The following is a 57,259-nucleotide window of genomic DNA, read 5'->3' on the forward strand; positions in this document are numbered from 1 at the left end:
CGCCACCGAATATGGCGACGATACGCTCAGGGTGGCGCTCGACCGGCTCTGGAACGATCTCACCACCAAAAACCTCTATATCACCGGCGGCCTCGGGCCGTCGGCGCACAATGAGGGCTTTACCAGCGACTACGACCTGCCCAACGAAACCGCCTATGCCGAGACCTGTGCCTCGGTCGGCCTCGTGTTCTGGGCCAGCCGCATGCTCGGCATGGGTCCCAACGCCCGCTACGCCGACATGATGGAGCGGGCGCTCTACAACGGCTCGATCTCCGGCCTGTCGCTCGACGGCTCGCTGTTCTTCTACGAGAACCCGTTGGAGAGCCGGGGCAGGCACAATCGCTGGAAATGGCATCGCTGCCCCTGTTGCCCGCCCAATGTCGGCCGCATGGTCGCGTCCATCGGCAGCTATTTCTACTCCCTCTCGGACGACGCGCTGGCCGTCCATCTCTACGGCGACAGCACCGCGCGCTTCGACATATCGAACCGGGCGGTCAGTCTGATTCAGACCAGCAATTATCCTTGGGATGGCGCGGTCTCGATCCGGATCGAAGCCGACGGGCCGGTCGAGTTCACCTTGCACCTGCGCGTCCCCTCCTGGTGCGGCAAGGCGGCGCTCAAGGTCAACGGCGCCGCGGTCGATCTGGATGACATCACCAGCGACGGCTATGCCGCGATCCGGCGCGAGTGGCGCCAGGGCGACCGGGTCGAACTCGATCTCGAAATGTCGATCGCCCGTCTGTTCGCCAATCCGGAGGTGCGTCAGGACATCGGCCGCGTCGCACTTGCGCGCGGTCCGCTGATCTATTGCGTCGAGGAGACCGACAATGCCGGCCAGTTGCATCGGATCGCTCTGCCGCGAACGGCAAAAATCGAGGCGCATGCCGAGCCGAACCTGCTCGGCGGCATCGTCACGCTTTCGGCACTTGCCAGCAAGGAAGCCCAGGAAAACTGGGAAACCGGGCTCTATCGCACCGATCCGCCGGCGGTGAGCGAGACGAGAATCACCGCCGTTCCTTACTACGCCTGGGACAACCGTGAACCCGGCGAGATGCTGGTCTGGCTGCGGGACGGATGAGTTAGAGGCTGACAAACGCCGTCAGCGGCAAATGATCCGACGCAACCCGCGACAGCGGCGTGTCATGGGCTTCCACCGACGAGACCATGCCGTGCCGGTTGGCCATGATCCGGTCGAGCGCCAGTACCGGCAGGCCTGAGGGGAAAGTCGGCACCGCCGCCGGCGTGAAACCAAAGGTGGCGTGCAGCGTCTTGAGCGCCGAGCGGTTGCCCAGCCGCCATTCGTTGAGGTCGCCGAGCAGCAAGGTCGGCCTTTCATCCTGGTTGCTCATGATGTCGAGCACGACGCGGGCCTGCTCCGAACGCGAGCGGCGCAACAGGCCGAGATGCGCGGCGATGACGCGCAGAGTGCGCGTTTCGTCGAGGTCGATCTCGGCAACCAGCGCGCCGCGGGGCTCCAGTCCCGGAAGCTTGATCTGATGGACGTCGCGCACGGTGCCGCGCTTGAACAAAAGCACGTTGCCGCGCCAGCCATGGCCCTTGCCGCTTCCGGAAACCGGCACCGGCACAAGCCCGGTTTCGTGTTCGATCCGGGCAAGATCGAGCAGCCCGGCGCGATCGCCGAAGCGGTTGTCGGCCTCCTGCAGCGCGATGACGTCGGGGCCGATCTCGCGGATGACGCGGGCGGTGCGTTCGGGGTCGAACCTGCGGTCGGTGCCGATGCATTTGTGGACGTTGTAGGAGGCGACCACCATCTGGGCGCCTTCAATGTGCTTGCGCGGCGTCGCGTTCGCCTTGCGCGCTTTCCTGCCGCGGATCGACAGGAGCACTGTTTCAGGAAGGCTGCGTCCGTTTATGTCCATAGGCCTGCTATTCGATGTCCTGATTCTTTGTTCTATGCATATCGTTCTCTCACAACCGGGACCACTTCGAGGCGGTATGCATTAGAGATAGGGCGATCCCAGCCATAACAACCGGTCAAAAACCCGGATGAGAAATGGCCGCGCTTTCAAGGTTGCGAGTGTGACGGGTTTGGCGGAAGCGATTGCCGCTCCGATGCGCCCTTCGATCTCGGCGGCAAAGCCGGTATCCAGCACCTCCAGGTCGATTTCGAAATTCAGCCGCAGCGACCGGGCGTCGAGGTTGGAAGAGCCGACATAGGCCCAGACGCCATCGACCGACAACAGCTTCGAATGGTCGAATGACCCTTCATGACGCCAGACGCGGCAATAGTGCTTCAGCACCTGGTCGTACTGCGCCGTCATGGCGCGGCCGACCAGGAAGAGATTGTTGACCGCGGGCACGACGATGTCGATCTCGACACCGCGCCGGGCCGCCGTGACCAGCGCGCTGACAAATTCCCGGTCCGGCAGGAAATAGGGCGACATGATGCGGATCGATTTGCGGGCGACGGAAAATGCCCCCATCAGCAATTTATGGTTGGTTTCGATGCTGGCGTCAGGCCCCGACGCCACCGCCCGCACCAGGATCGGTTGACCGGGAGGCGGCGAGGGCTTTTCCACGTGCCAGACCTCGTCCTTGAGGGCCTCGTTGCCGGCAAAACGCCAGTCTTCGGCGGCAACCGCGAACAGGTCGGCCACGACGGGCCCAGTGACCTGGAAATGCGTATCCGCCGAACTGGCGCTGCCGGCGAATTCGGCCGAGAATCCCTTGCGGATGTTCATGCCTCCCGTGAACGCCACCACACCGTCGACGATCAGGATTTTCCTGTGCGTCCTCAAATTCGCATAGGGAAGTCTCAGGCCCATGACGATGTTGCCGTTGAACAGATCGACGGTGACGCCGGCTTCCCGGAGTGTCCCAAGAATGCTGGGCACGGAATAGCGCACGCCCACCGCATCGATCAGCACGCGAACCGTCACACCGCGCCGGACCGCTCCGGCCAGCGATCCGACAAAACGTCGTCCGATCTCGTCATTGTCGAAGATGTAGGTCTCGAGCAGGATGCTGCGCCGTGCGCCGTCGATCGCCGCGCACATTGCCGCGTAGGCTTCGTCGCCGGTCCTCAGGATGGTGATTGCATTTCCCGAAAGCAGGCCGCGCCGCGCCACCCTGTCGCCTAGCGTCTTCAGGCCGGCAAAGCGCTGGCCGAATTCGGCTGAGATGAGTGTTTCGAGCGCAATGTCGTGGTCGTGTTTGGCTGTCTCGGCTTCACCGGCGACGGGCCGCATGGCGCTGATCGTGGCGCGGCGGATGCGGTTGATGCCGGCAATGGCATAGATGATCGCGCCAAGGAACGGCGACAAGATCATCACGCCGACCCAGCCGGTGGCGGCGCGCACGTCTTCCTTGGTCATGATTGCGTGGACGATGCCGATGGCGGCCATCAGCATCGGAATGATCACAAGGATCAGAGGCCAGTAGGTCACAAAGGTCTGCCACATCGGCAGGACTATCGAGCCAGCGGCCGCAGAAGGCAATGCAACGGATCAACCAGGACGGAGGCGCTCGCGCGTCAGTCCTTCGCCCGCTCCACATAAGCGCCATCGGCCGTCATCACCACCACGCGGGTGCCCGGCGCGATGTGCGGCGGCACCAGCGTGCGCACGCCGTTGGAAAGCACGGCCGGCTTGTATGACGAGGACGCCGTCTGGCCTTTGGTCGTCGGCTCCGTCTCGACCACTTCGAAAGTAGCGCGCTGCGGCAGCACCAGGGCTATGGCGATGCCGTTGAACTGCGAGATCTGCACCGCCATGCCTTCGAGCAGGTAGGGCGCCATGTCGCCGACCACGCTTTCCGGCACCGCGACCTGGTCGTAGCTTTCCGGGTTCATGAAGTGATACCCCTCGGCGTCGGCGTAGAGGAAGGTGTGCTCGCGCTCCTCGACATAGGCGCGCTCGACCTGCTCGGTGGTGCGGTAGCGCTCCGAAACCTTCACCCCGTCGGAGATGCGGCGCATGTCGAGCTGGGTGACCGGCGTACCCTTGCCAGGGTGGATGTTTTCGGCAAAGAGGATGACGTAAAGCTTGCCGTCTTTGTCGACGACATTGCCTTTACGGAGCGAACTGGCGATGACCTTCACCACGGTTTTCAATCCTAGACTTCGTTGGCCTGAAACGATCGTTCGGCGCAAATCGGCTGCGAGAGCCGTCGCCGTAGCGCATCTTGGCCCGAACCGCCAGCCCTGTCAGCAATTCCGTTGCCCTGCAAACCCATGACTGGCGCTTCGCCCTGGTGGACGCCGGATGTTCACGCCGACCGCCGGCCGCGGCTGATGGCGCGTAACGCCATAGCTGCCGCAATGCGCGGCTGGTTTGGCGAGCGCGACTTCATCGAGGTCGAGACGGCGGCGCTGCAGATATCACCGGGCAATGAGGCGCATCTCTCAGCCTTTGCCACCGAGGCTATCGGCGCCGACGGCGCGCGCCGGCCGCTTTACCTCCACACCTCGCCGGAATTCGCCTGCAAGAAGCTGCTTGCCGCCGGCGAACGGCGCATCTTCAGCCTGGGCGCCGTCTGGCGCAACCGCGAGCGCGGTCCTTTGCATCACCCGGAGTTCACCATGCTCGAATGGTACCGGGTCGGCGAAACCTATGAGAGCCTGATGGCCGATTGCGCCGAACTGCTGAAGCTCGCGGCTGAGCGGGCCGGCGCCAAAACCTTCCGCTTTCGCGGCCGCGAGGCCGATCCGTTCGCCGAGCCGGAACGCGTGAGCGTGGCGGAAGCTTTTGCGCGTTACGCCGGCATCGATCTTCTTGCCACCGTTTCTGCCGATGGCGGCACAGACCGCGCCGCACTCCATGATGCTCTGGTCAAGGCCGGCCTGCGCACGGCCGGCGATGACAACTGGGCCGATTTGTTCAGCCGGGTAATGGTCGAGAAGGTCGAACCGGTGCTGGGGCAGGGGCGGGCCACCATCTTGTACGGCTATCCGATCTCGGAAGCGGCGCTCGCCCGGCCGAGCGCGGAGGACCAGCGCGTGGCCGAGCGCTTCGAGCTCTATTGCTGCGGCGTCGAGCTCGCCAATGCTTTTGGCGAACTGACCGATCCGGCCGAGCAGCGCCGGCGCTTTGCCGCCGAGATGGACGAGAAGGAGCGCGTCTATGGCGAGCGCTATCCGCTGGATGAGGATTTTCTCGCCGCCCTCGCCATCATGCCGCAAGCCAGCGGCTCGGCGCTTGGCTTCGATCGGCTGGTGATGCTGGCAACGGGCGCGACGAGGATCGATGACGTGATCTGGACGCCGGTCGCCACTCCTTGACGGAATCGGCCTCGGTTAAACTCACAAGCCGGTCAAGCCGCGCGTCTGTGGCGGCCGCCGCGGATGGGCTTTGCGGGCCGCTTGGGCGCTATGCCGCAGCGGGACAATTGCCCGTGCGCCATTGCACAAGCCGCATTGGGACAATAGATGGTGCAACAGCCGCTACCGCCCGGCGCGGCTTCAGCCAGGACCACGCGCATGACCGATACATCAGAGGCAGCGAAATTGACCGACCGCGTCGCGGCACTGGTCGAGGCTGCCAAGCGGGCCGGCGCCGACGCCGCCGACGCGGTTGCCGTGCGCGGCCGCTCGATCGGCGTGTCGGTGCGGCTGGGCAAGGTCGAGAACACTGAGGCGTCCGAGGGCGACGATGTCTCGCTGCGCGTCTTCGTCGGCAACCGGGTGGCGAGCGTCTCGGCGACGGCGGCATCGGACCCCAGGGCATTGGCCGAGCGCGCCGTGGCCATGGCCAAAGTCTCGCCCGAGGATCCCTATCAGGGTCTCGCCGATCCGGCTTTGCTGGTCGGCAAGGTGCGCGACCTCGATCTGTTCGACGCCACCGAGGTTTCGGCCGATCAGTTGAAAGAAGCGGCCCTTGCCGCCGAGGAAGCAGCCCTTGCCGTCAAGGGCGTCACCAATTCGGCCGGCAGCGGCGCCAGCGCCGGTCTTGGCGGGCTGGTGCTGGCCACGTCGAACGGCTTCGTCGGCCACTATGTCGCATCGCGCTTTTCGCGTTCGGCCAGCGTTATTGCGGGCGAAGGCACCGGCATGGAGCGCGACTACGAATACTCCTCGAACCAGCATTTTTCCGATCTCGACGCGCCGGACCTGATCGGCCGCAAGGCCGGCGAGCGCGCCGTGCGCCGCCTCGGCGCCCGCAAGGCGGCGACCGGTCCGGTCAAGGTGGTGTTCGATCCGCGCGTCGCGCGCGGCATTGCCGGTCATCTCGCCGGCGCCATCAACGGCGCTTCGGTGGCGCGCAAGACCAGTTTTTTGCGCGAGATGATGGGCAAGCAGGTTGCGTCGGCTGCCATCACCGTCACCGACGAGCCGCTGCGGCGTCGCGGCCAGGCCTCGCGCCCGTTCGACGGCGAAGGCGTCGAGGGCGAAAAGCTGTTGATGGTCGAGAACGGCGTGCTGAAGCACTGGTTCCTGTCGACGTCCGCCGCGCGGGAATTGGGGCTGACCACCAACGGACGCGGCGCGCGCAGCGGCTCGTCGGTATCGCCGTCTTCGACCAATCTCGCCATCGAGCCGGGCGACAGGACGCCGGAAGACCTGATCAGGTCGCTAAAATCCGGCTTTTATGTCACCGAAGTGTTCGGCCAGGGCGTCGACATGGTGACCGGCGAATACAGCCGTGGCGCATCCGGCTTCTGGATCGACAATGGTGAGCTTGCTTATCCGGTGGCCGAGGTGACCATCGCCTCGAATTTGAAGACGATGTTCCTCAATATGGTTCCGGCGAGCGATCTTGACCGCGATTTCGGCACTGCCGCACCGACGCTGCTGATCGAAGGAATGACCCTTGCCGGAGCGTGACCCGGTCATATCGGCCGGGGCCTCGGAAGACCTCGATCTGCTGCGCGACGCCGCCCGCGAGGCGGGCGCGATCGCCATGCGCTATTTCGGCAAAAACCCGCAAGTGTGGATGAAGGGCGGCACCTCGCCGGTCAGCGAAGCCGACCACGCGGCGGACGCCTATCTGCGCGATACCCTGCTGGCGGCGCGGCCGGACTATGGCTGGCTGTCGGAGGAAACGACTGACGATCCGGCGCGGCTTCTGGCGCGGCGCACCTTTGTCGTCGACCCCATAGACGGCACCCGCGGCTTCCTCGAAGGTCTGCGCTCCTGGTGCGTCAGCGTCGCCGTGGTCGAGAACGGCCGCACGCTCGCCGGTGTGCTCGAATGTCCGGCCAAGGGCGAAACCTATTGGGCGCTGCCTGGCCATGGCGCTTTCCGCAACGGCAAGCCGATTGCCGTGCGCGGCCTGGGTAAGACAGTCGAGATCGGCGGGCTGAAGCAGTTGATCGACCTGATGCCGGCGCAATGGCAAAGCCGGGTGCGGCGCGCGGCGCACATTCCCTCGCTCGCCTACCGGCTGGCGATGGTCGCCAACGGCACGCTCGACGCAACCTTCGTCAAGCCCAATGCGCATGACTGGGATATCGCCGCCGCCGATCTCATCTTGCGCGAGGCTGGCGGCGCCGTGCTCGACGGCCATGGCCGCGCGCCGCTTTATGCCGGGGAGATCATCCGTCACGGCGCGCTGGTCGCCGGCAGCGGCCAGCTGCTGACCGTGCTTGCCGGCGTCATTGCCGATACGGAAGCGTGATCGAAGGTTCCAAAGTCGGCAGCTTTGGGCTAGACCTGTCGCAAACTCACAATATGTGAAGGACCGAAATGGCCGCGGAAGACGGAAAGAAACAGCTTTTGCACCTGGTGTTCGGCGGCGAGCTGAAGAAGCTGGGAGGCACCGAGTTCCGCGATCTCGACGCGCTCGACATCGTTGGCGTCTATCCGGACTATCAAACCGCGCACACCGCGTGGAAGGCAAAGGCGCAAGCCAGCGTGGACAATGCCCATATGCGCTATTTCGTCGTCCATCTGCACCGGCTGCTCGACCCTGAAAGCAAGGCCGCCGGTTGACAGCGATGGAGCATGAAGCGGTGAAAGGGCAGCCCACCGGCGCCGCGGTCCGAAGAAGACGCGGCGGCAGTTCGAAGACATTCTGGCGCAAGATCCGCGAGCCGTTGGCGCAGTCGCGAATCGTCAAGAGCATGATCGTCAGCCTGCTCGCCCAGTTCGTCCGCCTGGTGCGCCTGACCAACCGCGTGGTCGAAGGCTCGGCTAAATTTTCAGGCGGCGACTACGCCGAATTCGAACCCGGCATCATCGCGCTCTGGCATGGCCAGCATCTGCTGACCCCAGCCTATTATCCCAAGGGACGGCCGCTGGTCGCCATGGTCTCGCGCAGCGCCGACGCCGAACTCAACGCGCTGATGATCGAAAAATTCGGCATCGAGGCGGTGCGCGGCTCCGGCGGGCGTGAAAGCACGAAGCATCTCGACAAGGGCGGCGCCAAGGCGCTCATCGCCCTGAAAAAGTCACTCGTGGCCGGCAAGAACGTCGCCATGATCGCCGACATTCCCCACGGCACACCGCGCGACGCGGGGCTTGGTATCGTTCTGCTGGCACGCCTTTCCGGCCGGCCGATCATGCCTGCCGCCATCGCCACCAGCCGCCGCAAGGTGCTGGAAAGGAGCTGGGACAAGACCACCATCAACCTGCCGTTCGGCCGCTCCTCGATCGTCATCGGAACGCCGGTTTTCGTGCCGGCCAATGCCGACGAGGCCGAAATGGAGCGCAAGCGCCAGGAAGTCACGGCCGCGCTCAATGCCGCAACCGCCGAGGCCTATCGGCTCGTGGACGGCAGGCCATGAGCGTCGGCTGGGCGCGCGCCTTCCTGGCGGCCTACCGCCTTGCCGGTGCAGCCGCCTATCCGCTGATGGGTCCCTATGTCGCCTGGCGCACATCGCAGGGCAAGGAAGACCGCAGCCGCAGCCGTGAGCGCTACGGCGTTGCCGGGCGGCCGCGCCCCGAAGGGCCGGTGATCTGGATCCATGCGGCAAGCGTCGGCGAGACCCTTGCGGTCGTGCCGCTGGTGCAAAGCATCCTCGACTACGGTGTCAACATCGTGCTGACGACGGGAACAGTGACCTCGGCGCAGGTTGCCGACGAACGGCTGGGCGACCGCATCATCCACCAATATGTTCCGCTCGACCTCAAGCCGGCCGTCAGCCGCTTTCTCGATCACTGGCGGCCGGACCTGGCTATCATCGCCGAATCCGAGATATGGCCGATGACGATCCTCGAGCTCGGCGCCCGCCACGTGCCGCAGGTGCTGGTCAACGGCCGGCTCTCCGACCGTTCGTTCAAATCCTGGAAGAAGCGCGCCAACATCGCCGAGGCGCTGTTCGAGAACCTTGCACATGTCGTTGCCCAGTCGGATGTCGACGGCGAACGGTTTCGCGCGCTTGGCGCCCGGCCGGTCACCGTGTCCGGCAACCTCAAGGTCGACACCTTGCCGCCGCCCGTCAACGAACGGGCGCTGGCGACGCTGAAGCGCCAGATCGCCGGCCGCCCGACCTGGGCGGCAATTTCGACCCATGACGGCGAGGAGGTGGTCGCGGCGGAAGTCCACGCCACGCTCTACAAGCGCCACCATGGCCTGCTGACGATCATCGTCCCGCGTCATCCCGACCGCGCCGAAGCGCTGGCCGCACAGATTTCCGGCATGGGCCTGAAGCTGGCGCGGCGCAGCAAGGGCGACCGGATCACCGCCGACACCGATATCCTGCTCGGCGATACGATCGGCGAGATGGGGCTTTATCTCCGGCTGACGGAAATCGCCTTTGTCGGCCGCTCGCTGACCTCGGAAGGCGGCCAGAATCCGCTGGAGCCGGCCATGCTCGACACCGCTGTGCTGGCCGGCCGCAACGTCCAGAATTTTCGCGAGGCCTATCAGCGCCTGCTCGACAGTGGCGGCGCCAAGCTGGTGCGCGACCGCGACATGCTGGCCGGCGCCGTCAATTTCCTGCTGAGCAATGAAGTTGCGCGCCATGAGATGATGGCGGCCGGTGCCGCCACAGTCGACCAGATGCGCGGTGCGCTGGCGCACACGCTGAAGTCGCTCGAGCCTTATATCCAGCCATTGATCGTCAAGTCGCGCCTGAAGGGCGCCGACGGGCGATAGGTGGCGTCGGAAGCACCACCTTTCTGGTGGGAAGCGCCGGACTGGCGGGTCTTTGCGCTGTCGCCGCTATCAGCGGTCTATGGCATGGTCGCCGGCCGCCATATGCATCGGGCGATACGTGAAAAGATCGACGCGCCAGTGCTTTGCGTCGGCAACTTCACCGTCGGCGGCAGCGGCAAGACGCCGATCGCCATCGCGCTGGCCAAGCAGGCCCGGCGCATGCAGCTCAATCCCGGATTCCTGTCGCGCGGCCATGGCGGCTCGTTCGCGCAGCCGCATGTCGTCGATGCCAGTCACGACGCTGCAAAGCATGTCGGCGACGAGCCGCTGCTTTTGGCCGAGCACGCGCCGGTTGCGGTGAGCCCCAACCGCGCTGCCGGCGCCAAGCTGCTCCTGGAAGCCCATGGCTGCGATTTCCTGATCATGGATGACGGTTTTCAGAGCGCGCGCATCCATATCGACTATGCGCTCGTCGTCGTCGACGCCCGTTACGGCATCGGCAACGGCCGCGTCATTCCGGGTGGACCGCTGAGAGCCAACATCGTCGACCAACTGGTGTTCACCGATGGGCTGTTGAAGATGGGCGAGGGCGCTGCCGCCGACCAGGTCGTGCGCCAGGCGGCGCGCGCCGGCCGGCCGATCTTCGAGGCGCATGCCGAGCCCGCGGCCAAGGAGCGGTTCGCCGGCCGGCGGTTCCTCGCCTTTGCCGGCATCGGCCACCCCGAAAAATTCTTCGACACGCTGCGCGGCACAGGCGCTGAGGTGGCGCTGAGCCGGTCATTTCCGGATCATCACTTCTATGCCCCTGATGAACTCGCGGAACTGGCGGCAACCGCGCGCCGCGATGGACTGGGCCTTGTCACCACCGCCAAGGACGCCGCCCGGCTGCGCCATGGCGCTGCCCCGGCCGATTTCCTCGCTGAACTCGCCGTGCTGGAGATCGACGCCACGTTCGAACTCGACACCGTGCCGGAGCGCATCATCGACGAGACGCTGGATGCCTGGAGACAGCGGAAGCTGCGAGGGTAGGGCGTGCAGCGTCACGCGGAGATGCTGGCGGACAGCACCCCCCTCTGGCCTGCCGGCCATCTCCCCCGCAAGGAGGGAGATCAGCAGCTTTGCCAATGGCGCTCATTCTGCAACGCTGGTGATTTGGCGAAAGCAAAGATGATCATCCAATCTCCCCCGTTGCGGGGGAGATGTCCGGCAGGACAGAGGGGGGTGTGAAGGAACGCGACCAACGGCTCTGTGCGCGCCTTTAACCCCGGCTGCGCAGGTCCGGATGCATCTCGATCTCGCGGCGCAGCGAGGCGGCGGCGCTGACATAGGGCTCCTGCCTGGCGACGCTCCAATATTTGAGCTCGTCCAGCGGAATGCTCTCGCCGGTCACCGCGCAGCGCACGAAGGCGCCGGGGCTGGTGACCTGGAAGTCGCCGTCGAGATAGCGGATACGGGCTTCCTTGCCGCCGGGGCCTTCGAAGCGGTTCATCATGGAGTGGTGCCAAGGTTCATGCTGATTTCATCGCCATAAATTGCCGGCAAGGTCAAGCTTGACGCAATGCTGAGGCGCTATTGTCGCTCCAAACCATTCTCATGGGACCGGCATGGACATTTCATCCGCCCGCCTGACCGCGCTGCTGCGTGAGGCCATGATGTTGGCAGCGTTGCCGTCGGCGAAGGCCGATCCGGCGAAAGCAGCACTTATAAAGGCGCTGGTGCAGCCGCCGACGCCGTCCGGCGCGCCTTTGCAGCCGGCAGCGGCGCCGGCGCTGCAGGCGCTGTTGTCCGCAGCCACCGCAAAGGGGCAGCAGACGGGTTCTGCCGAGGTCCTGCAAGCCTATCTGGCCCTTGCTGAACCTGGCGTCGAGGCGCCCGACGTTTCCGGGCCAATAGCGGCTGCGATAGGCAAGGCGACCCCAGCGAACGACGATGCACAGCGCGGTCTGCCGCTGCCGTCGGCCAAGGCCGAAGATGGCGCTGCCGCAAAGCCCGCAGGACTGCCCTGGTTTGCGCTTCTCGCACCCGTGGTTTCGCCGCAGCGCCGCGCTGCCACCACCGATATGCCAATGAAGCGGGAGCAGGCGACGTCTGGGCCGAATGATGCGGCCCAGCCGCAAGGCCGAAAGCAGACGCGTGTCGGTCTGATGGCGCTGGCAACCGGGTTTCTGGCCGTCGCCATTGTCGGGCTAGCCCTGCTGGTGCTTCGCTGAGCACCGAACGATCGCCGCTATCGCTCGGCTTCGAGGAATGCTTCCATCTTGTCCATCGCCAGCCCCGCCTCGACAGCGATACGGCGTGAAAGTTCGGCGGCAGCCGTGCGTGGCCGCCCCAGCGGCCGGTCGAGCCAGTACGACACCGGGTTCAGCGCCGTACGCTCGTCAACGGCGACGATGCGGCCTGCCTCCAACTGGTGTCCGGTCAGCGGTGGCCGCGCCAGCGCGATGCCGAGCCCGTAAGCTGCGGCGTCGAGCACCAGATTGTAGTCCTCGAAGCGGCGATCCTGCGGGCGCGGGCGGTAGTCCATCCCTTGCGCGGCAAACCAGGCACGCCAGCCGGAGGCGTCGGAATCGTTGATCAGTGGAAACCTCAGCAGCCGGGCCGGGTCGCCGCGGCCGATCTCGCGGGCAAGGCCGGGCGCGGCGACGGGAAAGACATGTTCCTCGAACAGCTTCACCGAGATGCGGCCCGGAATGCCGCCGCGGCCGCAGCGGACCGACAGGTCGATGCCTTCATCGGCAAGGTCGGCCTGGCGGATGTCGACGTCGAGGACGATGCGCAGCTTGGTGGGATTGTTCTCCAGCGCCGCCATACGTGGCATCAGCCACAGCCCGCTGACGGAGGGTATCGAGGTCAGCCGCACCACGGCGGTGCCGCGCGGCTCGACCCAGCGGTCGGAATGGCTGGAGATCAGCGCAAAGGCTTCCGCCGTGCGCAGATGCAGGCGGTTGCCCTCGATGGTCAGCGAGACGCCGCGCGCGCCGCGGTCGAACACTTTCAAGCCCAGCCAGTCTTCCAGCTTGGCGATCTGCCGGCTGACGGCGCCGTGGGTGATGTTGAGCTTCTCGGCCGCGGCCGAAAAGCTCCCCGTTCGCGCCGCCGCATCGAAGGCGCGCAGGGTCTCGAGCGGCACCATTGTGTCTGAGCTGTGATCCATAGTCACAGGTGATCCTCGATTTGATCGTTTGTCAACGGCGCCGAAAAGGCGCTTTCTGCCTTTCAACACTCTGGGAACCCGAGGACAGGCAGATGAGCGCAACGACCAGCACGTCGAATCCGACACAGCGGATGGACACCACGGCGGCCATCGCCGTGGCGTTGACGGTGGTCGGCTGGGCCTCGGCCTTTCCGGCGATCCGTGCCGGCCTCGCCGCTTTCGGGCCGCTGGAACTCGGTGCGCTGCGCTTTGCCATTGCCGCGGTGCCGGCGGCGATCTTTCTTGCCGTCAAGCGCCCGGGGCTGCCGAGGCTCGACGAAGTGTGGCGCCTGGTCTTTGGCGGCGCCATCTTCGTCGCGCTCTACACTGTCATGCTCAATTTCGGCGAACTGACCGTGTCGGCGGGTGCCGCCGGTTTCATCATCAATGTCAGTCCGATCTTCACCGCCATCATGGCAATGGCATTGCTGGGCGAGCGCTTCTCAAGCTGGGCCTGGTTCGGCACGGCGATTTCTTTCGCCGGCATCGGCATCATCGCCGTGGCCGACGGCAATGGCTTGAGTTTCGACACCGGCGCGCTGCTGGTTCTTGGCTCCGCGCTGTGCTCGGCCGTCAACACGATCGTCCAGAAGCCGCTCTTTGCCCGCCATCACCCGCTGACCATTTCGGCCTCCAACATGATCCTTGGCGCGCTTTGCCTGGCACCCTTTCTGCCAAGCGGCTTTGCGCAGGCCGCGGCCGCCAACACGGCCGGTATCGGCGCCGTGATCTTTCTTGGCATCGTGCCCAGCCTGATCGCCTATGCCGCATGGGCAACCGCACTGTCGCGCCTCCCGGCAGCGCGCGCGTCGAACTTCCTCTATCTGGTCTCGCCCATGTCGGCCCTGATCGGCTTCTTCTGGCTGGGCGAAGTGCCGACGCTACTTGGTATCCTCGGCGGCGCACTGGCGCTGGGCGGCGTGATCGTGGTGAATTTAAAGCGTTAAAACAAATGATTTGAGCTGTTTTCGGACTCAAACCGAGAACCGCTTCCATCAGAATGCAGACACCCAGAGGAAGGACAGCTATGGTACGCTGCCTTCACTGGGGGACGGAATGGGAAGACTGTTCATATCGGCAATTTTTTTGCGTTTTGCTGCTGACCGGGAAAGCCGCCGCGGGCTGGTATCAGGTCGAAAACTACGAAGGCTCCATCGGACCTAACCCCGTCCACCTATCGCTGCAGAGATATGACAGTTTCGGCAGCGGGATTACGGTCGAGGGGAGCTATTTCCACGACGCGAAGCAAAGCCCGATAGCGGTGTACGGCAAGATCAGTGGCACCAGCGTCTTCCTTTGCGAGATTGCGGACGACAGGGAGTTCGACCGGGTGCTGGTCATGGGATCGAAAACGCCCGTTGGCACCACCGGATGTCCGTTTTCTCTCGACCTTGGCGAAAGCGGCGCAACAGGGACTTGGAGCAAGGGCTCGGACAAGTTCCCGATCACGCTGAAGAAGGTCGCAAACCTCGACGATACCGGTGAGGCGAAGGTTGACGGCACCGTCGAGATTCCCTTCTGGGCGCAGACAGCAACCCACAGATTTGCCGGGGTCTACGAGAAAGCGGGCTTTCTCGTCTGCATGAATAAGCTGCGGGTCATCGATAAGAAGAAAAAGAAGGTCGTTCAGGCAATCGCTTTCGATGACGACGATTGCGATGCCGGCATGCTGATGACTCCCATCTACATGAATGTTCAAAAACAGGTTGGGAGAAGCTTCGAGATAATCTCCGTGAATTTTCGCGGCGGTAGCGCCGGTTACTCAAGGGATTACGTTTTCTCTCATAGGTTCAAGGATTATCGCCTGTTGGTGAATTGAGCGTGTGGCCTGACCTGGCTTGTGCTCACCGCCGCCCAAACAGCCGCTCTATGTCGGCGAGCTTGAGTTCGATATAGGTCGGGCGGCCGTGGTTGCAGGTGCCGGAGCCGGGAGTCGCCTCCATCTGTCGCAGCAGTGCGTTCATCTCCTCGGCCTTGAGCAGCCGGCCGGAGCGCACCGAGCCATGGCAGGCCATGGTGGCGGCGATCTTGTCCAGCCGCTCTTTCAGCGTCTCGACGGTATCGTTGTCGGCGATCTCATCGGCAAGGTCGCGCACCAATTGCTGGACATTGGTTTCGCCGAGCATGGACGGCGTCTCGCGCACCGCCACCGCGCCGGGACCGAAACGCTCAATGCCGAGGCCGAACCGGGCCAGCGTTTCGGAATGCACGGCCAGCCGCTCGGCGTCCTCCTCCGGCAGGTCGACGATCTCCGGCAAGAGCAGCATCTGCGAGGGCACCGCGCGCGAGTGCAGGGCATTCTTCAACGCCTCGTAGACCAGCCGCTCATGCGCCGCGTGCTGGTCGACGATGACAAGCGAATCCCTCGTCTGGGCGACGATGTAGTTCTCGTGGACCTGCGCGCGGGCGGCGCCCAGCGCGGTGCCGAGCAGCGTCTCGGCCCGCTCGGCTGAGCCGGCACGCGCATCGGCGCTGGCGAGCGGACCGGCGTCGAATGCAGCCTGGTCGTTTTCGCGGAAGCCGGCGCCGTCAAATCCCATATCCAGCGGCCGCTGTGGCGAGCGGTCAAAGCCCGAAAAGCCCGAGGCCCGGTAGGCCGCGTCATAACTGCGATGACCGTTGGCAGGACCCGCATGGGCGTATGAGGCGGCTCCCGGCCGGAACGCCGCCACCATCCCGGCGGCCCCGCTGGTGGCGGCGCGGATGCCGGCATTGGCCAGCGCCTCGCGAATGGCGCCGACGATCAGCCCGCGCACCAGGCCGGGGTCGCGAAAGCGCACATCGGCCTTGGCCGGGTGGACGTTGACGTCGACGGTCGCCGGATCGAGCGTCAGGAACAGCACGGTCACCGCGTGCCGGTCGCGCGGCAGCACATCGGCGAAAGCGCCGCGAATGGCGCCGGCAATCAGCTTGTCGCGCACCGGACGGCCGTTGACATAGGCATATTGCTGCAGCGCGTTGGCGCGGGTGAAGGACGGGATCGAGACGTGGCCGGTCAAGTGCACGCCGTCCCGGCTGGCGTCGATAGCGATGGAATTGTCGGGAAACTCGGCGCCCATCACCTGGGCGACGCGGCGCAGGCTGCCCCCGGTACTGTCATCGGTCGCCGGCAATTCCAGCGTCGAGCGGTCCGAGCCGGCCAGCGTGAAGCGCACGGCGGGGAAGGCGATGGCGATGCGCTTGACCACGTCGCTGGTGGCCGAGCTTTCGGCCCGCTCGCCCTTCATGAATTTGAGCCGCGCCGGCGTGGCAAAGAACAGGTCGCGCACCTCGACCGTTGTGCCGCGATTGGCCGCCGCCGGTTTGACCGCCGAAACGCGGCCGCCTTCGATGGCGATCTCGGCGGCAGCGTCGCCTGCGGTCGTGCGCGAACGGATCGACAGCCGCGCCACCGAACCGATCGACGGCAGCGCCTCGCCACGGAAGCCGAGCGAGCGGATATCATGAATGTTGTCGGCAAGTTTCGAGGTGCAGTGGCGCGCAATGGCCAGCGCCAGTTCCTGTTCGGGGATACCGGAGCCGTCATCGGTGACGCGGATCAGGTTCAGCCCGCCGCCGGCAGTGACGACCTCGACGCGGGAGGCGCCGGCGTCGAGCGCGTTTTCGACCAGTTCCTTCACCACGCTCGCCGGACGCTCGATGACTTCGCCGGCGGCGATCTGGTTGATCATCGTTTCGGAAAGCTGGCGAATGGGCATGGGGGTATTATAGGCGGATTCGAAGGGTGTGCGGAAGGCTTCAATGAATGCCGGACATTGGAGACGCCAGCGGGACAGCACCCCCCTCTGGCCTGCCGGCCATCTCCCCCGCAAGGAGGGAGATCAGATGTCACGACGGCTTTCGCCAATCTCCAATGCTTGAAGGGTGACGCGACATATGAACTGCCAATCTCCCCCCTTGCGGGGGAGATGTTCGGCAGGACAGAGGGGGTGTGAAGGAACTCCGCGATAGTGACTACGCTGCAACCGATTTCAAGCCTGCGCCGCCAGCCAGTCCCTGACTTTCCGCGCATTCTCGCTCAACTCCCGGTTCTTCGGCCAAACCACATAGAACGCCTTGCCGGTCTTCAGCACATGATCGGTCACCGGCACCAGCAGCCCCGACGCCAGGAGCCGTTCGGCCAGATGCCGCCAGCCAAGCGCGATGCCCTGGCCTTCCATGACGCCCTGGATCACGAGGCCGTAATCGTTGATGCGCAGGCCGCGCGCGGTGTTGTCGAGGCTGCCGCCCGCCGACTGGAACCATTCGTCCCAGCTAGCCGCCTCGCGGTAGGGCTCCTCGAGGTGGATCAGGCGATGCGTCGCCAGCTCCGCGACGCTCCTTGGCATGCCGAATTTCGCGAGATAGCTGGCGCCAACCACCGGAAAAATCTCCTCGTCGGCCAGCGGCAGCGAATGATAGTCGGCCCAGTCGCGCGGCTCGCCGCCGCGCACGGCGAGCGGGATGCCCTCGGCGATGATGTCGAGATCGCGGTCGGCGGTCTGGATGCGCAAGTCGATGCCCGGCAGTTCGTCGCGGAACTGCTGCAGGCGCGGCATCATCCAGAACGAGCCGAAGGCGGTCGACGCCGCCAGCGTGACATGGCCGCCGCTCGCCTGCAGGCGCAGATCCTCGGCCGATTTGCGGATATGCGACAGACCGAGCGAGACGTCGGCATGGAAGCGTTCGCCCGCTTCTGTCAGGACGACCTGGCGGTGGCGGCGCTGGAACAGCTGCGCGCCGAGCTGTTCCTCCAACCCGCGCACCGCATAAGAGACGGCGGCTTGCGTCATGCCGAGCTCGCGCCCGGCAGCGGTGAAGCTCGACAGCCGGCCCGCCGCCTCGAAGACGATCAGGCTGCCGGCCGAGGGCAGGAGGTGGCGCAGGCTCCGCATAAGCTGAGCTTATACAAGAGATCAGGATTTTCCAGCATCACATCCATATTTCCTCTCGCTAACTTGGTTGGACGGAATGAGGAGGCTCCATGAACGCACCGGCCACTGAACTGACCGAGCAAACCCACCGCCGCGGCGGCGGTCGGCTCGGACGCAAGGCGCTGAGGAGCGCCCCCGTCACCTCGTTCCCGACGCTGGTCCGCGAGATCCCCACCTACCAGATGGTCCCGGACGAGGCGGTGGAACTGATCCACCAGGAGTCACTCGCCATCCTCGAAGAGGTCGGTTGCGAGTTCCGCGACGACGAGGCGATCGCCACGTGGAAGGCGGCGGGCGCCGACGTGTCCGAGACACGCGTCCGCATCGACCGCGGCCTGCTGATGGAACTGGTCGCGAAGGTTCCGTCCGAATTCACCCTCAATGCGCGCAATCCCGAGCGCACCGTGCGCGTCGGCGGCAAGAACTCCATCTTCGCGCCGATGTATGGCGCGCCTTACGTGCGCGACCTCGACAACAACCGGCGCTATGGCACGCTCGAAGACCTCAACAATTTCCACAAGCTCGCCTACATGGCGCCGGCGCTGCATTCGTCGAGTTCGATCATCTGCGAGCCGATGGAGATCGCGGTGCCGAAACGGCATCTGCACATCATCCATTCGGCGCTGAAGCACTCCGACAAGCCGTTCATGGGCATCGTTACTTCCAAAGATCGCGCCGAAGACACGATGGCGATGGCGGGCATCGTCTTTGGCGAAGATTTCGTTCGCGACAATCCGGTGCTGGTGTCGATCACCAACTGCAACTCGCCGCTGGTGTGGGACGCCACCATGCTGGACGCGATGAAGGTCTATGCGCGCAGCAATCAGCCGCTGATCCTGGCGCCCTTTGCGCTGTGCGGCGCATCGACTTCGGCCTCGGCCGTCGGCGCGGTGGCGCAGGTCAATGCCGAAGCATTGGCCGGCGTCGCTTTCACCCAACTGCTGCGCCCGGGTTCGCCGCAAATCTACGGCCAGTTCATGGTGACGGTCGACATGAAGACCGGCGCGCCGATGGGCGGCACACCGGAAGCCGCCCAGATGATGTATCTGATGGGCGCGCTGGCGCGGAAATACAAACTGCCCTGGCGAACCTCCGGCTTCCATGTCGGCTCCAAGCTCAACGACGCCCAGGCCGGCTATGAATCCAACATGCTGATGCATGCCGCCATCCTCGCCGGCGCCAATTATATCTGGCACTCCGCCGGCTGGTTGGAGGCCGGGCTGACCTGCGGCTATTCGAAATTCGCCACCGACTGCGAGCAGCTTGTCGGCTGGTACAAATATGCCGGCGGCCTGCCGTTCGACGACTTCAAGGAGGCCATGGCGGCGATCCGCGAAGTCGGGCCGCAGGGCCATTTCCTCGGCACCCAGCATACGCTCGACCATTACGAGTCGGCATTCTTCATGCCCACCATCATGGACTTCAACTCCTACGAACAATGGAAGGCTGGAGGGGCGAAGGACCACGACACGCGCGGCCGCGAGAAAGCCCGCAACATGCTGGCCGACTATGAAGAGCCGAAACTCGATGAGGGCATTGCCGAGGGCCTCAGGGACTTTATCGCGCAGCGCGAGGAGAGGCTGCCCGACAGCGTTAGCTAAGAGAACGACGAATGAGTTGATAACGGGCGAAGACCCGATGGGAACCGCAAGGGAGAAAGACATGACACTTTTCAAAAGCAATGGCGATCGCGTGCCAACGGCCGTCGAGGCGATGGCGCAAGAGACGCGTGCTGGCCGTATGGACCGGCGCGAGTTTCTTGCATTGGCAAGTGCGTTCGGCGCATCGACGGTGCTGGCCTACGGCATGATCGGCCTGGCCGCGCCGGGACAGGCTTTTGCCGAGGAGCCGAAGAAGGGCGGCACGCTGCACATATCGATGTCGGTCAAGGCCCAAAAAGATCCGCGCACCTATGACTGGGTGGAACTCGCCAACATCTCGCGCTGCTGGCTGGAGCCGCTGGTCCGCTACACCAGGGAATTCACCTTCGAGCCAGTGCTGCTCGAAAGCTGGGACATCAATGACGACGCCACTGAATACACGTTGCATGTGCGCAAGGGCATCACCTGGAACAATGGCGATGCTTTCAATGCCGATGACGTGGTCTTCAATGTTACCCGCTGGTGCGAGAAGAAGGTCGCCGGCAACTCCATGGCCGCTCGCGTCGGCGGGCTGATCGACGAAAAGTCGGGCAAGGCCAGGGAAGGCGCGATCGCCAAGGTCGACGACAATACGGTCAAGCTGACGCTCAGCGCGCCCGACATTTCGCTGATCCCGAACCTCACCGATTATCCCGCGCTCGTCGTCCACCGCAATTTCGACGCCGAAGGCGCCGACCCGGTCAAGAAGCCGATCGGCACGGGCCCGTTCGAACTGGTCTCCTACGATGTCGGCCAGAAGGCGGTGGTCAAGCGTCGTGAAAACGGCAAGTGGTGGGGTGGTGAAGCGCCGCTCGACAGCGTCGAGTTCATCGACTACGGCACCGACTTCAACGCTTCGATCAACGCCTTCGAATCCGGCGAGATAGACCTCAATTTCGAGACGCCGGCCGACTTCATCGACATCCTGGATAAGATGGGGCTGGAGAAGTCCGAGGTTGCGACGGCAACCACGCTGGTTGCCCGCACGAACGTTACCCACAAGCCCTATGACGACCAGCGGGTGCGCAACGCGCTGCAGATGGCGGTCGACAACAATGCGGTGCTGGAACTCGGCTATGCCGGGCGAGGGACGGTGGGCGAAAACCACCATGTCAGCCCGATCCATCCGGAATATTTTGCGCTGCCCAAGAAGACGCGCGACTCGGCCGGCGCCAAGAAACTGATGGCGGACGCTGGGCAGGCCGATTTCGAGCACGAGCTGATCACCGTCGAGGACGATTGGCAGAAAAACACCGGCGACGCGATTGCCGGCCAACTGCGCGACGCCGGCATCAAGGTCAAGCGCACGGTGCTGCCGGGCTCGACCTTCTGGAACGACTGGACGAAATATCCCTATTCGATGACCATCTGGTACATGCGCCCGCTTGGCGTCCAGGTGCTGGCGCTTGGTTATCGCACCGGCGAGGCCTGGAATGAATCAGCCTATTCCAACCCGGACTTCGACGCCAAGCTGAAGCAGGCGCTGTCGCTGATCGATGTGGAGAAGCGGCGTGAGGTGATGAAGGATGTCGAGCAGATCCTGCAGGATTCCGGCGTCATCATTCAACCCTTCTGGCAGAAGCTCTACAGCCACATGAACAAGAAGGTGAAGAACTACGGCGTCCACCAGACCTTCGAGATGGACCTGCAGAACGTCTGGCTTGATGGCTGAGACGGTGCAGCCGGGCTTCATGAGCCGCAAAAAAACCGATATGCAGGATGTCTGGTATTGCACCTTGCCGCCAAACTTCCGGAGATCCTGCATGAAACCGATAGTGCTTGCCGCTGTCTTTTCGATTGCCTTGCCAGCGACAGTGCTGGCCGGGCCGGCTTCCAACGCCGTCAAGTTCTTTTATGTGCCTGAAGTGAAATTCGAGGGAGACGCAAAGTACCGCGACCGCTTCACCGAGCCGGTGACCAAGCTGTTCGATCTCAACGACCAGGCAACGAAGAACAAGCCCGACGAAGTCGCCTGCCTCGACTTCGATCCCGGCCTCGACGCCCAGGATTTCGACCAGAAGTCGATTGCCAAGACATTGAAGCTGGCCGAGACCGTCAATGGCGATACGGCCGAAGTCACCGCCACCTTCAGCCTTTTTGCGGAAGGCGATGATTCCAAACGCGAAATGCTGTGGTCGCTGAAGAAAATCGACGGCAAATGGAAGGTCGCCGACATTACCTCCAAGACCAGCAGCTGGACGCTGAGCGCGCTGGAATGCATGCCCGACAAAGCGCCGGAGTGATCCTGTGCTCCGCCGTCTTGCCCTGGCGCTGTCGCCCATGTGCGTGCTGGCGGTGGCTATGAGCGCAGCCGCGGCACAAGGCCTGTTGGGCCCGCCGCCAGCCAATGCCCCGGCCGTGACGGCACCGGCCGGCGCAGCACCGCCCGCAAATCCACCCGGGACAGCGGTGGAAGCGGCGACACCGCCGGTTGGGTGGTCGCCGGCCGACGCCGCACCGGCCGCACCCATTCTGCCGGGATCCCCGACGGCGGTGGTGCGGCCATTTTACGATCAGGTGGGGCTGGAGATCGATCCGGCGCAGCGCAGCCACTTCATCGACCCGGCAAAAACCGTTCTCGACAAGAGCGACGCGTTGCGCAAATCCGGGCAGGGCGAATGCCTCGACCCCAACATGGCGCTCGACAATGCCGACTATGACAAGGCCGAGATCGATAAGAGCCTGAAGACACTCGAAGCGATCAATGGCGACCAGGCCAAGGTCATTGTCGCCTTCGTCGTCGCCGGCAACCCGCATCGCCTTGAATGGAAATTCAGGAAGGTCGACGGCGACTGGAAGATATCCGATCTGCTTTCGGTGACCGGTGAATGGGCGCTCAGCCAGTACCAGTGCGAATAATGTCGATTGAGGATCAGCGCCTGCGATCCTTCGCGCCCCTCTCTGTCCTGCCGGACATCTCCCCCACGGGTGGGGAGATCAGCAGTTCCAGCGTCTCGCCCGCTCCGCATCATTTGAGATTAGCTAAAGCCGGCGTAGCGGCCAATCTCCCCCCGTGTGGGGGAGATGTCCGGCAGAACAGAGGGGGGCGCTGTCCCGCTAAAGTTCCGCAAAATAGCTTCAGCCCCTTCCGCGATAGGGGGCAACGCCGGTGTCGGGCAACCAGGCGCCTTCGGGCGGAGCGCCGGTCTGCCAGAAGACATCGATCGGAATGCCGCCGCGCGGATACCAATAGCCGCCTATGCGCAACCAGAGCGGCTTCGTTGCCGCCACAATGCGGCGGCCGATCATCACCGTGCAGTCTTCATGGAAAGCGCCATGGTTGCGAAACGAAGTCAAAAACAGTTTGAGCGACTTCGATTCCACAAGGGTGGCATCGGGTGCGTAGTCGATGACGAGATGAGCGAAATCCGGCTGTCCGGTTACCGGGCAGAGCGAGGTGAATTCCGGGCAGGTGAAGCGCACGATCGCCGGCGGCCCGTCGCCGCGCTGGAACGGCACGGTCTCCAGGACCGCGGTCTCCGGGCTCTGTGGCGTCCCGACGTGGGCGCCGAGCTGGGTGAGGGTTTTGGTATCGATCATCGTGGTTTTCCTGGGGATTTTCCGCGCTCATTAGCATCGGATCAAAAAGTGTGCAGCGATTTTCGGATAAATTCGATGCTTAAGACAAGAACTGGAGCAGCGCGCGCTGCTCCGACACAAACTGGAACGGCAGGAAGATGATGACCAGCAACGACCCGCTTCTCCAGCCTTACCAGCTCAAACACCTGACGCTGAAGAACAGGGTGATGTCGACCAGCCACGAGCCGGCCTATTCAGAGGACGGCATGCCGAAACAGCGCTACCGGCTCTACCACGCCGAAAAGGCCAAGGGCGGCATGGCGCTGACCATGACGGCGGGCTCGGCCATCGTCTCGCGCGACAGCCCGGCCGCGTTCGGCAATCTGCATGTCTATGACGACCGCATCGTGCCGTGGCTGGCCGAACTGGCGGGCGCCTGCCACGAGCATGACTGCAAGGTGATGATCCAGATCACCCATCTTGGCCGCCGCACCGGCTGGAACAAGGCCGACTGGCTGCCGGTGCTGTCGGCCTCGCCGGTGCGTGAGCCGGCGCACCGCGCGTTCCCGAAAACCATCGAGGACTGGGACATCGAGCGCATCGTCGCCGACTATGCGTCCGCTGCGCAGCGCTGCCAGGCGGCTGGCCTCGACGGCATCGAGTTCGAATCCTACGGCCATCTGATGGACGGGTTCTGGTCGCCGGCCACAAACCATCGCGACGACGAGTTCGGCGGTTCGCTCGACAACCGGCTGCGCTTCACCGACATGGTGCTGGATGCCGTGCGGGCTGCCGTCGGTGAGAAGTTCATCGTCGGCATCCGCATGGTCGCCGATGAGGATTTTGACAAAGGCCTGTCGAAGGCCGAGGGCGTCGAGATCGCGAGACGGCTCGCCAATTCTGGCAAGGTCGATTTCCTGAACATCATCCGCGGCTCGATCGAAAGCGACGCGGCGCTCACCAAGGTTATCCCGGTGACCGGCATGCGCTCTTCGCCGCATCTCGATTTCGCCGGCGAGGTGAGGGCGGCAACAAAATTCCCGACCTTCCATGCGGCGCGGATTTCCGATGTCGCCACGGCGCGCCACGCCATCGCGACCGGCAAGCTCGATATGGTCGGCATGACCCGCGCCCATATCGCCGACCCGCACATCATCAAGAAGGTCATGGAAGGTCGCGAGCACGAGATCCGGCCTTGCGTCGGCGCCACCTATTGCCTCGATCGTATCTATGAAGGCGGCGAAGCGCTCTGTGTCCACAATGCCGCGACCGGCCGCGAGGCCGAGATTCCGCATATCATCGTCATGACCGAAGGGCCCAGGCGGAACGTCGTCGTCGTTGGCGCTGGCGCTGGCGGGCTCGAGGCAGCTCGCGTCATGGCCGAACGTGGCCATCATGTCACGGTGCTTGAAGCCTCCGGTCAGGCCGGCGGCCAGGTCCGGCTCGCGACGCAGAACCCGCGCCGCAAGGAACTGATCGGCATCATCGACTGGCGGCTGGCCGAACTCGACCGGCTCGGCGTCGGGATCCGCTACGATACATGGGCCGAGCAGGACGATGTGCTGGCGCTGTCGCCCGATGTGGTGGTGATCGCCACCGGCGGCCTGCCGCAGAACCCGCCGCTGACATCGGGCGACAATCTCGTCACGTCGAGCTGGGACATCATGGCCGGCAGCGTCAAGCCGGCGGAGAACGTGCTGCTCTTCGACGACAATGGCGGCCATCAGGGCATGGGCGCGGCGGAGCTGATCGCCAATGCCGGTTCGAAGCTGGACCTGGTTTCGCCGGAGCGCTTCTTCGCCCCCGAAATGGGCGGCATGAACCACGTGCCCTATATGCGCGCCTTCCAGGAGAAGGGCGTCACCATCACCATCAACACCAGGCTGCGCTCGGTACGGCGCGAGGGCAACCAGCTGGTCGCCGAACTCGCCTCCGACTTTGCCGACGGCTGGCGCGGCGAGAGGCGGGTCGACCAGGTGGTGGTCGAGCACGGCACGGCGCCGCTCGACGATCTCTATCTCCAGCTGAAACCGCTGTCGAAGAATGGTGGCGCGGTCGACTATGAGCGGCTGGTCGGCGGCGGCGATATTTTTCCTTCACGCAATCCCGAAGGCGGCTTCGTGCTGTTGCGCATCGGCGATGCAGTCGCCTCGCGCAACATCCATGCCGCCATCTATGACGGCATCAGGTTCGGCTTGCGGGTTTGAGCCTACAAGCCGGCCTACGGCTTGTTCCAAAGCTCGATCTCACCCTTCCGGCGGGCGCATCTCGATCGATCAAAGTGATGGGTGGCGCGCAGCCAAACCTCTGTGCGGAGAGCCACCTTGCACATCCGTCCGAACTGCGCGCCGCGTACGCCACCAGCCGAGAGCCAGGCGACGCACGATGCGGAATGGTCTTCAACCGGGAGGCGACGCGCGGCAGGGCTCAAATCATCCTGGCGGTCGCCATGCAAAGCACGGTGAGCACCAGCAGCCAGGCGGCGATGCGCTCGCCGCGGGCCATTTTGGTGCGCAGCGCCGCTTCCGTTGCGACGTCCGCGCCGGCAAGCTGCCGGCTGGTCTTGCGGACGACGACGCTGAGAACGCCGGCAGCGGCGAAGGCGGCCAGGATGCCTAGCGCCAGCACCATTTCCATCGAGCCGAAATAGGCGCCGTGGAAGAAATACCAGAGCAGGGCGCCGGTCACGAACACCATGCCGGCCGAGCCCATTTGCGGTCCGATAAAGCGCTCCGCCCTGATCTCGGGGTCGCGGGCAAGCGTGATGGTGGTGCCGGCCCAGAACACACCGGCCATGACGTGAAGGCCGATAACGACGATGTAGACATATTGCATGACCGCTTCCTCCTTGCCCGCCGCCCGTCCTCGGATCCCTGTCGAATGCAGGATGATACGAACTCGGTAGATCGACACCCATGATAGTTAGGTATCAAATGGTTCGATGTCAATGTATAATGCCGCGTTCCATCGCTCGGCGCCTTGTTCTACTGTCGGCGCATGACTCCCTTTGACCGTCCGCCAATCGGCATGAATCTCGCGCGCACCTCCAAGCTGGTGGCGCAGGCATTTGACGCCGCTTTGGTCGAGGCCGGGGGCACGCTGCCGGTGTGGCTGACCTTGCTTTCGGTCAAGTCGAGCGAGCTTGCCAACCAACGCGAACTTGCCGGCATGATCGGCATCCAGGGCGCCACGCTCACCCACCATCTCAACGCCATGGAGGCGCAAGGCTTGCTGACGCGCCGCCGCGATCCGGACAACCGCCGGGTTCATCTGGTCGAGCTGACGCAGGCGGGCGAAACGATGTTCCTGAAGCTGCGGGCGGCGGCTCTCATCTTCGACAAGCGGCTGCGCGCGGGATTGCCGGACGACAGGCTGGCGGAGTTCGCCGAGGTGCTGGCGGCATTGCGGGCGAATGTCGCGCCGGCCAAATGACCGGCACCGGTGGGCAATAGTCTAGGCTAAATTGCCCTGAAGCACCTTCAGCTTGGCTTTCTTCGGGCTGCGCGCCAGCAGCCATTCGCGCGCTTTGTCCTGCGGCATCGGGAAGGCGATGGAATAGCCCTGCACCTGATCGCAGCCGATTGCCATCAGCGAATCGAGCTCGGCTTCGGTTTCCGCGCCCTCGGCGACGATCGAAATGCCGAGACCGCGCGCCAGCTCGGTGATGGCGCGCACGATCTTGGTGTTGTCGCCATTCTCGTTGATGTTCTGGACGAAGCGGCGGTCGATCTTCAGCCGGTCGATCTCGTTGGGATTGACGTGGCTGAGCGAGGCATAGCCGGTGCCGAAATCGTCGAGCTCAAGATGGACGCCGGCAGCGCGGATGTGGCGCAGCTTCGCCGCGATGCCCGTCTTCTCGTCGTCGAGAATGACGGATTCGACGATTTCCAGCGACAGTTTCTGCGGAGCAAGGCCGGCCTTTTCCAGCGTCGCGAACAGGAAGCGGTCGAAGTCGGGTTCGCGCAGCTCGGTGCCGGACACGTTGACGGCAAGCCGGCCGAAAGCGATGCCGGCGCGATCCCATTCGGCTGCTTGCTCGATCGCCTTGGTAAAGACGATGCGGCCGATCTCGGGCATGAAGCCGCATTTTTCGGCGACCGGAATGAACTCGCCCGGCGCAATCATGCCGCGCTCGGCATGCTTCCAGCGCACCAGCGCCTCGATGCCGCTGATGGCGCCGTTGCTCAGCGACACCTGCGGCTGGAAATAGACTTGGAAGGCGTTCTCCGAAATCGCGACCTTGATGTCGTGCTCGAGCTGCTTGCGGTAGTCTAGCTCGCGCCTGAGTTCCTCGGAGAAGAACGAGAAGCTGCCGCCGCCGAGCTTTTTGGCGGAATAGAGCGCGAGGTCGGCGTGGACGAGCAGATCCTCGGCATTGTCGGCGTCGATGGGATAGACGGCAATGCCGGCGCTGGCCCCTGGAAGGATGGTCGTGCCCTGGAAGGTAATCGGCTCGTTGATCTCCTCCAGGATGCGCCGGGCCAGCATGTTGATGTCCTCGGGGCCGCCGGCGCCATTGAGGATCATCACGAATTCGTCGCCGCCAAGGCGCGCGCAGAGATCCGACGCACGGCAGGAATCGCGCATGCGCTGCGCGGTGACGACCAGCACATAGTCGCCGGCGGCGTGGCCGAGTGTGTCGTTGATCTGCTTGAACCGGTCGAGGTCGAGCTGGATGACCGCCAGCCTCTCGCGCCGGCGATGCGCGCCCTTGATCAGCGTTTCGAAGTGGTCGGTCAGGAAGGTGCGGTTGTGCAGGCCGGTCAGCCCGTCATGTACGGCGATGAAGGCCATCGAGTTGCGGGCATCGACAAGCTCGTGCGTCTTGCGCAGGATCGCCTTCGACATCGGCCGGAAGATGAAAAGCGCCACCAGGACGATGACGCCGATGGTGGCGTAGAACAAGGTGCGATGGAGATCGAGGAGCTTTTCCGACCGCTCGTCTGCGAATGCGGCGATGCGTTGGCCGAGCGCGGCATAACCCGACAGCGTCGCATTGGCGACGGAAGCATCGAGATTGACGCGCTCGCCGCCGCCCTTGTAGGCGGCATTGCCGGAGAGCTGGGATTCGAAGGACGAGATCAGCCTTTCGCCATTGGCGACCAGCCCGACCGAGAAATAGTCGAGGTGGAACGGCTTGCCGTAAAGGACGCTCTCGATCGACTTTGGATCGGACAATGCTGGCGACAGTGGGTCGGCTCCCGTCCGTTTGAGCAGCAGGTCGTAGTTCGTCTCGAACTCGGCGGTCGCCTGTTTCAGCGCGGCAACCAGGGCCGGCTGCTTGTCACGCGCGGCGGAGCCGGTTGCGCTGGTCAAAAAGACGATGCGCTGCGACAGCGCCTTCTGGGTGCTGACGATGTCGAGCAGAGTATGGTTGTGCTGTTGCGCCGCCATCATCTGCTGCAGCAGGATGAAGGAAGCCATCACCATAGCCGCGATGATCAGCAGCGCCAGCCAATAGCCGCTCTTGATCAGCAGGATGAGTTTGCCCGAGACGGTTTGCGCCGGCTGCTGAGACATATTCTAGGTGACCCCTCGGTCGACGGATTTCTGCCACCGATTCGTGGCAAGAACACCATTGCCTTGAAAGGGTTAACAGGTCTGGAAGCCGGCGGAACTGCTGCTTCCGCAGTAAACGAAAGCTGCCGAGATGGTTATCATGTTCTTTCGCGGCATGGCCGTATTCGCGTGCCTGCTACTCCAGCATGCTGGCCATGCGATCGGATCGCGCCAGGGTTGAGCCCGCCGTGCCACCGAAACGGTCGCTTTTGCGATGGATTTTTAGTGCGCGTAGCGCGACAGTCGCGCCAATCTCAACAGGACTTGATCATGAGCGCGGCATTCCTCTCCCATATCGACAACGAACTGCAAGGGCTGAAATCCGCCGGGCTCTACAAATCCGAGCGGGTGATCACCTCGACCCAGTCGGCTGAGATCGAAGTCGGCGGCGACAAGGTGCTGAACTTCTGCGCCAACAACTATCTCGGCCTCGCCGACAGCGCCGAGTTGCGCACCGCGGCCAAAGGCGCGCTCGACCGCTACGGTTACGGCATGGCCTCGGTGCGCTTCATCTGCGGCACGCAGGAAGAGCACAAGCAGCTTGAATCAACGATTTCATCCTTCCTCGGCCTGGACGACACCATCCTTTACGGCTCCTGCTTCGACGCCAATGGCGGCCTGTTCGAGACACTGCTCGGTGAGGAGGATGCGATCATCTCCGATGCGCTGAACCACGCCTCGATTATCGACGGCGTGCGACTGTCGAAGGCAAAACGCTTCCGCTACGCCAACAACGACATGGCTGATCTCGAAGCGCGGCTGAAGGAAGCGAAGGATTGCCGCTTCCGCCTGATCGCCACCGACGGCGTGTTCTCCATGGACGGCATCATCGCCAATCTGAAAGGCGTCTGCGACCTCGCGGAAAAATACGACGCCATGGTCATGGTCGATGACAGCCATGCCGTCGGCTTCGTCGGCAAAAACGGCCGCGGCTCGGCCGAGCATTGCGGCGTCGAGGGCAGGGTGGACATCATCACCGGCACGCTCGGCAAGGCGCTGGGCGGCGCGTCGGGCGGCTATACCTCGGGCAAAAGCCAGGTGGTCGACTGGCTGCGCCAGCGCTCGCGGCCCTATCTCTTCTCCAACACGCTGATGCCGGCGATCGCCGGCGCCTCGATCAAGGTTTTCGAGCTGATCCGAAATGGCGATGCGCTACGCGAGCGCCTCTATGCCAATGCGGCGCGGTTCAGGTCCGAGATGGGCAAGCTCGGCTTCACATTGGCCGGCGCCGATCACCCGATCATCCCGGTGATGCTGGGCGATGCCAGCCTGGCGCAGGAAATGGCGGCGCGCATGCTGAAGCGCGGCATCTATGTCATCGGCTTTTCCTTCCCGGTGGTGCCGAAAGGCCAGGCGCGCATCCGCACGCAGATGTCGGCGGCGCATTCCAGCGCCGACATCGACCGCGCCGTGGCGGCATTCGCCGCAGTCGGCAAGGAACTGGGCGTGATTGGCTGAGAGTTTTACCCTCCCCCTTTGTGGGGAGGGTCGACTTCCGACCGCTTGCGAAGCAAGCGGGCGGGAGGCGGGGTGGGGGTCTGCAGGGTCACGACCTCCGCCAGTTTTTGACCCCCACCCGGCCCTTCGGGCCACCCTCCCCACAAGGGGGAGGGTAAGGAGTTGTAGCATGTCGAACATGATGAAGGCGCTGGTGAAGGCCAAGGCCGAACCGGGCATCTGGATGGAAGAGGTGCCGGTGCCGGAGATCGGCCCCAACGACGTGCTGATCAAGGTCAAGAAGACGGCGATCTGCGGCACCGACGTCCACATCTACAATTGGGACCAGTGGGCGCAGAAGACCGTGCCGGTGCCGATGGTGACCGGCCATGAATTCGTCGGCACGGTGGCCGATTTCGGCGCTGCGGTCACCGAATACAAGGTCGGCCAGCGTGTCTCCGGCGAAGGTCACATCGTCTGCGGCCATTGCCGCAATTGCCGCGCCGGCAGGGGGCATCTCTGCCGTAACACGCTCGGCGTCGGCGTCAACCGCCCCGGCGCCTTCGGCGAATATCTGGCGATCCCGCAGCACAATGTCGTGCCGATCCCCGACGATGTGCCCGACGAGATCGCCGCGATCTTCGATCCCCTGGGCAATGCCGTCCACACCGCTCTGTCCTTCGACCTGGTCGGTGAAGACGTTCTGGTCACCGGCGCCGGGCCGATCGGCATCATGGGCGCGCTCGTTGCCCAATGTGTGGGGGCGCGAAAAGTCGTCATCACCGACATCAACCCGGTGCGGCTGGCGCTGGCCAAAAAGCTCGGCGTCCAGCATGTCGTCGATGCCTCGAAGGAAAAACTGCGCGACATTATGCCGGCGCTGGGCATGACCGAGGGTTTTGACGTCGGCCTCGAAATGTCGGGCGCCGCGCCCGCCTTTCGCGACATGATCGACACCATGAACAATGGCGGCAAGATCGCCATTCTGGGCATCGCGCCGACCGGCTTCGAAATCGACTGGAACAAGGTCATCTTCAAGATGCTGCACTTGAAGGGCATCTACGGCCGCGAAATGTTCGAGACCTGGTACAAGATGATCGCCCTGGTGCAGGGGCCGCTGGATGTGTCGGGTCTGATTACGCACCGCATTGGGATCGACGATTTCCAGACGGGGTTTGACGCGATGCGGAGCGGCAGTTCGGGCAAGGTGGTGATGGATTGGTGAGGCACGTGTGGGTGCAAGATGGCGGACAATGAGCACGGTCGTATCATTGCCTCGCAGGCAAAGCTCGTACTGAAGCCGGCCGGATTTCGACGCAAAGGGCAGTCCCGAATCTGGATCGCCGATCGCGGCTTCTGGCTAAGTGTAGTCGAGTTCCAGCCCAGTTCCTGGTCCAAGGGCACTTACCTTAACGTAGCAGTCCACTGGCTCTGGGGTTCGCTTCCGGAAACGATTACCTTCGATCGCGTTGAGCGCATTGGACAGTTCGTTCCGTTCGAGAGCCCGCCACAGTTTCTTCTCGCGGTTGATCAAATGGCCAAGAAGGTCGTCGAAATCGATCAGGTTCACCGATCGATGTTCCCTTCCGTCCAAACGACAGCGAAAATCCTCGTGAGTGAATTGCAGCCGGGCGCCTACGGCGAGTGGGCGGCCTTCCACGCCGGGGTGGCGGCTGGTTTGGCCGGTGATTTTGAAACGGCAAGGCGACTGTTTGAAAGCGCTCAAAGACACGCGGCTTCGCAAGCGCAGGCGCTTCTAGCCTACATTGATGATCCGGCGGCATTTCGAAGCCGTGTCAGAGGCTTCATTGAAGCCGAACGCGCCTATTACGGTCTAGGGGCGTTGCCTGCCGCATTCGCGATCTGATTTCAGCGACGGTCGAACTTATGGGAAGATCTCAACCCAAGGTGAGTTTTGCCTCCAGCGCCGCCACCCCATTCACAATCGCCGCCCGCTCTTCCGTACCAAGCCTCGCCAGCAACTGCCGTTCAAAGGCTTTCGCCAGCGGCACCATCTCGCGATAGGCGGCCAGTCCCGCCTTGGTCAGCGCCAAATGCTCCACACGCCGATCATTCTCGTCCGGCGTGCGCGTCAGCCAGCGCCGCCGCTCAAGCTCCGCCACCGCCCGCGAAACCTTGGTCTTGTGCATGGCCGACTGCTCGCCGAGCGCCGTCGCGGTCATCGTGCCGCGCTGTCCGAGCCCAGAGAGTGTGCGCCATTCCGGCCGCGTCAGACCGTGACGGTCGCGGTAGATTTTTGAAAATTCTCGGCTGACAGCGTCGGCCAGCCGGTAAAGCCGGTAGGGCAGGAAATTTTCGAGTTCGAGGGTTTCCATATGCGCACCGTGGATGCGGCATCAGCCGTTGATAGTTACATTTTCGATGGTTACAAATGAAACCAGTTTGGTCAACATCGCCGGCAGGCCGCGCTTCGCGGCGGTCGGGATCAGGGAGGATCGGATGGAATTTTCCTACATGCCGGGCTTCGGCAATGATTTTGAGACCGAAACGCTGCCCGGCTCGCTGCCGCAAGGGCGCAATTCCCCGCAGCGGCCGGCTTACGGACTTTATGCCGAGCAGCTCTCGGGCTCGCCCTTCACCGCCCCGCGCGGCACCAATGAGCGCTCCTGGCTCTACCGCATCCGGCCGAGCGTAAAACACACCGGCCGCTTCAAGGCGGCGAGCTATCCCCTGTGGAAGACCGCTCCCAATGTCGGCGACCACGAGCTGGCGCTCGGCCAGTACCGCTGGAACCCGGTGCCGATGCCGAAGGAGCCGACCGATTTCATTCAAGGGATGCGCACCATCACCACCGCCGGCGACGTGCTGGGCCAAAGCGGCATGGCGGCGCATGTCTATGTCGCCAACCGCTCGATGGTCGACGATCATTTCTTCAACGCCGACGGCGAGTTGCTGGTCGTCCCCCAGGTCGGCGCCTTGCGCTTCGTCACCGAGATGGGCGTCATCGAGCTGCGGCCCGGCGAGATCGCCGTTTTGCCGCGCGGGCTGGTGTTCAAGGTCGAGCTCATCGACAAGGAAGTGCGCGGCTATGTCTGCGAAAACTATGGTGCCAAGCTGACGCTGCCCGACCGCGGTCCGATCGGCGCCAATTGCCTCGCCAATCCGCGCGACTTCAAGACGCCCTGCGCCTGGTTTGAGGAGAAGGAGACGCCGTGCCGGCTGACGGTGAAATGGTGCGGCAATTTCCATGTCACCGAGATTGGCCATTCGCCGCTCGACGTCGTCGCCTGGCACGGCAACTACGCGCCCTACAAGTATGATCTGGCGACGTTTTCTCCGGTCGGCGCCATCCTGTTCGACCATCCCGATCCGTCGATCTTCACCGTGCTGACGGCGCCGAGCGGCGAGGAAGGCACTGCCAACATCGACTTCGTCATCTTTCCGCCGCGCTGGCTGGTGGCGGAGGATACGTTCCGGCCGCCCTGGTACCACCGCAACATCATGAGCGAGTTCATGGGCCTGATCCACGGCCAGTATGACGCCAAGGAGGAAGGTTTCGTGCCCGGCGGCATCAGCCTGCACAATCTGATGCTGGCCCACGGCCCAGACGCGCCTGGCTTCGAAAAGGCCTCGCGCTCCGAGCTGAAACCGGTCAAGCTCGACAACACCATGGCCTTCATGTTCGAGACCCGATTCCCGCAAATGCTCACCCGCTACGGCGCCGAGCTTGAAACAAGGCAGGACAATTACATCGATTGCTGGACCGATCTGAAGAAGCGTTTCAACGGCACGCCGGAGGGCGACTGGTCTTGAGATCAGCCCGATGAACGACCGGCTGGTGCTTCTCGGCTCCAAGGGCGGCCCGGCGCTGCGGCCGGGCGGGCCGTGGCCGAGTTCGTCGCTGCTGGAACTGGGCGGGCGAACCATCGTCGTCGATTGCGGGCTCGGCGTCACGCGCGGCCTGGTCGATTCCGCCGTCAGCCTGAAGGCGCTCGACCTGGTCTTCATCACCCATCTGCATTCCGACCATGTGCTGGAACTGGGTCCGTTGCTCCACACCGCCTGGACCGCCGGCCTCGCCAGCCCGGTGACGCTGTTCGGACCGCCCGGCACCGGCCAATACTGGCGCCGCTTCTGCCAGGCGATGGAGTTCGACATTGAAATTCGCATCGTCGATGAGGGCAGGCCGGACATTCGCGAAATGGCTTCGATCGTGGAATTCGGCGAGGGCGAGATTTTTGCGCAGCGCGGCCTGAAGGTCTCGGCACTGCGCGTCGACCATCCGCCGGTCACGGACTGTTTCGCGCTGCGTTTCGACCACGCTGGCAAAAGCATCGTCTTCTCGGCCGACACAGCCTTCTTTCCGCCGCTCGCAGGCTTTGCCCGAAATGCCGACATTCTCGTCCATGAGGCCATGCTGGAAGAAGGCATCGAGCGGCTGGTCGCCAGGACCGGCAACGGGGCGCGGCTGAAAGAGCATCTGCTTGCCAGCCACTCATTTGCCGAGCAGGCAGGTCGCATCGCCAGCGATGCCGGGGTGAAGAGGCTGGTGCTCAACCACCTCATTCCGGCCGATGATGCCGCGATCGGCGAGGCCGACTGGGAGGCGGCCGTCAGGAAATCGTGGGCGGGTGACTTGACGATTGCCCGCGACGGCCTTGTTGTGAACTTAGACGGCGCCAAAGCCGCATCAGGAGAGGAAACCGCATGAAGCTTGCCACATTGAGGGACGGGACGCGCGACGGAAAGCTTGTCGTCGTCTCGCGCGACCTGACGCGCTTCACCGACGCCTCGTTCCTGGCGCGCACGCTGCAGGCGGCACTCGACGACTGGCAGCGGATTTCGCCGCACCTGGCGACGATCGCCGAATCGCTGGAGAACAATGCGGTGCCGTCGGCACGCTTCCATGAGCATGACGCCCATTCGCCGCTGCCGCGCGCCTATCAATGGGCCGATGGTTCTGCCTATGTGAACCACGTCGAGCTGGTGCGCAAAGCCCGCGGCGCCGAGATGCCGGCAAGCTTCTGGACCGATCCGCTGATCTACCAGGGTGGCTCGGATTCCTTCATCGCGCCGCGCGAGCCGATCCGCACGGCGGACGAAGCCTTCGGCATCGACATGGAGGCGGAAGTCTCCGTCATCGTCGACGATGTGCCGATGGGCGCCAGCCTCGACCAGGCGCGCGCCGCCATCCGGCTGGTCATGCTGGTCAATGATGTGACGTTGCGCGCGCTCACCGGACCCGAGCTCGCCAAGGGGTTTGGCTTCTTCCAGTCGAAGCCGTCCTCGGCTTTTTCGCCGGTGGCGGTGACGCCGGACGAACTCGGCGACGCCTGGGATGGCGGCAAGGTCAACCTGCCTCTGCTCGCCGACGTCAACGGCAAGCCGTTCGGCCGTGCCAATGCCGGCGTCGACATGACCTTCGACTTCCCGGCGCTGATTGCCCATGCCGCAAAGACACGGCCGCTGGTTGCCGGCACCATCATCGGCTCCGGCACCGTCTCCAACAAGCTGGATGGCGGGCCGGGCAAACCGGTGGCGGCCGGCGGCGCCGGCTATTCCTGCATCGCTGAACTGCGCATGATCGAGACCATTGAGTCTGGCGAGCCCAAGACGCCGTTCCTGCGCTTTGGCGATACAGTGCGTATCGAGATGAAGAATAAAAGCGGAAACTCGATCTTCGGCGCCATCGAGCAGAAGGTCGAGAAGTCCCAGGCATAAGAGGGGCAATGCAATGACGGGCGAGGCGTTCTACCTGCTGGCCGGCGTCTGGGCGTTGGCCATTCTGGTGGTCTTCATCCAGGCGATCCGGCTGAGCTACCGCATCGAGGCGCGCTCGCCCGATCTGACCAACCACAGTGGCTACCCGCGCAAGGCGATGATGTTCCACACCATCACCAACACCAATGTGGCGCGGGACGAGGAGACGCAGGCGACGCGGCGGCGCATGAACCGGCTTTTGCTGATTGTTGTCGCCGGCTTCGCGGTGATGGCGGCAGGCTTGTATCTGATGCGATCGACGGGAGCGTGAATGGCAGATGGCCTATACCGCTTCTTATCTTTGGTTTCTTGGGCTTTGCAGCGTCGCAACCGGCTGGCTTTTGATTTCCGCAATTCGGCTCTGCCGGCAGGTCGAGGATCGGTCTGAAAGGCTGCGTAATTTCAGCAGCGAGGCGCGCCTGCCGAGGCTTGTGTACGTCGCTTTGAACCGGGAAGTCGCAAGCGATGCAGGAACGCAAGAACTGCGCCGCGGTATGAACGTTCGTCTTCTGGGGATAGCTGCCATACTCGTCATTCTGAAGTTGGTGGACTTGGTCGGTTGGCCAAGCGCATAACATGGATATTCTCACCCACTTCAGCCGCATGGCCGGCAACAATCTCTGGTCGAATGACCGGCTCTACCGCGCTGTGCTTGCGCTGAAGCCCGGCGAATTCGAAGCCGAACGCACCAGCTTCTTCCCGTCGATCAAGGCAACGCTCAACCACATCCTTGCGGTCGATCATCTCTATCTCGATTTCCTTGAGGAGGGCGGCGTCGGCGCGGCCGCCCATGACGACTACGTGCCGTTCGATGTGCCGCAGGCGCTGTTTGCCGCTCAGGTCGCGGCAGATCGACGCCTGATCGCCTTTTGCGAGAAGCTGTCGGAGGCGGATCTCGACCGTCGGGTCATCACGGACCGGCGCGAGGACGGCATGATCCCCGAAAAGATCGGCGACATTCTCGCCCATGTCTTCCTGCACGACATCCACCATCGCGGCCAGGTTCACGCGATGCTCTCGGGCAGCTCGGTCGCGCCGCCGCAGCTGGACGAGTTTTTGCTCGATTATGATTTGAAGGTGAGGAAGGAAGAGGTCGAGCGGCTGGGCCTCTGACCTTTATCTGGTGTACTCGTTCCATTCAGGGCCGAGTTTGTCGAAATCGTCAGAAATCCAAATCTTGCCCTTCAGGGCACCTATGCGCGACAACAAGTCTTCTCGAACTGGTGGCACGAGCCGCGCCGCGATCTTGCCGTGACGAGTGATGACTATCTCCTCGCCGGTCTCCGCGCGGCCGACGAGTTCCGCTAGTTTGGCCTTTGCTTCGGTTATGGAGACGTTCACGGGTTGACCCTTTTTATCGAAACTTAGATCAAGGCCGATCGAGCCGCAAACGGGGGTTCAGGCCGCCTTGCCGTCGACCTTGATCACGCCGCGCTTGATCTGGTCCTGCTCGATCGACTCGAACAGCGCGCGGAAATTGCCTTCGCCAAAACCTTCGTCGCCCTTCCTCTGGATAAATTCGAAGAAGATCGGGCCGATCACGGTTTTGGAGAATATCTGCAGCAGGATCTTGGTCATGCCGCCGTCGACCACGCCTTCGCCGTCGATCAGGATGCCGTGCTTCTTCATCCGCTCGATCGGCTCGTCATGCCCGTTCACCCTGTTGTACGACATGTCGTAGTAGGTCTCCGGCGGACCGGGCATGAACTTCAGCCCGTTGTCGGCAAGCTTGTCGGTGGCGGCGTAGATGTCGTCGGTGCCGACAGCGATATGCTGGATGCCTTCGCCATTGTACTTCTTCAGATACTCGGCGATCTGGCTGGTGTCGTCCTTGGACTCGTTCAGCGGGATACGGATCTTGCCGCAGGGCGAGGTGATGGCGCGGCTGACGAGGCCGGTGATCTTGCCGTCGATGTCGAAGAAATGGATCTGCTTGAAGCCGAACAATTCGCGATAAAAGTCCCACCATTTGTCCATCTGGCCGCGATAGACATTGTGGGTGAGGTGGTCGAGGAAATAGAAGCCGACGCCCTGGGGCCGCGGGTCGCGTTCGCCCAGCCACTCGAACTCGGCATCATAGGCCGAGCCCTTCTTGCCATAGGCTTCGATGAAATAGAGCAGTGAGCCGCCAATGCCGACAATGGCCGGCACGTCGAGCGCCTTGTCGTTGCCGTCGTAGGGCGTGGCGCCTTTCGATACCGCATGCTCGAACGCATGCTTTGCATCGACCACGCGCCAGGCCATCGAGGCGGCGCAGGGGCCGTGCTTGTCGACGAATTTCATCGCATGCGAACCCGGCTCGGCATTGACGACATAGTTGATGTCGCCCTGGCGCCAGACGGTGATGTCCTTCGTGCGGTGCTTGGCCACCGCGACATAGCCCATGCGGGTGAACAGCTCGGCGAGCTTCTGCGGCTCCGCATGGGCGAACTCGACGAACTCGAAACCGTCGGTGCCGGCGGGGTTTTCCTTGCTGATCTTGGCGGGCGGGGCGTCGTGCGGAAAGGGACCCATGGCATTGCTCCAAAACTGGCGGTGGCCGCAGCGGACCACGTGCAATCATAACGCGGAGCGGCTGCACGGTGCTTGCATTCAAACGCTTGAAATGATCAGATCGTGCGTGAATTGTGCACAAACGGGCCAAAGATCATGAATGAGACGCGCATCGATCAGTTCGACCGCAAGATAATGGCACTTCTGCAGGGCGATGCGCGGCTGACCAACAACGACCTGTCGGAGCGGGTGAACCTCTCCGCCTCCCAATGCTCGCGCCGCCGCCAGCGGTTGGAAGAGGACGGCTATATCAAGGGCTACCGGGCGGTGCTCGACCGCGACAAGCTCGGCTTCTCGCTGGTCAACGTCATCTCGGTGACGCTCGCCACCCACAACCGCGACAATGCGCGGCGCTTCGGCGAATTGCTGGCGCGGCTGCCGGAAGTGCAGGAGGCGCACGCGCTGACCGGTGAGATGGATTATATCTTGAAGGTGGTGACGCCCGATCTGAAATCATTGTCGGAATTCGTCAACGGTGTGCTCCTGCCGCACGACTCCGTGCAGCATGTGAAGACGGCGATCGTGTTGGAGACGCTGAAGGAGACCGGCGCGCTGCCGATCTAGTTTGAGAGAGTTTCAGTTGATACGTCGGCGGGACAGCACCCCTCTCTGGCCTGCCGGCCATCTCCCCCGCAAGGAGGAGATCAGCAGCTTTGTCCAGCGCTCATCCTGCAACGTCGGCGATTGGCGAAGAGCGAAGGCGACATCCGATCTCCCCCCTTGCGGGGGAGATGTCCGGCAGGACAGAGGGGGGTGTGAGGGATCGCCAGCGCCTCAGGATGCTCACCCCTTGGACTGCTGGATCAGCCCGTAGAGATTGGTGCAGCGCGCGCCGGAGCGGCAATAGGCAAACACCGGGCCTTCGAGCGCGTCGAGCGCTTCGGCCTGATCTTCGACATTCTCGGCTGTGATCTGGCCGCTGATCACCGGGATGTAACGGAAGGCCAGCCCCGCGGCTTCGACCGCCGCCTTGACGCTGTCGGCCGAAGGCTGGTCGGGCTGCTCGTCATCCGGCCGGTTGCAGATCACGCTCTTGAAACCGGCTTCCTTGATGGCGGCGGCATCTTCGGGCTGGATCTGGCCCGAGACCGAATAGTCCTCGCTGATTTCGCGATATTCCATGGCTCTCATCCTCCAATCTGGTTTGGCGCAAAGTCTTGCCACTCTCACACGAGGTCGGCAATCCGCGCCGGAAAGAAATCCCTCGGCGCAGATAGACATTTGCGGCCCAAGATCCAACCCAGGCTCAAGAGGTTTCGCGCTGTTGGCCTTGCCCGGAGGCGGCAGCGACTCTAAACAGGCGCACCGACAAACGAAGGAACCATCCAATGAGCATTCGTCGCATCGATGTTGGCCCGCGCATGAGCCAGATCGTCATCCACGGCAACACCGTCTATCTCGCCGGCCAGGTCGGAACGCCCGGCGCCAGCGTTGGCGAACAGACGAGGTCGATCCTCGCATCTATCGACGAACTGCTGGCCAAGGCCGGCACCGACAAGACCAAGATCCTGCAGGCGATCATCTGGCTGGCCGATATGGGCACCTTCGCCGAGATGAACAAGGAATGGGACAAGTGGGTCCCGCAAGGCAACACGCCCGCCCGCGCCACGGGTGAGGCCAAGCTTGCAGGGCCGGAATACACTGTCGAGATTATCGTTACGGCGGCGATTTAAAGTGCAGCCTTCTACCTCCCCCTTGTGGGGAGGTCGGACCGAAGGTCCGGGCGGGGGGCTGGCGCCGACCCCCACCCCGCTGCTTCGCAGCGACCCTCCCCACAAGGGGGAGGGTAAAGGAGCTACCCCTGCGAAGGCTTGAACCTCGCCACCAACGTGTGGCTCTCCGCGGCGTAGGTGAACCTCACCTGCGTCACCGGGTGCTCGGCGATCCAGGTTCGGCGCTCGACCACCAGGCAGGGCGCGCCGGTTGCGACGTCGAGGGCTTCGGCAATATGCCTGTCGGCCGCGACCGCGCGGATACGGTGCTCGGCCTCGCTCCATGGCACGCGGCCGATCAGCCAAGGACCGGGGGCAATGTCGAGAAACTCCTCCTCGGCGGCTTCCGCGACGGCGGCCAGATTGATCAGCCGCTGTTCGTGCGCGAACGGCCGCTTGCCGGCAAAATGCCGGCATTCCAGCGCCAGCACCTGTCCAGCCGCTCCCAATTCCAACAAGGCGCGATCCTCGGCGCTGCTGCGCCTTTTCTGCCGCGCCATGCGCTCATAGCGATAGGCCAGCCCAAGCGCTTCGACCTCGATCCTGATGTCGTGAATTTCCAGCACCGCGGCCTGCGACTGCGGCTGGCGGACAAAGCTGCCCGAACGGCGGCGGCGCTCTATCAGCCCGGCCTTGGCCAGTTGCGACAGCGCCTTGTTCACCGTCATGCGCGAGCAATTGTATTCGGCCGTCAACTCGTGCTCGAACGGGATGCGGTGACCCGGCGCCCAGGCGCCGGACATTATTTTCTCGCTGATGTCGGACAGGATGCGCTGGTGCAGCGAACCGCCGCCTTCCACCGCCGCTGTCTCTGATATGCTCATGCCGAAAGCGCCGTCATCACATGGCGAAAGCGCTCGGCGATCGTCTCACGCACTGCATGCCGGCCGCCGCTGACTTGTTTTTTTCCGTGCACCCAGACGCAATCGACCTTGCCGCCATTGGCAAAGATCCAGGCGTCGAGGATCGCATCGCCACTTTTTCCGGCCAGCGAAGGATGGTTTTCGTCGAGGGAGACGAAATCAGCCGCGGCGCCGGCGGCGATCCGCGACGGGCCGGCGCCGAGTGCGGTGCTGCCGCCATCGAGGGCGGCGTCGAACAGAGCCCGCCCGGTCGAGCCGCCGGCCACCGCCAGCACATTGCGGGCGCGGTGTGCGAGGCGCTGCGAATATTCGAGCTGGCGCAATTCATCCGGCAGGCCGATCAGCACGTTGGAATCCGAGCCGACGCCGAAGCGGCCGCCATGTTCGATGAACAGAGGTGCTGAAAAGGTGCCGTCGCCGAGATTGGCCTCGGTGATCGGGCAAAGCCCGGCAATGGCGCCGCTTCTGGCCATGCCGGTTGTCTCAGCCTCGGTCATGTGGGTGGCGTGGATCAGGCACCAACGCTTGTCGATCCCGGCATTGGCGAGCAGCCATTCGACCGGTCGCGCACCCGACCACGCCAGGCAATCCTCGACCTCCTTCACCTGCTCGGCGACGTGGATGTGGATCGGTCCGTCCGGCGCAATGGCGGCAACAGCGCTGAGTTCCTCCGGCGTCGCGGCGCGCAGGCTGTGCGGGGCGACGCCGACGACAGCCTGATTCAACGCACGAACCGATTCGCGGCATTTCTCAACCAGCAGGGAGAAGCGATTCACATCGTTGATGAATCGCCGCTGGCCTTCATTGGGCGCAGCGCCGCCAAAGGACGAATGCGCATAAAACACCGGCAGCAGCGTCAGGCCGATACCGGTCTCGGCGGATGCAGCGGCAATGCGCTCGGCCATTTCGGCAAGGTTGGCATAGGGTTTTCCGTCGCGATCGTGGTGGAGATAATGAAATTCGCCGACGCGCGAGAATCCGGCCTCCAGCATTTCGACATAAAGCTGGGCGGCGACCGCCTCGACCTGGTCCGGCGTCATCGACAGCGCGAAGCGGTACATCACCTCGCGCCAGCTCCAGAAGCTGTCGGCGGAGGGACCGCGCAGTTCGGCAAGCCCGGCCATGCCGCGCTGGAAGGCGTGGCTGTGCAGGTTCGGCATGCCCGGCACCAGAATGGCGTGGCGTTCGTCGCCAGCCTGTATCGACGTGCCGGCTTCGACTGCCGTGATGCGACCGTCGTTCAACAAAATCCGCACCTTGTCGTGCCAGCCATTGGGCAGCAGCGCCTGTTCCGCAAAGATCGCCGTCACGTTTTTCTCCGCATTCCCTGAACAATTGCACTTGCAGTGCTTTTCAATATGTATATACATAATCGCCATCCAATCAAACGGAAAAAGATGATGGCGGCACAGAACAAAAGCCGGGCAGGGGGCCTTCACCTTTGGCGCAATGCGCGCCTGGCAACCATGGCCGAAGGCGACGCCGGACTGGGCATTGTCGACAAGGGCGCGATTGCCGCCCGCGACGGTCTCATCGTCTATGCCGGTCCGGAAGCCGACATGCCGTCAGCGTTGGCTCAGGGCGGCGAGACTACCGATTGCGAAGGCCGCTGGATCACGCCCGGTCTCATCGACTGCCACACCCATCTCATCCATGCCGGCAACCGTGCCAACGAGTTCGAGATGCGGCTGGCCGGCGCCACCTATGAAGAAGTCGCCCGTGCCGGCGGCGGCATCGTCTCCTCGGTCGAATCCCTGCGTGCCGCGAGCGAAGACGAACTGGTTGCGCAGACGCTGCCACGCCTCGATGCGCTGATGGCCGAGGGCGTCACCACGGTAGAGGTAAAGTCGGGTTACGGGCTCGATCTCGAAAATGAACAGAAGTCGCTTCGCGCCGCGCGGCAGCTGGACAAGGAACGCCCGGTCACGGTCCGCACCACCTTCCTCGGCGCGCATGCGCTGCCGCCGGAAGCAAAAGGCGACAAGGACGCTTTTGTCGATCTCGTCGCCAACACGATCCTGCCCGCAATCGCCGCCGGGGGCCTGGCTGACGCCGTAGACGGCTTTTGCGAGGGCATTGCCTTTTCGCCGGAACAGATTGCCCGCGTCTTCGACAAGGCCAAGGCGCTTGGCCTGCCGGTCAAACTCCATGCCGACCAGCTGTCCAACCTGCATGGCGCCGAACTCGCCGCCCGCTATGGCGCGCTGTCGGCCGACCATCTCGAATACACCGACGAGGCCGGCGCCGCAGCGATGGCCAAGGCCGGCACCGTGGCGACCATCCTGCCCGGCGCCTACTATTTCATCCGCGAAACCAGGAAGCCGCCGGTCGGCCTGTTCCGCCAGCACGGCGTCAAGATGGCGGTCGCCACCGACAACAATCCCGGGACGTCGCCGCTGACCTCGCTGCTTCTGACAATGAACATGGCCGCGACGCTTTTCGGCCTGACCGTCGAGGAATGCCTGGCCGGCACCACTCGCGAGGCTGCCCGCGCGCTGGGATTGCTCGGCCAGACCGGCACGCTGGAGGCAGGAAAATCTGCCGACCTGGCGATCTGGGACGTCGGGCGTCCGGCCGAACTCGTCTACCGCATGGGCTTCAACCCGCTCCATGCCCGCATCTGGAGAGGACAATGACCGAACTTAACCTGAAGCCCGGCAATGCGACGCTGGCCGACTGGCGCGCTATCTATCGCGGCGCCGTGCCGAAGCTCGACGCCTCCTGCCGGCCAAAAATCAAGGCCAGCGCCGAGGCAGTCGCCCGCATCGTCGCCAAGGGCGAGCCGGTCTATGGTATCAATACCGGCTTCGGCAAACTGGCCAGCGTCCGCATTCCGGCCGAGGATCTAGAGGCCTTGCAGCGCAACATCGTTTTGTCGCATGCCGCCGGCGTCGGCGAGCCGATGCCGGTCGCTGTGGTTCGGTTGATGATGGCGCTGAAGCTCGCCAGCCTGGCGCAGGGCGCGTCGGGCGTGCGGCCGCAAACGATCGAGTTGCTGGAAGCGATGCTGGCCAACGACGTCATCCCCGTCGTGCCGGCGCAAGGCTCGGTTGGCGCCTCCGGCGATCTCGCGCCGCTGTCGCACATGACGGCAGTGATGATCGGCGTTGGCGAATGCTTTACCCCGCATGGCCGCTTCCCGGCCAAGGTCGCTTTCGTCTCGCACGGCCTGGAGCCGGTGACGCTTGGCGCCAAGGAAGGCCTGGCGCTGCTCAACGGCACGCAGTTCTCCACCGCCTATGCGTTGGCCGCTCTCTTCGAGGCCGAAGTGCTTTACCAGTCGGCGCTGGTCGCCGGCGCGCTGTCGACCGACGCCGCCAAGGGTTCGGACGCGCCCTTCGATCCGCGCATCCATCTCCTCAGAAAACACCCGGGCCAGATCGAGACGGCGGAAGCGCTGCGCAACCTGATGGCCGGCAGCGCCATTCGTGAATCGCACCGCGTCGGCGACGAGCGCGTGCAGGATCCGTACTGCCTGCGCTGCCAGCCGCAGGTGATGGGCGCCGCGCTCAGTGTGCTGCGTCAGGCCGCCGACACGCTTGGCACCGAGGCCAATGGCGTCACTGACAATCCGCTGATTTTCGCCGAGGACGACACAGCGCTCTCCGGCGGCAATTTCCACGCCGAGCCGGTGGCTTTCGCTGCCGACATGATCGCGCTTGCCGTCTGCGAGATCGGCTCGCTGTCGGAGCGCCGCATCGCCATGCTGGTAGACCCCGCGCTGTCCGGCATGCCGGCCTTCCTGACGCCGAAGCCCGGCCTGAACTCCGGCTTCATGATCCCGCAGGTGACGGCGGCGGCGCTCGTCTCTGAGAACAAGCAGAAGGCCTATCCGGCAAGTGTCGATTCCATCCCGACCTCGGCCAACCAGGAAGACCACGTCTCGATGGCCGCACATGGCGCGCGCCGGCTGATCGGCATGATCGAAAACGCCACGGCCGTCATCGGCATCGAACTCTTGGCCGCCGCGCAGGGCTGCGATTTCCATGCGCCGCTGGCGTCGAGTGCAGCTCTGGAAGCTGTTCGCAAGCTGGTCCGTGCCGAGGTGCCGCATCTCGACAATGACCGGCATTTCCACCCTGACATGGAAAAAGCCATCGCTATGGTGCGCAGCGGCGCTGCCATCAAGGCTGCGAGCGCGGTGACATTGCCTTCGATCTCGGGAGTCTGACATGACCGACTGGCTGACAGTGACCGAAGGCACGGCACCCCTGTTGGTGTCGATCCCGCACACGGGTATCGATCTCGCCGGCATCGACAATCGGCTGGTCTCGCCCTGGCTCGGCCGCCGCGATTGCGACTGGTGGATCGACAAGCTCTACGATTTCGCCGCCGGCCTTGGCGCGACGATTGTGCATACGTCGATCTCGCGCACCGTTATCGACGTCAACCGCGATCCTTCCGGCGCCTCGCTCTATCCCGGGCAGACGACAACGACGCTATGCCCGACCGAGACCTTCGACGGCGATCCGCTGTATCTGCCCGGCGCGGAACCGACGCCGTCGGAGATAGACCAGCGCCGCATAGCGTATTTCGTGCCTTACCATGAAATGCTGGCGGCCCAGGCCGTCAGGCTGCGCGGCCTGCATGAGAAGGTCGTCATTTACGATTGCCACTCGATCCGGTCGGTGCTGCCGCGCCTGTTCTACGGCACGCTGCCGGTATTCAATCTCGGCACCAATGACGGCCAGACCGCGGATCCTACGCTGCAGGCGCTGGTTGGTCAGATCATGGCCGAGAGCGGTGAAAGCAATGTCATCAACGGTCGTTTCAAGGGCGGCTGGATCACCCGCTATTTCGGCAATCCGCAAGGCGGCTACCATGCGCTGCAGATGGAACTTGCCGATCGCGGCTATTTGCGCGAGCCCGAGGGCAAGGGCGAACCGGACAATTGGCCGGTGCCTTATGATGCCGAGTTCGCCGCGCCGATGCGCGCCACACTGACGAAAATCCTCCAATCCGCCATTGACTGGGCCGGGCGCTGAGACGCCGCCTTACTCCAAAGGGACAATGATGAACAATCCTCGCCACAACATCCGCGAAGTGCGCGCGCCCCGCGGCGACAAGCTCAACGCCAAATACTGGACGACCGAAGCGCCGCTGCGCATGCTGATGAACAACCTCGATCCCGATGTCGCCGAAAACCCCAATGAGCTCGTCGTCTATGGCGGCATCGGCCGGGCCGCGCGCACCTGGAACGATTTCGACAGCATCGTCGCCTCGTTGAAGACCCTCAATGAAGACGAGACGCTGCTGGTCCAGTCCGGCAAGCCGGTCGGCGTCTTCCGGACGCACACCGATGCGCCGCGCGTGCTGATCGCCAACTCCAACATCGTGCCGCATTGGGCGACCTGGGACAAATTCAACGAACTCGATAAAAAAGGCCTGATGATGTACGGCCAGATGACGGCCGGCTCCTGGATCTATATCGGCACGCAAGGCATCGTGCAGGGCACCTACGAGACCTTCGTCGAGGCCGGCCGCCAGCACTACAATGGCAACCTTACGGGCAAATGGATCCTGACCGGCGGCCTCGGCGGCATGGGCGGCGCCCAGCCGCTTGCCGCCGTCATGGCCGGCGCCTGCTGCCTCGCCATCGAATGCAATCCGGACTCGATCGATTTCCGGCTGCGCACCCGCTATGTCGACGAGAAGGCCGAGACGCTCGACGAAGCGATGGAAATGATCGAGCGCTGGACCAAGGCCGGCGAGGCGAAGTCGGTCGGCCTGCTCGGCAATGCGGCCGACATCGTGCCGGAAATGTTCAAGCGGGGCATCCGCCCCGACATGGTCACCGACCAGACCTCGGCGCATGACCCGATTAACGGCTATCTGCCCAAGGGCTGGACGATAGCTGAGTGGCGCGAGAAGCGCGTCTCCGATCCCAAGGCTGTCGAGAAGGCCGCCCGCGCCTCAATGCGCGAGCATGTCGAGGCGATGGTCGCGTTCTGGAATGCCGGCGTGCCGACGCTCGACTATGGCAACAACATCCGCCAGGTCGCCAAGGACGAAGGCTTCGAGAACGCCTTTGCCTTCCCGGGTTTCGTGCCGGCCTATATAAGGCCGCTGTTCTGCCGTGGCATCGGCCCGTTCCGCTGGGCTGCTCTTTCGGGCGATCCCGAGGATATCTACAAGACGGACGCCAAGGTGCGCGAACTCACCCCCGGCAACACCCATCTGCACAACTGGCTGGACATGGCACGTGAGCGGATCGCCTTCCAGGGCCTGCCGGCGCGCATCTGCTGGGTCGGCCTCGGCGACCGCCACAGGCTGGGGCTCGCCTTCAACGAGATGGTGGCCAGGGGCGAACTCAAGGCGCCCGTCGTCATCGGCCGCGACCATCTCGATTCCGGCTCGGTGGCTTCGCCCAACCGCGAGACGGAAGCGATGAAGGACGGCTCCGACGCCGTCTCCGACTGGCCGCTGCTCAATGCGTTGCTCAACACCGCGTCGGGCGCAACCTGGGTGTCGCTGCATCATGGCGGTGGCGTCGGCATGGGCTTCTCGCAGCATGCCGGCATGGTCATCGTCGCCGACGGCACGCCGGACGCCGCAAGGCGCCTGCAGCGCGTGTTGTGGAACGATCCGGCGACAGGCGTCATGCGCCACGCCGATGCCGGCTACGACATCGCCATCGAGTGCGCGAAGGAGCACCAGCTCAATCTGCCCGGTATTTTAGGCTGATTGGCTTAAATGATGCGCATCCTACGGGCCGCCGACTACCGGGTCATGCCGTGGAAGAATGGCGGCGGCACGACCACCGAGATCGCCGTCTCGCCGGACGGCGCCGGCCTGGACGATTTCGACTGGCGCGTTTCGATGGCGCGAGTCGAGGATAGCGGGCCGTTCTCGGGCTTTGCCGGCGTCGACCGCACGCTGGCCGTGCTGGAAGGCGAGGGCATCGTCCTCGACATTGCTGGCCGGCGGCCGGCCGAAGTGACGGCGGCTTCCGCCCCGCTGTCCTTCCCGGCCGATGTGCCGACCTCGGCGGCGCTGATCTCCGGTCCGATCACCGACCTCAACGTTATGACCCGCCGCGGGCGGGCCATGCACACGGTCGAGCGCCTGGTGGTCTCGGTTCCGACCGATATCCGGCCGACCAGCGCTATGACCCTGATCCTGCCGTTCGACGGCGAGGTCGGCCTCAGCGGCCCGACATCGTCTCGTCTTGGACCCCTCGACACGCTGTTGTTCGGTCCGCAGGCGAAACTACGGGTTGAACCGGTACGGCCGACGACCGTGTTCGTCATCCGGATAGCCAGGCTGGGCCAGCCGCACCGCCAGCACAACGATTAACGCCTGTTGCCAAACATGATCGCACGCCGGAGAAATCTGGCGTAAGCTGTTGTCTGGATCACGAAAAAGCCCGAATCCTTCCGTCGTTCCAAGGCGGACGGGAGGGCAGGGGTGCTCGTCCTTGAATTGTCGAAAGCCCCACTTAAAATGTCGAAGGGATAACGCCTCTGGCGTGGTGCGAAGCAAAACTTTCGGCCAGTGTAATCATGCAACCAATTGCATTTGAATCGGTTTTAGGGACATTGCCGTGGCGGTGGCGCCGCATCGCGTCCCCCATGCGGAATTTTCAATGAATATCCAGACAAATCCTGCCCATATCGAAAAGTCCAGCGCCGGCTTCCCGGTCATCACCGAAGAGCCGATACGCTCCAATTTCCTGCCCGAAGAGCGGCTGCGCGCGCTGGGCGAAAGCCTCGCCAAGGGCGACATCAAGGACCTGTTCGGCCTGACGCAGTTCGATTTCCAGGCCCGCATCCGCGACAGCGCCAAGAAAATCCTCGAAGTCTACCGCTCGACCAATGCCGCCCAGGCCAAGGGCGAAACCATCACGCCTGCCGCGCAATGGCTGCTCGACAACAATTATCTCGTCGAGGAGACCATTTTTCAGGTGAAGCGCGACCTGCCGCGTCGTTTCTACCGGCAGTTGCCGACCCTGGAAGTGGCCAACCGCGCCGCGGTGCCGCGCGCGCTGGCCCTGGCCTGGAGCTATGTCGCCCATTCCGACAGTTCGGTTTCGGCGACCATGTTCAAATCCATCGTCGAGGGTTTTCAGTCGGTCGAGCCGCTCAAGATCGGCGAATTGTGGGCGCTGCCGTCGCTGCTGCGCTTCGTTTTGATCGAGAATCTGCGCCGCATCGCCGTGCGCGTCGACCGCACCAGGCAGATGCGCCATATCGCCAACGAGGTCGCCGACCGCGTGCTGGCGACCGACGACAATGCAGACCGCCGGAAGATCCTGTCGGGCTACGGCGCGCATGCGCAGGACACCACCTTCGCCACCCAGTTGCTCTACCGCCTGCGCGACGGCTCGCAGAATGCCGGCAGGGCGCTGGAATGGCTGGAGGTCGAGCTCGAGAAAACCGGCTCCGACGCCGAGGAAATCATCATTTCCGAGCATCGCACGCTGTCCAGCGGCAATGTCACCACCGGCAACATCATCCGCGGCCTGCGCCTCATCAACGACGTCGACTGGACGGTGTGGTTCGAGGGCGTCAGCCGCATCGACACGCTGTTGCGCGAGCGCACCGATTTCGCCGCGCTCGATTTCTTTTCGCGCGACCAGTACCGCACGTCGATCGAGCAACTGGCGCGGCGCTCCGACCTGTCCGAATTCCGTGTCGCCGAAAAGGCCATCGAGCTGGCCAGCCATGTTCCCGGGGTCACCGATGCCTCCGGCGTGCCGGATGCATCAGCCGATCCGGCCATGCATACCGATGTCGGCTTCTTCCTGGTCGGCCCGCGCCGGCCGGATCTGGAAAAGGCGATCGGCTATCGGCCGCCCTTCCATGTGACCTTCAAGCGCGCCTTCACCGCCACGGGCTGGCTCGGCATCGTTGTGCCGGTCTTCCTGCTGACGGTGCTGCTGCTGGTTGTCTCCGGCAATGCGCTTGCCCATCTCGGCCTGTCGGTGGAATCCATCACGCTGATGCTGGCGCTGTTTGCGGTGCCTGCCAGCGAAGGCGCGCTCGCCTTCTTCAACACCGTTGTTTCACTGTTCCTGAAGCCGACGCGGCTCGTCGGCTATGACTACAAGCACGGCATTCCGGCGGCATCACGCACCTTGGTCGTGGTGCCGTCGCTGATCGGCTCGCGCGATGATGTCGAGGAAAACATCCGCAACATCGAGGTGCATCACCTCGCCAACACGGCCGAAGAAATCCATTTCGCGCTGCTGTCCGACTGGCCGGATTCCAAGACCGAGATCGACGCCGCCGACATCGAAATCCTGCAATATGCGCGCGACGAGATCGCCAGGCTCAATGCCCGTTATCCCTCGGAAGGCGCGCCGCGTTTCTATATCCTGCATCGCCGCCGGCTCTACAACCAGGCGCAGGGCGCCTGGATGGGCTGGGAGCGCAAGCGCGGCAAGCTGCATGAGCTGAACCTTCTCTTGCGCGGCGACAGCGACACCACCTTCCTGCCGCTCGACGTGCCGCTGCCGGAAAAGGTCGTCTATGTCATGACGCTCGACGCCGACACGCGCACCACGCGCGACGCCGTGTCGTCACTGGTCGGCAAGCTCGCCCATCCGCTCAACCGCCCGCATTTTGACGCGACAAAGCGCGTCGTTACCGCCGGCTACACCATTCTGCAGCCGCGCATCACAGCCTCGCTCACCAGCGGCGACGACGCTTCTTTCTTCCAGCGCGTCTTCTCGTCCAACAGCGGTCTCGATCCTTACGTCTTTGCCGTCTCGGATCTCTACCAGGACGTCTTCAGCGACGGCTCCTTCACCGGCAAGGGCCTTTATCACGTCGACGCTTTCGAGGCGGCGCTGCAGGGCCGCATCGAGGAAAACACCGTCCTCAGCCACGATCTGCTCGAAGGTGCGCTGGCGCGCGCAGCACTTGTCACCGACGTCGAACTGGTCGAGGACTATCCTACCCGCTACTCGGTCGACGCCTCGCGCCACCACCGCTGGGCGCGCGGCGACTGGCAGCTGCTGCGCTTCATCTTCTCGCCGCGTTCCGGCGTGCCGGCGCTGTCGCGCTGGAAGATGGTCGACAATCTGCGCCGCTCGCTGACCCCGATCTTCTGGGTGATGGCGGCGATCGCCGGCTGGACGCTGCTGCCCTTCACGCAGGCCGCGCAGTGGCAGGCGCTGCTGATCCTGTCGCTGTTCATGGCGCCGACCTTCGATGTCGTCAACGCCATCCTGCCCAAGAGCGGCGACCAGACGCCGCGCGGCCATTTCTCCGCACTGGCGCACGACACCGTCTTCGGCACGGCCCTTGTGGCGCTGAAAGTGCTGTTGATGGCGCACAATGCCTGGATGATGGGCGACGCCATCGTGCGCACGCTCTACCGCCTGTTCGTCAGCCGCCAGAACCTGCTGGAATGGCGCACCGCGTCGCAGGCGCACAAGGGCGGCGACAACGATATCGGCTCCTATTACAGCATGATGTATGGCGCCGTGATCATCGGCGTCGTCGGTCTCGCTATCCCCGTGCTGGCCGATTCCACCGGTGCCTTCGTCGCCTTCTTCTTCGCTCTGTTCTGGATCGGTTCGCCGGCGGTTGCCTGCTGGATCAGCCGCTCGGCCGAGACCGAGGACCGCCTGCGCATATCGCAAGCCGACATCCACGCGCTGCGCACCGTGGCGCGCCGCACCTGGCATTATTTCGAAACCTTCGTCACGGCCGAGCACCACAATCTGCCGCCCGACAATTTCCAGGAAAGCCCGGCGCCGGTTGTGGCGCCGCGGACGTCGCCGACCAATATCGGCGTCTACCTGCTGTCGGTGGTGTCGGCACGCGATTTCGGCTGGATTGCGCTCTCCGACGCCATCACTCGCATCGACGCCACGATGACGACCATCGAGAGCATGCCGCGCAACCGCGGCCACCTCTTCAACTGGTACGACACCACGACGCTCAAGCCGCTCTATCCGCTCTACATCTCGGCCGTCGACAGCGGCAATCTGGCCGGACATCTGGTCGCGGTGGCGGCGGCCTGTGCCGAGTGGGCGGAAGCCCCGTCCGTTCACCTGCAGGGCGATTTCGAAGGCGTCCTCGACACGGTGAGTATCCTCGACGAGAGCCTCGAGGAATTGCCTGACGACCGCCGGCAACTGCGGCCGTTGCGCCAGCGTCTGGCCGATCGCCTCGATGGCATGCGGCGCGCCGTCATGACCATCAAGGCGCAGCCGGAGATGGCCTCGATCCGCACCATTAACCTGGCCGTGCTTGCCGGCGAGATCCGCAAGCTCGCCACCGCCATCCACACCGAGGCCGGATCGCAGCGCAGCGACATTATCGCCGACTGGGCGGCACGGCTGGAAGCGACCTGCGAGGCGCATGTGCATGACTCGCACAGCGACGAAAACGCCGTCGAAGCCTTGCGCGCCAAGCTGCTGGCGCTGCGCGAACGCTGCCGCCGCTATGCCTTCGAGATGGATTTCTCTTTCCTGATGCGTCAGGAGCGCAAACTGCTCTCGATCGGCTACCGGGTCGAGGAGCACCAGCTCGATGAGAGCTGCTACGATCTGCTCGCCTCCGAGGCGCGGCTGACCAGCCTGTTCGCCATCGCCAAGGGTGACCTGCCGACGGAGCATTGGTTCCGGCTTGGAAGGCCGATCGTCGAGATCGGCTTCCAGGGTGCGCTGATGTCCTGGTCGGGCTCGATGTTCGAGTATCTGATGCCGCCACTGGTGATGAAGGAACCGCAGGGCTCGATCCTCAACCAGACCAGCAAGCTGATCATCAAGCGTCAGATCCAGTACGCGCGTTCGAAGAACGTGCCCTGGGGCATTTCGGAAGCGGCCTACAATGCCCGCGACCGCGAACTGACCTACCAGTATACCAATTTCGGCGTGCCCGGACTTGGCCTCAAGCGCGGCCTTGGCCAGAACACGGTGATCGCCCCTTACGCCACGATCCTCGCGGCGCAGTTCACACCGCGCGAATCCGTCCAGAATCTGGCTAGGCTGCGCTCCATCGGCGCTCTCGGCCGGCATGGCTTTTACGACGCCGTCGACTTCACGCCGCAGCGCGTGCCGGAAGGCACCGACCACGCTGTTGTCCTGAACTACATGGCGCATCACTCCGGCATGTCGATCGCCGCCGTTGCCGACGCCATCTTCGAGGGCCGGCTGCGCGACCGCTTCCACAGCGATCCGGTGATCGAGTCTGCCGAACTCCTGCTGCAGGAGAGGGCGCCGCGCGACATCCCGACCGCCACGGTCAGGACCGAAGCCGACGAGCGCTCGAAGGACGAGACCGAGGTCGAGAGCCCGGATTCGCGCATCGTCCTCGACCCGCTGAGGGCGTTGCGCGCCACCAGCGTCATGTCCAATGGCCGCTACTCCGTCATGGTCTCGGCCACCGGTTCCGGTTACAGCCGCTGGGGCGAACTCGCCGTCACCCGTTGGCAGCCCGACCCGACCGAAGACCGGCTCGGCTCCTACATCTTCCTGCGCGACGCCGGCAGCGGCGACTGGTGGTCGGCCACCGCGGAGCCGAAGCAGGCGACCGGCGAGAGAGTGCAGACGCTGTTTTCCGACGACAAGGCGAGCTTCGTCAAAACAGTGGGCTCGCTTCGTTCGGAGGTCGAATGCATCGTCATCTCGGAAGGCAATGGCGAGGGACGGCGCGTCACGCTCTACAACGACGGCGCCACTGACCGGCATATCGAGGTGACCTCCTTTGCCGAGCTGGTGCTGGGCAACGAAGCCTCCGACAATGCCCATCCTGCGTTCTCGAAAATGTTTATCGAGACCGAGATCGCCGCCAATAACGGCGCCATCTTTGCCACCAGGCGCAAGCGCGAGAAGAACGAGCCTGACGTCACCATGGTGCATTTCGTCACCGATCCGTCCGGGTCGGCGCGCGATGCCGAGGCCGAAACCGACCGCCGTGCCTTCATCGGCCGTGGCCGTACCATCGCGGAAGCGGCGGCCTTCGATCCCGGCGCCAAGCTTGGCGGTCACCACGGCTTCACCCTCGATCCGGTAGCGGCCCTGCGCCGCCAGGTGCGGGTGCCGGCCAACAAGAAGATATCGCTGACCTTCTGGACCGCCGTCGGCGCCAACCGCGCCGAACTGGACGAGGCCATCGCCAGGCTCGACCATCCCGAAAGTTTTGCTCGCCAGGCGATGCTTGCCTGGACGCGTTCGCAGGTGCAGACCCGCCATCTTGGTCTCAGCCTGACCGACGCCGCCAACGTGCAGAAGCTGGCGCGCTTCCTGATCTATCCCGATCCGTTCCTGCGCCTGCCCGGCGAATCCATCGCTTCGGGGCTGGGCAAGCAGTCCAGCCTGTGGCCGACCAGCATTTCGGGCGATTTCCCGATCTTCCTGGTCCGCATCGGCGACGTGGCCGACCTCGAAATTGTCGCCCAGGCGCTGCGCTTCCAGGAGTATATGCGCGCCCGCGGCATGATGATCGACTTCGTGGTCGTCAACGAGCAGGCATCGTCCTATGTCCAGGACCTGCAGCGCGCGGTCGAAACGCTGTGCGAAAACAGCCGCCTGCGCGGCAAGGAACTCGGGCCGCGCCAGCACATCTTCGCCGTGCGCCGCGACCTGATGGACGAGGCGACGTACAAGACGCTGCTGGCGGTTGCCCGCGTGGTTCTGCACACGCGCAACGGCACCATCTTCGACCAGATCGAACGCGCCGAGGCGGCAACCTTGCAAGCACGCGATGGCCTGCAGCCGGCGGCCCCCGCGTCACTGCGCGAGCCGTCTCTGCCGGTGCCGGCGGCGCCTGCATACCATGCCGCGTCCGACAGCAGCGCCGACGGCAGCGGCCTCAGCCAGTGGAACGGCTTCGGCGGTTTCGAAGGCGATGGCCGTCACTATGTCACGCGTCTCACCGGCCGGCGCACGACTCCGCAGCCCTGGATCAACGTCGTCTCGAACGCCTCGTTCGGATTCCATGTCTCGGCCGAAGGCGCTGCCTTCACCTGGAGCCGCAACAGCCGCGATTACCAACTGACGCCATGGTCGAACGATCCGGTCACCAACCGGCCGGGCGAGGGCATCTACATCTACGATCAGGCCAGCGGCAAGGCATTCTCGCCGCTGGCTGCCGTGGTCCGCGATCCCTCGATGACCTATGAGACATGGCACGGCCAGGGCTTCTCGACCTTCCGATCCAAACGCGGCCCGCTGTCAATGGATCTGACGCACGTCGTCGATCCCGTCGATCCAGTGAAGATCACGCGGCTGCGCATCCAGAACTCGGGCTCGGCGCCGGCGCGGCTGCGCATCTATGCCTATGCCGAATGGGTTCTCGGCAGCCATCGCTCGAGCACGGCTGCGACCATCATCCCGTCCAGGGATCCAGCGACCGGCGCGCTTCTGGCGCAAAACCCCTACGGTCTCGATTTCGGCGACCGGGTGGCCTTCCTGGCCGCCACCGGTCCGGTGCATTCGGTGACAGCCGATCGTGGCGAGTTCATCGGCAGGCAGGGCACCAGCGCCTTCCCGCACACTGTCGTCAGCGGCGCCGGCCTGTCGGGCCGCGTCGAGGCCGGCGACGATCCGTGCGCAGCTGTCGCCAGCGACATCGACATCCCTGCCGGCGGCGACGTCACGCTGGTCTGGCTGCTTGGCGACGCCGCTACATCAGCCGAAGCGAGCGCGTTGGTGCAGACCCATTCGGGCAAGGATTTCGACCAGCGGCTGGCCGATAATGAACGCGTCTGGCGCGGCTTCCTCGACACCATCCAGGTCGAGACGCCCGACAAGGCGCTCGACGCCATGGTCAATCACTGGCTGCCCTATCAGAGCCTGGCCTGCCGCATCCGCGCCCGCTCGGCCTTTTATCAGGCAAGCGGCGCCTTCGGCTTCCGCGACCAGCTACAGGACACGCTGGCCCTGCTTGCGCATGATCCGAAACTGGCGCGCAACCAGATCCTCAATGCGGCGCGCCGGCAGTTCCCCGAAGGCGACGTCCAGCATTGGTGGTTGCCGCGCACCGACGCCGGCGTGCGCACTATGATCTCCGACGATGTGGTCTGGCTGGCGCATGCCACCAATCGCTACATCGAGGTGACCGGCGATACAGGGATCCTGAAGGAGCAGCTGCCTTTCATCGACGGGCAGGTGTTGGGCGAGGGCGAGCACGACGCCTTCTTCACGCCGGAAATCTCCAAGACGAGCGCTTCGCTTTACGACCATTGCGCGCGCGCGCTCGACCTTGCGGTCAAGCGCAGCAGCCCGGCCGGGCTGCCGCTGATCCTCGGCGGCGACTGGAACGACGGCATGAACCGCGTCGGCGAAGCCGGCAAGGGGGAGAGTGTCTGGCTCGGCTGGTTCCTTTTGAAGACGCTGGGCGACTTTACCACCGTGGCCAAGGGGCAGGGCGACACCAAGCGGGCGCAGGCCTGGACAAAACACGCCGATGTGCTGAAGCGGGCGCTGGAAAGCACCGCCTGGGACGGCCAGTGGTATCGCCGCGGCAGCTACGATGACGGCACGCCGCTTGGCTCGCACAATTCGGACGAGTGCAAGATCGACTCCATCGCGCAGTCGTGGAGCGTGCTCTCCGGCGAGGGCGACCCCGCGCGCTCGACCACGGCGATGCAGCAGGCGACGAACCTGCTGGTCGACGACAAGCTCAAGATCGTCAAACTGTTTACCCCGGCCTTCCAGAACACGAGAAAGGACCCTGGTTACATCAAGAGTTATCCGCCGGGCGTGCGCGAGAACGGCGGCCAGTACACCCATGCGGCGACCTGGTTCGTGATCGCGCTCGCCGAAATGGGCCGCACCGACGATGCCTATCGCTGCTTCTCGATGCTGAACCCGGTCAACCATGCGCTCGACGATGCATCGGCCGAGCATTATCGCGTCGAGCCGTACGTCGTCGCCGCCGACATCTATTCCGGTGAGGACAAGGGCGGTCGCGGCGGCTGGACCTGGTATACGGGCTCAGCGGGATGGCTCTACCGTGCTGCGGTCGAAGGCATTCTGGGCATTGAGCGGCGGGGCAAGCAGATCACGTTCCGGCCGAAACTGCCCAGCCATTGGGACGGCTATTCTGCCACGCTGAAGATGCTGGGGTCGGAGATCAAGGTTCGCGTCATCCGCGACAAAAAGGCCAAATCCATCTCGCTCGAAGTCAATGGAACCAAGACAAAATCTTCCGGTTTTCAGCCGAAAGCCGGCGACAAGACCGAGGTGGTCGTCAAGA

The 57,259-nt window shown here is 64.0% G+C and carries 50 protein-coding genes (2 of these 50 only partly in view); 34 read left to right on the top strand and 16 right to left on the bottom strand.

All coding sequences use genetic code 11. From position 1 onward, the window contains the following. A protein-coding gene (locus NKI37_RS14725; RefSeq protein WP_352791284.1) for a glycoside hydrolase family 127 protein crosses the window boundary here: on the top strand, window positions 1-1,078 show its 3' portion. 884 nt of this gene lie to the left of the window's left edge; 1,078 of the gene's 1,962 nt are visible here — the last part of the coding sequence; the start codon falls outside the window, past its left edge; it ends in the stop codon at window positions 1,076-1,078. Between the two features lies 1 nt (window position 1,079). Here the strand turns inward: NKI37_RS14725 and NKI37_RS14730 are convergent, their stop codons facing one another. From NKI37_RS14730 to efp, 3 genes are all read right to left on the bottom strand, one after another. Continuing rightward, the gene (locus NKI37_RS14730) at window positions 1,080-1,880 is read right to left on the bottom strand and encodes an endonuclease/exonuclease/phosphatase family protein (RefSeq protein WP_023671569.1); all 801 of its coding nucleotides are present in this window, start codon (window positions 1,878-1,880) and stop codon (window positions 1,080-1,082) included. Window positions 1,881-1,961: 81 nt separating this feature from the next. Continuing rightward, window positions 1,962-3,422 (bottom strand): phospholipase D-like domain-containing protein, encoded by a 1,461-nt coding sequence (locus NKI37_RS14735; protein WP_352791286.1) that lies wholly within the window; start codon window positions 3,420-3,422, stop codon window positions 1,962-1,964. Window positions 3,423-3,493: 71 nt separating this feature from the next. Continuing rightward, entirely contained in the window at window positions 3,494-4,063 is a 570-nt protein-coding gene (gene efp, locus NKI37_RS14740) for an elongation factor P (RefSeq protein WP_023682947.1), read from the bottom strand. A 129-nt stretch (window positions 4,064-4,192) separates the two neighbouring features. Here efp and epmA point away from each other — a divergent pair, with 129 nt between their 5' ends. The 7 genes from epmA to lpxK all read left to right on the top strand — a co-directional run bounded on the left by epmA (window position 4,193) and on the right by lpxK (window position 11,024). Further along, complete coding sequence (epmA, locus tag NKI37_RS14745; RefSeq protein ID WP_023682946.1) at window positions 4,193-5,239, top strand: EF-P lysine aminoacylase EpmA; 1,047 nt, start codon at window positions 4,193-4,195, stop codon at window positions 5,237-5,239. Window positions 5,240-5,437: 198 nt separating this feature from the next. After that, window positions 5,438-6,781, top strand: a complete 1,344-nt coding sequence (locus tag NKI37_RS14750) for a TldD/PmbA family protein (RefSeq protein WP_352791288.1) — start codon at window positions 5,438-5,440, stop codon at window positions 6,779-6,781. Beyond that, window positions 6,768-7,574: a 3'(2'),5'-bisphosphate nucleotidase CysQ gene (locus tag NKI37_RS14755; RefSeq protein WP_352791290.1), complete on the top strand. Its 807-nt coding sequence runs from the start codon at window positions 6,768-6,770 to the stop codon at window positions 7,572-7,574. The genes NKI37_RS14750 and NKI37_RS14755 overlap by 14 nt, the downstream gene beginning before the upstream one ends. Before the next feature lie 68 nt (window positions 7,575-7,642). Beyond that, a complete protein-coding gene (locus NKI37_RS14760) occupies window positions 7,643-7,888 on the top strand; it encodes a DUF4170 domain-containing protein (RefSeq protein ID WP_023682943.1) in 246 nt (81 codons plus the stop codon). Window positions 7,889-7,893: 5 nt separating this feature from the next. Then, window positions 7,894-8,682 (top strand): lysophospholipid acyltransferase family protein, encoded by a 789-nt coding sequence (locus NKI37_RS14765; protein ID WP_023682942.1) that lies wholly within the window; start codon window positions 7,894-7,896, stop codon window positions 8,680-8,682. Continuing rightward, entirely contained in the window at window positions 8,679-9,995 is a 1,317-nt protein-coding gene (waaA, locus tag NKI37_RS14770; protein ID WP_352791292.1) for a lipid IV(A) 3-deoxy-D-manno-octulosonic acid transferase, read from the top strand. Before NKI37_RS14765 ends, waaA begins: the two co-directional genes overlap by 4 nt. Continuing rightward, window positions 9,996-11,024, top strand: a complete 1,029-nt coding sequence (gene lpxK / locus NKI37_RS14775) for a tetraacyldisaccharide 4'-kinase (protein WP_352791294.1) — start codon at window positions 9,996-9,998, stop codon at window positions 11,022-11,024. A 229-nt stretch (window positions 11,025-11,253) separates the two neighbouring features. Here the strand turns inward: lpxK and NKI37_RS14780 are convergent, their stop codons facing one another. Beyond that, window positions 11,254-11,487, bottom strand: a complete 234-nt coding sequence (locus NKI37_RS14780) for a DUF2093 domain-containing protein (protein ID WP_023694434.1) — start codon at window positions 11,485-11,487, stop codon at window positions 11,254-11,256. 112 nt (window positions 11,488-11,599) lie between these two features. On the opposite strand from NKI37_RS14780, the gene NKI37_RS14785 reads away from it, so the two are divergent. Continuing rightward, window positions 11,600-12,205, top strand: coding sequence for a hypothetical protein (locus tag NKI37_RS14785; RefSeq protein ID WP_352791296.1), 606 nt, complete (start codon window positions 11,600-11,602; stop codon window positions 12,203-12,205). 17 nt (window positions 12,206-12,222) lie between these two features. Here NKI37_RS14785 and NKI37_RS14790 read toward each other — a convergent pair whose 3' ends face one another. Further along, on the bottom strand, window positions 12,223-13,149 hold the full coding sequence (locus tag NKI37_RS14790) for a LysR substrate-binding domain-containing protein (protein ID WP_023734233.1): 927 nt from the start codon (window positions 13,147-13,149) through the stop codon (window positions 12,223-12,225). 92 nt (window positions 13,150-13,241) lie between these two features. Between NKI37_RS14790 and NKI37_RS14795 the strand changes: the two genes are divergently transcribed. Continuing rightward, the gene (locus NKI37_RS14795) at window positions 13,242-14,135 is read left to right on the top strand and encodes a DMT family transporter (RefSeq protein WP_352791298.1); all 894 of its coding nucleotides are present in this window, start codon (window positions 13,242-13,244) and stop codon (window positions 14,133-14,135) included. Between the two features lie 80 nt (window positions 14,136-14,215). Then, the gene (locus tag NKI37_RS14800; protein WP_156933766.1) at window positions 14,216-15,007 is read left to right on the top strand and encodes a hypothetical protein; all 792 of its coding nucleotides are present in this window, start codon (window positions 14,216-14,218) and stop codon (window positions 15,005-15,007) included. 25 nt (window positions 15,008-15,032) lie between these two features. Here the strand turns inward: NKI37_RS14800 and mutL are convergent, their stop codons facing one another. After that, window positions 15,033-16,886 (bottom strand): DNA mismatch repair endonuclease MutL, encoded by a 1,854-nt coding sequence (gene mutL, locus NKI37_RS14805; protein ID WP_352791300.1) that lies wholly within the window; start codon window positions 16,884-16,886, stop codon window positions 15,033-15,035. 273 nt (window positions 16,887-17,159) lie between these two features. After that, entirely contained in the window at window positions 17,160-18,062 is a 903-nt protein-coding gene (locus tag NKI37_RS14810; protein ID WP_352791302.1) for a LysR substrate-binding domain-containing protein, read from the bottom strand. Window positions 18,063-18,151: 89 nt separating this feature from the next. On the opposite strand from NKI37_RS14810, the gene NKI37_RS14815 reads away from it, so the two are divergent. The 4 genes from NKI37_RS14815 (at window position 18,152) to NKI37_RS14830 (ending at window position 22,600) form a co-directional block, all read left to right on the top strand. Continuing rightward, window positions 18,152-19,702 carry a trimethylamine methyltransferase family protein gene (locus NKI37_RS14815; protein WP_352791303.1) on the top strand — a complete coding sequence of 517 codons (1,551 nt, stop codon included), beginning with the start codon at window positions 18,152-18,154 and terminating at the stop codon, window positions 19,700-19,702. A gap of 61 nt (window positions 19,703-19,763) precedes the next feature. Next, on the top strand, window positions 19,764-21,413 hold the full coding sequence (locus tag NKI37_RS14820; protein WP_352791305.1) for an ABC transporter substrate-binding protein: 1,650 nt from the start codon (window positions 19,764-19,766) through the stop codon (window positions 21,411-21,413). Between the two features lie 91 nt (window positions 21,414-21,504). Next, entirely contained in the window at window positions 21,505-21,984 is a 480-nt protein-coding gene (locus NKI37_RS14825; RefSeq protein ID WP_023694426.1) for a DUF3828 domain-containing protein, read from the top strand. Window positions 21,985-21,988: 4 nt separating this feature from the next. Further along, complete coding sequence (locus NKI37_RS14830; protein WP_023824541.1) at window positions 21,989-22,600, top strand: hypothetical protein; 612 nt, start codon at window positions 21,989-21,991, stop codon at window positions 22,598-22,600. Window positions 22,601-22,819: 219 nt separating this feature from the next. Here NKI37_RS14830 and queF read toward each other — a convergent pair whose 3' ends face one another. Further along, window positions 22,820-23,281 carry a preQ(1) synthase gene (gene queF, locus NKI37_RS14835; protein ID WP_023715229.1) on the bottom strand — a complete coding sequence of 154 codons (462 nt, stop codon included), beginning with the start codon at window positions 23,279-23,281 and terminating at the stop codon, window positions 22,820-22,822. A gap of 140 nt (window positions 23,282-23,421) precedes the next feature. Here queF and NKI37_RS14840 point away from each other — a divergent pair, with 140 nt between their 5' ends. Then, window positions 23,422-25,467 carry an oxidoreductase gene (locus tag NKI37_RS14840; protein ID WP_352791307.1) on the top strand — a complete coding sequence of 682 codons (2,046 nt, stop codon included), beginning with the start codon at window positions 23,422-23,424 and terminating at the stop codon, window positions 25,465-25,467. A 220-nt stretch (window positions 25,468-25,687) separates the two neighbouring features. On the opposite strand, the gene NKI37_RS14845 is transcribed toward NKI37_RS14840, so the two are convergent. Further along, complete coding sequence (locus NKI37_RS14845; protein WP_023682929.1) at window positions 25,688-26,095, bottom strand: hypothetical protein; 408 nt, start codon at window positions 26,093-26,095, stop codon at window positions 25,688-25,690. A gap of 192 nt (window positions 26,096-26,287) precedes the next feature. On the opposite strand from NKI37_RS14845, the gene NKI37_RS14850 reads away from it, so the two are divergent. Further along, a complete protein-coding gene (locus tag NKI37_RS14850) occupies window positions 26,288-26,692 on the top strand; it encodes a MarR family winged helix-turn-helix transcriptional regulator (protein WP_023672921.1) in 405 nt (134 codons plus the stop codon). A 21-nt stretch (window positions 26,693-26,713) separates the two neighbouring features. Here NKI37_RS14850 and NKI37_RS14855 read toward each other — a convergent pair whose 3' ends face one another. Continuing rightward, on the bottom strand, window positions 26,714-28,780 hold the full coding sequence (locus NKI37_RS14855; protein WP_352791309.1) for a putative bifunctional diguanylate cyclase/phosphodiesterase: 2,067 nt from the start codon (window positions 28,778-28,780) through the stop codon (window positions 26,714-26,716). A 309-nt stretch (window positions 28,781-29,089) separates the two neighbouring features. On the opposite strand from NKI37_RS14855, the gene NKI37_RS14860 reads away from it, so the two are divergent. The 3 genes from NKI37_RS14860 to NKI37_RS14870 all read left to right on the top strand — a co-directional run bounded on the left by NKI37_RS14860 (window position 29,090) and on the right by NKI37_RS14870 (window position 32,123). Further along, on the top strand, window positions 29,090-30,277 hold the full coding sequence (locus NKI37_RS14860; protein WP_352595630.1) for a glycine C-acetyltransferase: 1,188 nt from the start codon (window positions 29,090-29,092) through the stop codon (window positions 30,275-30,277). A 169-nt stretch (window positions 30,278-30,446) separates the two neighbouring features. Beyond that, complete coding sequence (gene tdh / locus NKI37_RS14865) at window positions 30,447-31,481, top strand: L-threonine 3-dehydrogenase (protein WP_352710174.1); 1,035 nt, start codon at window positions 30,447-30,449, stop codon at window positions 31,479-31,481. Between the two features lie 18 nt (window positions 31,482-31,499). Next, entirely contained in the window at window positions 31,500-32,123 is a 624-nt protein-coding gene (locus NKI37_RS14870) for a DUF4304 domain-containing protein (protein ID WP_352519327.1), read from the top strand. A 31-nt stretch (window positions 32,124-32,154) separates the two neighbouring features. Here the strand turns inward: NKI37_RS14870 and NKI37_RS14875 are convergent, their stop codons facing one another. Beyond that, entirely contained in the window at window positions 32,155-32,592 is a 438-nt protein-coding gene (locus NKI37_RS14875; protein WP_023724852.1) for a MarR family winged helix-turn-helix transcriptional regulator, read from the bottom strand. 124 nt (window positions 32,593-32,716) lie between these two features. On the opposite strand from NKI37_RS14875, the gene hmgA reads away from it, so the two are divergent. From hmgA to NKI37_RS14905, 6 genes are read left to right on the top strand one after another with little or no spacing between them, the layout of a single operon-like run. Then, a complete protein-coding gene (hmgA, locus tag NKI37_RS14880) occupies window positions 32,717-34,030 on the top strand; it encodes a homogentisate 1,2-dioxygenase (RefSeq protein ID WP_031215466.1) in 1,314 nt (437 codons plus the stop codon). A gap of 10 nt (window positions 34,031-34,040) precedes the next feature. After that, on the top strand, window positions 34,041-34,928 hold the full coding sequence (locus NKI37_RS14885; RefSeq protein ID WP_023672914.1) for an MBL fold metallo-hydrolase: 888 nt from the start codon (window positions 34,041-34,043) through the stop codon (window positions 34,926-34,928). Continuing rightward, window positions 34,925-35,938 (top strand): fumarylacetoacetate hydrolase family protein, encoded by a 1,014-nt coding sequence (locus tag NKI37_RS14890; RefSeq protein ID WP_023672913.1) that lies wholly within the window; start codon window positions 34,925-34,927, stop codon window positions 35,936-35,938. The genes NKI37_RS14885 and NKI37_RS14890 overlap by 4 nt, the downstream gene beginning before the upstream one ends. A gap of 13 nt (window positions 35,939-35,951) precedes the next feature. Continuing rightward, window positions 35,952-36,248 (top strand): hypothetical protein, encoded by a 297-nt coding sequence (locus NKI37_RS14895; protein ID WP_352790532.1) that lies wholly within the window; start codon window positions 35,952-35,954, stop codon window positions 36,246-36,248. Window positions 36,249-36,255: 7 nt separating this feature from the next. After that, a complete protein-coding gene (locus NKI37_RS14900; protein ID WP_023698017.1) occupies window positions 36,256-36,552 on the top strand; it encodes a hypothetical protein in 297 nt (98 codons plus the stop codon). 1 nt (window position 36,553) lies between these two features. Then, window positions 36,554-37,090 (top strand): DinB family protein, encoded by a 537-nt coding sequence (locus NKI37_RS14905; RefSeq protein ID WP_352790530.1) that lies wholly within the window; start codon window positions 36,554-36,556, stop codon window positions 37,088-37,090. Between the two features lie 3 nt (window positions 37,091-37,093). Here the strand turns inward: NKI37_RS14905 and NKI37_RS14910 are convergent, their stop codons facing one another. Continuing rightward, on the bottom strand, window positions 37,094-37,318 hold the full coding sequence (locus NKI37_RS14910; protein WP_352520908.1) for a type II toxin-antitoxin system Phd/YefM family antitoxin: 225 nt from the start codon (window positions 37,316-37,318) through the stop codon (window positions 37,094-37,096). A gap of 57 nt (window positions 37,319-37,375) precedes the next feature. Continuing rightward, a complete protein-coding gene (gene hppD / locus NKI37_RS14915) occupies window positions 37,376-38,491 on the bottom strand; it encodes a 4-hydroxyphenylpyruvate dioxygenase (protein ID WP_023694412.1) in 1,116 nt (371 codons plus the stop codon). A gap of 135 nt (window positions 38,492-38,626) precedes the next feature. Between hppD and NKI37_RS14920 the strand changes: the two genes are divergently transcribed. Continuing rightward, window positions 38,627-39,094: an Lrp/AsnC family transcriptional regulator gene (locus tag NKI37_RS14920; RefSeq protein WP_023689628.1), complete on the top strand. Its 468-nt coding sequence runs from the start codon at window positions 38,627-38,629 to the stop codon at window positions 39,092-39,094. 219 nt (window positions 39,095-39,313) lie between these two features. Here NKI37_RS14920 and NKI37_RS14925 read toward each other — a convergent pair whose 3' ends face one another. Then, window positions 39,314-39,652 carry a protein tyrosine phosphatase family protein gene (locus tag NKI37_RS14925; RefSeq protein ID WP_023672907.1) on the bottom strand — a complete coding sequence of 113 codons (339 nt, stop codon included), beginning with the start codon at window positions 39,650-39,652 and terminating at the stop codon, window positions 39,314-39,316. 206 nt (window positions 39,653-39,858) lie between these two features. Here NKI37_RS14925 and NKI37_RS14930 point away from each other — a divergent pair, with 206 nt between their 5' ends. Then, complete coding sequence (locus tag NKI37_RS14930; protein WP_023672906.1) at window positions 39,859-40,203, top strand: RidA family protein; 345 nt, start codon at window positions 39,859-39,861, stop codon at window positions 40,201-40,203. Between the two features lie 122 nt (window positions 40,204-40,325). Here NKI37_RS14930 and hutC read toward each other — a convergent pair whose 3' ends face one another. Continuing rightward, window positions 40,326-41,066, bottom strand: a complete 741-nt coding sequence (gene hutC / locus NKI37_RS14935) for a histidine utilization transcriptional repressor HutC (protein ID WP_352790528.1) — start codon at window positions 41,064-41,066, stop codon at window positions 40,326-40,328. Beyond that, on the bottom strand, window positions 41,063-42,415 hold the full coding sequence (locus tag NKI37_RS14940; protein ID WP_352794486.1) for a formimidoylglutamate deiminase: 1,353 nt from the start codon (window positions 42,413-42,415) through the stop codon (window positions 41,063-41,065). Before NKI37_RS14940 ends, hutC begins: the two co-directional genes overlap by 4 nt. Before the next feature lie 90 nt (window positions 42,416-42,505). On the opposite strand from NKI37_RS14940, the gene hutI reads away from it, so the two are divergent. From hutI to NKI37_RS14970, 6 genes are all read left to right on the top strand, one after another. Continuing rightward, on the top strand, window positions 42,506-43,741 hold the full coding sequence (gene hutI / locus NKI37_RS14945) for an imidazolonepropionase (RefSeq protein WP_352790525.1): 1,236 nt from the start codon (window positions 42,506-42,508) through the stop codon (window positions 43,739-43,741). Continuing rightward, window positions 43,738-45,276, top strand: coding sequence for a histidine ammonia-lyase (hutH, locus tag NKI37_RS14950; RefSeq protein ID WP_023711612.1), 1,539 nt, complete (start codon window positions 43,738-43,740; stop codon window positions 45,274-45,276). Before hutI ends, hutH begins: the two co-directional genes overlap by 4 nt. Window position 45,277: 1 nt before the next feature. Then, entirely contained in the window at window positions 45,278-46,090 is an 813-nt protein-coding gene (gene hutG, locus NKI37_RS14955; RefSeq protein ID WP_023705776.1) for an N-formylglutamate deformylase, read from the top strand. A gap of 28 nt (window positions 46,091-46,118) precedes the next feature. Further along, on the top strand, window positions 46,119-47,789 hold the full coding sequence (gene hutU, locus NKI37_RS14960; RefSeq protein ID WP_502896393.1) for a urocanate hydratase: 1,671 nt from the start codon (window positions 46,119-46,121) through the stop codon (window positions 47,787-47,789). 12 nt (window positions 47,790-47,801) lie between these two features. Then, window positions 47,802-48,401 carry a HutD/Ves family protein gene (locus NKI37_RS14965; RefSeq protein ID WP_352790535.1) on the top strand — a complete coding sequence of 200 codons (600 nt, stop codon included), beginning with the start codon at window positions 47,802-47,804 and terminating at the stop codon, window positions 48,399-48,401. Between the two features lie 289 nt (window positions 48,402-48,690). Then, a protein-coding gene (locus tag NKI37_RS14970) for a glycoside hydrolase family 94 protein (RefSeq protein ID WP_023826107.1) crosses the window boundary here: on the top strand, window positions 48,691-57,259 show its 5' portion. 11 nt of this gene lie beyond the right edge of the window; 8,569 of the gene's 8,580 nt are visible here — the first part of the coding sequence; it begins with the start codon at window positions 48,691-48,693; the stop codon falls past the right edge of the window.

This window comes from Mesorhizobium sp. M0626 (genome assembly GCF_040320665.1).
In the GTDB taxonomy this organism is placed as follows: Bacteria; Pseudomonadota; Alphaproteobacteria; order Rhizobiales; family Rhizobiaceae; genus Mesorhizobium.

Bases quoted from the DNA above. Each gene is read 5' to 3' on its own strand.
- NKI37_RS14730 (WP_023671569.1), bottom strand. From the start codon at position 1,880: ATGGACATAAACGGACGCAGCCTTCCTGAAACAGTGCTCCTGTCGATC.
- NKI37_RS14735 (WP_352791286.1), bottom strand. From the start codon at position 3,422: ATGTGGCAGACCTTTGTGACCTACTGGCCTCTGATCCTTGTGATCATT.
- epmA (WP_023682946.1), top strand. From the start codon at position 4,193: ATGACTGGCGCTTCGCCCTGGTGGACGCCGGATGTTCACGCCGACCGC.
- NKI37_RS14750 (WP_352791288.1), top strand. From the start codon at position 5,438: ATGACCGATACATCAGAGGCAGCGAAATTGACCGACCGCGTCGCGGCA.
- NKI37_RS14760 (WP_023682943.1), top strand. From the start codon at position 7,643: ATGGCCGCGGAAGACGGAAAGAAACAGCTTTTGCACCTGGTGTTCGGC.
- NKI37_RS14765 (WP_023682942.1), top strand. From the start codon at position 7,894: ATGGAGCATGAAGCGGTGAAAGGGCAGCCCACCGGCGCCGCGGTCCGA.
- waaA (WP_352791292.1), top strand. From the start codon at position 8,679: ATGAGCGTCGGCTGGGCGCGCGCCTTCCTGGCGGCCTACCGCCTTGCC.
- NKI37_RS14780 (WP_023694434.1), bottom strand. From the start codon at position 11,487: ATGATGAACCGCTTCGAAGGCCCCGGCGGCAAGGAAGCCCGTATCCGC.
- NKI37_RS14785 (WP_352791296.1), top strand. From the start codon at position 11,600: ATGGACATTTCATCCGCCCGCCTGACCGCGCTGCTGCGTGAGGCCATG.
- NKI37_RS14790 (WP_023734233.1), bottom strand. From the start codon at position 13,149: ATGGATCACAGCTCAGACACAATGGTGCCGCTCGAGACCCTGCGCGCC.
- NKI37_RS14795 (WP_352791298.1), top strand. From the start codon at position 13,242: ATGAGCGCAACGACCAGCACGTCGAATCCGACACAGCGGATGGACACC.
- NKI37_RS14800 (WP_156933766.1), top strand. From the start codon at position 14,216: ATGGTACGCTGCCTTCACTGGGGGACGGAATGGGAAGACTGTTCATAT.
- mutL (WP_352791300.1), bottom strand. From the start codon at position 16,886: ATGCCCATTCGCCAGCTTTCCGAAACGATGATCAACCAGATCGCCGCC.
- NKI37_RS14810 (WP_352791302.1), bottom strand. From the start codon at position 18,062: ATGCGGAGCCTGCGCCACCTCCTGCCCTCGGCCGGCAGCCTGATCGTC.
- NKI37_RS14815 (WP_352791303.1), top strand. From the start codon at position 18,152: ATGAACGCACCGGCCACTGAACTGACCGAGCAAACCCACCGCCGCGGC.
- NKI37_RS14820 (WP_352791305.1), top strand. From the start codon at position 19,764: ATGACACTTTTCAAAAGCAATGGCGATCGCGTGCCAACGGCCGTCGAG.
- NKI37_RS14825 (WP_023694426.1), top strand. From the start codon at position 21,505: ATGAAACCGATAGTGCTTGCCGCTGTCTTTTCGATTGCCTTGCCAGCG.
- queF (WP_023715229.1), bottom strand. From the start codon at position 23,281: ATGATCGATACCAAAACCCTCACCCAGCTCGGCGCCCACGTCGGGACG.
- NKI37_RS14840 (WP_352791307.1), top strand. From the start codon at position 23,422: ATGACCAGCAACGACCCGCTTCTCCAGCCTTACCAGCTCAAACACCTG.
- NKI37_RS14845 (WP_023682929.1), bottom strand. From the start codon at position 26,095: ATGCAATATGTCTACATCGTCGTTATCGGCCTTCACGTCATGGCCGGT.
- NKI37_RS14850 (WP_023672921.1), top strand. From the start codon at position 26,288: ATGAATCTCGCGCGCACCTCCAAGCTGGTGGCGCAGGCATTTGACGCC.
- NKI37_RS14855 (WP_352791309.1), bottom strand. From the start codon at position 28,780: ATGTCTCAGCAGCCGGCGCAAACCGTCTCGGGCAAACTCATCCTGCTG.
- NKI37_RS14860 (WP_352595630.1), top strand. From the start codon at position 29,090: ATGAGCGCGGCATTCCTCTCCCATATCGACAACGAACTGCAAGGGCTG.
- tdh (WP_352710174.1), top strand. From the start codon at position 30,447: ATGTCGAACATGATGAAGGCGCTGGTGAAGGCCAAGGCCGAACCGGGC.
- NKI37_RS14870 (WP_352519327.1), top strand. From the start codon at position 31,500: ATGGCGGACAATGAGCACGGTCGTATCATTGCCTCGCAGGCAAAGCTC.
- NKI37_RS14875 (WP_023724852.1), bottom strand. From the start codon at position 32,592: ATGGAAACCCTCGAACTCGAAAATTTCCTGCCCTACCGGCTTTACCGG.
- hmgA (WP_031215466.1), top strand. From the start codon at position 32,717: ATGGAATTTTCCTACATGCCGGGCTTCGGCAATGATTTTGAGACCGAA.
- NKI37_RS14885 (WP_023672914.1), top strand. From the start codon at position 34,041: ATGAACGACCGGCTGGTGCTTCTCGGCTCCAAGGGCGGCCCGGCGCTG.
- NKI37_RS14890 (WP_023672913.1), top strand. From the start codon at position 34,925: ATGAAGCTTGCCACATTGAGGGACGGGACGCGCGACGGAAAGCTTGTC.
- NKI37_RS14895 (WP_352790532.1), top strand. From the start codon at position 35,952: ATGACGGGCGAGGCGTTCTACCTGCTGGCCGGCGTCTGGGCGTTGGCC.
- NKI37_RS14900 (WP_023698017.1), top strand. From the start codon at position 36,256: ATGGCCTATACCGCTTCTTATCTTTGGTTTCTTGGGCTTTGCAGCGTC.
- NKI37_RS14905 (WP_352790530.1), top strand. From the start codon at position 36,554: ATGGATATTCTCACCCACTTCAGCCGCATGGCCGGCAACAATCTCTGG.
- hppD (WP_023694412.1), bottom strand. From the start codon at position 38,491: ATGGGTCCCTTTCCGCACGACGCCCCGCCCGCCAAGATCAGCAAGGAA.
- NKI37_RS14920 (WP_023689628.1), top strand. From the start codon at position 38,627: ATGAATGAGACGCGCATCGATCAGTTCGACCGCAAGATAATGGCACTT.
- NKI37_RS14925 (WP_023672907.1), bottom strand. From the start codon at position 39,652: ATGGAATATCGCGAAATCAGCGAGGACTATTCGGTCTCGGGCCAGATC.
- NKI37_RS14930 (WP_023672906.1), top strand. From the start codon at position 39,859: ATGAGCATTCGTCGCATCGATGTTGGCCCGCGCATGAGCCAGATCGTC.
- hutC (WP_352790528.1), bottom strand. From the start codon at position 41,066: ATGAGCATATCAGAGACAGCGGCGGTGGAAGGCGGCGGTTCGCTGCAC.
- hutI (WP_352790525.1), top strand. From the start codon at position 42,506: ATGGCGGCACAGAACAAAAGCCGGGCAGGGGGCCTTCACCTTTGGCGC.
- hutH (WP_023711612.1), top strand. From the start codon at position 43,738: ATGACCGAACTTAACCTGAAGCCCGGCAATGCGACGCTGGCCGACTGG.
- hutG (WP_023705776.1), top strand. From the start codon at position 45,278: ATGACCGACTGGCTGACAGTGACCGAAGGCACGGCACCCCTGTTGGTG.
- hutU (WP_502896393.1), top strand. From the start codon at position 46,119: ATGAACAATCCTCGCCACAACATCCGCGAAGTGCGCGCGCCCCGCGGC.
- NKI37_RS14965 (WP_352790535.1), top strand. From the start codon at position 47,802: ATGCGCATCCTACGGGCCGCCGACTACCGGGTCATGCCGTGGAAGAAT.